The following is a 56,289-nucleotide window of genomic DNA, read 5'->3' on the forward strand; positions in this document are numbered from 1 at the left end:
ATCTGTTGCTAACCGGTGTCCCCCTGAAAAATACGAGGCGCCGGGAGGGTCGGGAGGGTCAGGAGGGCTCACTCACCGGACGAGGTGCCGGGAAAGTTGGGCACGCACCACCGGGTGGGTTGGGCCCCACCCGCCACCGGCACTCACCGGACGAACTACCGGCCTGCCCACACACCCGTTAGCAACAAAAACACCCGTTAGCCGCAAGCAGACACCCCTTAGCCGGAATCTGCGGCTTAGCAACCACTGCTAAAGCGTGGATCTGTTGCTAACCGGTGTCCCCCTGAAAAGTACGAGGCGCCGGAAGGGTTAGGACGGACCCTGCAGGGTCGAAGGGACGAGGTGCCGGAAGGATTGAGAGGGCTCACGGTACGAGGCTCCAAGAGAGTTGGGCACGCACCACCGGCCGGGTTGGGCCACACGCCGCACCCGCCTCCGGCTCACACAGTGGTGAAGTGCAAGAACGTGCCGACTGTCAGCGACACAAAAGCCGCACCGGCACACAGAAGCTCAATGCCCAGCCCAATGCCAACGGCAACGAGGGTGCCCTTTGTGGTCTGCAGCGCTTCACTGGCAGTCGAATGCCGCACCCATTCAGCAATGAACAGGCCAACCACAAAGCCGATGAGCAACCCCGGCCCGGGCAGAACAAACATGCCGACAACAGCACTGAGCGCGGCTATTGCAATGACCCGGTTCGGCACCTGAAGCTTCTTCAGCCGATTGCCGGTCAGCACCCACGAGGCCGTTATGCCTATGACCGTCATGACGATCCCGGCCGCAGCACACGCCCAGCCCATGGTCGAGTTCACCGCAACACCCCAGCCGATCAGCACAGCCAGGTTCAGCAGCGACCCCGGAAGAACAGGCACGATGATGCCGGCACACCCGATCACCAGACCGACAAACGCAATGACGGTCGCCCACACCTGGGCGTCAGCGCTCAGCATCATCGCCTTCCTTCAAGGCGTCACCACCCGAGGCGCCGTCACCACCCGAGGCGCCACTCACCTCACGGCCGGACTCATCACCACGAGCCTCACCAGCACCGTCCTCACCAGCACCCGCAGCGACCATTTCGAAGTCTTCGCTGCGGTCGTCGATGACGGGTTCGGCGGTGTCGTCGTCGTGTCGGCGGACGTCAGTTTCAGAGTGTGCGCCGCAGCCGTTGCTCAGTGACACCACACGCCCGTCAAATGGCGATGCCGCGTTGGCGCACAGACCGAACTGGGTGCGCACCGAACCAGCAATGGGCATAAGGAAACCGCATGTGCGGCACTTGGCAGACGCCTCGGAAGCGTATTCGGAGTCCGGCCCGGAATCGGATTCGGCCCAGCGGGCAGCAGCAGCTGCAATGCCGTCGCGTGACAGCACGCGCTTGCGCCCCAGACCGAATTCAAAGTTGGGGATCTGGTCGATGTTGTCTTCAAGTTCGACCTTGACCTGCTCAAGTCCCAGTTCAAGGTTCGGATCGTTTTCGACCTTCGGCAGGACATCGCGAGCGCCGATGTCCGACGGGCGCAGCCTGTCCTTCCACGGCACCCATTCCGGTGCGACAAGCGCATCTTCGCCGGGCAGCAGCGCTGTTTCAGAGACCGTGACGGTCTCAGACCCGGGCACCAGCGCCAGAATCGCCGTCCAGTACCAGCCCGGGTAGCCGGGTGTACGGCATTCGAAGATGTGGGATGCGGCGTAGGCGCCTTCGGCAACAACACCCAGGTGCTCGCCGATAGACGTTTCGTCCGTCATTTCGGCGATCGCTGCGCGCGCAGTGTCGACCGCCTGAGCCAACGTGGGGTTGATCTCCCCCAGCGAGGCCCTCCATTCGGCGTAGCAGCTGGTCATCAGCCCTCCAGATCGTCGGCTACGTGGCGCAGGACCTCAGCGACTTTCGCGGAGAATTCCGCGTCCGGGTAGCGGCCCTGTCGCAGTCCAGCCAGCGTGTCATCGAGCATCGAGATGACATCTTGAATCATATCTGCCGTCTTTTCGGGGTTGGGGCGCACGCGCGGCGGAGCGTCCAGCAGGCGTGCGCGCAGCACCTGACGGCCGCGGCGGGAATCCACGATGTCGAAGTCCAGGCGGGATCCCTTGTGCACGGTCACGCCGTCGGGCAGTGACGACGAGTGCATGAAGAACTCTTCGCCATCGTCTCCTGTAACAAAGCCGAAGCCTTTGTCTGAGTCAAACCACTTCACGCGTCCAGTGGGCATTGTCTGTCCTTTTCTGTGCGCACTCGCGTGCGCGTCTGTTGGTCTGCTGCGGGCCGAACCTCACGAGGTGCCGGTCAGCTCCGCTTGTCTGTTGGGGTGTGCCTGGGAGGCTGGGCGGGCGAGGTGCCCGCGGGTGTTCTTGTCTGCTCTGTCCGCACCGGGTTCGGCCGGTCTGTTCTGGCCGGTCTGGCCGGAGCGCCGGAGTGAGTGTGCGCTCTAGGTGCGGCGGCGGAAGATCGCGGTGATCAGCCACGCCAGGAACAGGATGAACGATGCGCTTGGGGCAATCATTCCCACCCAGGTCAGAATCTTCGATGGGTGGCCGACGGTCAGGCCCTGCACAATCACCACGACAAGGGCGATTGCGCCCAGCAGCATGAGCGCAAGCGCGGTGATCAGCGTCCACGATGTGCGCTGTTCGTTCGTGCTTGTTGTCACTGTGGGCCTTTCGGTGTTGTGGCTCTGCCGACGGGGTTGACTACCCATTCTAACCGCCGGCTTTCTGTGCTCCGTCTAGACTCGTAGGGATGAAGGGCTTTCAGACTTTCACCGCGTGGCTGTCCACCGCGCCGGCCGACTGGTTTGCGGATTTTGTCCGCACCCGGCGCGATCTGGTGCGCACCGACACAGCGTCACTTGCCCGCCTGGCCGGTTCGGCTTCCACCCGCAAAGGGGTCGCGGTTGCCCTTGAGGCGCTCAATGCCGAAGCGCTGCAGACCGCTCTGCGCGCGGCGAAGGCTGCCCGCGTTGATCCTGTTGTTCCCTGCTCTGCTTTGGAAGCAAGCTCAGATGTCCTGGACCGTCTGATTCTTCTGGGCCTGCTGTGGCCCGCACAGACCAGCACACAAGACACGGCCGCAGGCACCCCCGGTGATGCCGAGTTCTTCGGCTTCCAATCCGAAGCCATCGCCCTGCTGCCCACCTCGGCAGCCGAATCCACCCGCCCGCCGGAGTGGACGGAATACTCACGGCCAGACGAACCAGCCCTCACCCCAATCCCCGAATCCGTTGCCCGCAACGCCCAAGCTGCGGCCGCAGGTGCTGCGGGCGGCACAGTTGCCGCTGCCGTCCGGGCGATCGAAGCCGATCCGCCCAGCCAGCTGATGTCCGGCGGTGTCGGCAAACGCGACGTCCAGCGGCTGGCTTCCGCCCTCGAACTCGAATACGCACAGACGATCTTCGTGCTCGAACTGTGCGGCGCACTCAACCTGGTGGGCGTCGACAGTTCCAGCATCGACCCGGTGTGGCTGCCCACCAGCGAATACGACATTCTCAAGCGCACCGACCGCGGCAGCCTGCACGCTGCACTCGTGCGCGCCTGGCTGCACATGGGCGAAGACATCACCCACATCGCCGCCGGCCACACGCCCCGCGGCGACCGCGTGCACCCGCTGAACTCCGTCGTCAAACCCACTACCGCCAACCCCTATGGCGGCCATCCCTCGGCTCTGCCGCCGGTCCGCTCGGCTCGCTTCCGACTGCTGCGCACCCTCCTGTCTCCCGAGGTGCCGCTCCCCCAACCGGGCTCCGGAACCTCGACCGGCACCTCGGCAGATTCAGGCACCTCGGCAGACCAGAAAACCGCAGAGACCCCGAGCATCCGGCTGACCGACCTCACGGCGGTCCTCCAGTGGCGCTACCCGCTGGCACCGGCGTTCAACCGCGAAACACTGGCCCAGATGCTGGGCGAGGCGGAATTCCTGGGGCTCGTCGCCACTCCCCTGACCGCACCCGACTCCTACGGGCTGACCCCTCTGGGCCGCACGCTTGCCGAGCACCTGAACACATCCCTGCCGGCGGCCGCACAGCCACTCGACTACGCGGGCTCAGCCGCCACAGTGCCAGCCGACTTCGCCGCAACAATCGGCGAACTCCTGCCCGACTACGCCGAAACCGTCGTCATCCAATCCGACCTCACCGCGGTCGCCACCGGGCCCGTCCACCCCGACCTGGCGCAGAAACTCGATTCGCTCGCCGACATCGAAACCCGCGGACAGGGCACTGTCTACCGCTTCACCGAAAAGAGCATCGAACGAGCCCTGCACACAGGGCTCAGCCGCACCGACATCGTTGACACACTGCGCGAATGTTCCTCGACCGGAGTGCCGCAGCCACTGGAGTTCCTCATCGACGGAGTTGCCTCCAGACTCAACCGCGTGCAGGTCGCCAGCGCCCGCGGCGCAGTCATCGTCGACGACCCCGACGAACTCGACGCCCTCCTGGCCGACCCGCTGCTCATCCCAGCCCAGCTGACCCGCGTGGCCCCCACCGTCGCACTGGCCGGCATCAGCTCCGACCGCCTGCGCGTCCTGCTGGAGGGCGCTGGCACATCGACCCTGACGGAAGCGCCCACGGCACAGCCGCAGCGCGCGCCCAAGCAAACCGCGCCCGCCGTCACCCGGCGGACAGCCCGCATTGCCGATGCAGACCTCGACCGCTACATTGCCGGGGTGCGCAGCAGCGCTGAAGCAGATGACGGCGACCCGGCATCCACCTCGGGCATTCTGCGCAGCGCCATCGACCGGCAGCAGAGTGTTGCCGTCACGCTGGCCCGCGCCGACGGCAGCAGCACCACCCTCACGCTCACCCCGACCGCAATCACCGGCGGACGAGTGCGCGGAATCCGCAACGGCAGCGAAATCGCCGCCTCACTGTCGCGGATCATCAGCGTCACCCCCGCCGAGGAAGGCACTCAGTGACAGGTCCCCTCGTCGTCCAGTCCGACAGCACAATCCTTCTGGAATCCGGCCACCCCGACGCGGCCGAAGCTGCAGCAGCCATCGCGCCTTTCGCCCAGCTTGCGCGCACACCCGAATACATTCACACCTACACCATCACCCCGCTGGGACTGTGGAACGCGCGCGCCTCCGGCCACGACGCCGAATCCGTCATCGACACCCTGCTCGAATACGCCAAATACCCCGTCCCGCACGAACTCCTGCTGGAAATCGTCGACCTCATGGACCGGTTCGGGGTGCTGGTGCTGACCAGTTCGCCCGTGCACGGCCTGGTTCTCGAATCCTCCGACACCGCACTGCTGGACAACCTGGCCGAACAGCCCGAAATGCAGGGAATCTTCGGCACCCGGATCGACCCCGGCACCGTCGAGGTGTACCCCTCCGAACGCGGCGAACTGAAGTTCCGCCTGCTCAAACTGGGCCACCCGGTGGCCGACCACGCCGGCTACGTCGACGGTGAAGCACACGCGATCGACCTCAACTATCACGAGGCGGAGCCGGGCTCCGCTGGTTCTCCCGGCTCCGGCGAGGGGGCGGGCGGCTCCAGCGGCACCGATGAGGGCGAGCGCGAAGGCGCGGGGGCCGAAGAGTGGCACCTGCGGCCATACCAGGACGAAGCCGTGCAGACCTTTATGCGCGGTGAATCCGGTGTAGTCGTCCTGCCCTGCGGTGCCGGAAAAACCATTGTGGGTGCCGCGACCATGGCACAGGTGAGCACAACGACGCTCATCCTGGTGACCAATTCGGTGTCCGCCAAACAGTGGAAGGCCGAACTGCTGCGCCGCACCAGCCTGACGGAAGACGAAATCGGCGAATACTCCGGTGCGGTCAAAGAGATCCGACCGGTCACCATCGCCACCTCCCAAGTGCTCACCACCCGCCGCAAAGGCTCCTACCTGCACCTAGAGCTGCTCGATGCGCGCGACTGGGGCCTGGTCATCTACGACGAAGTCCACCTGCTGCCCGCACCCGTCTTCCGGCTGACCGCTGGTCTGCAGGCGCGCCGCCGCCTGGGCCTGACAGCTACGCTCGTACGCGAAGACGGCCGCGAAGACGAAGTGTTCAGCCTCATCGGCCCCAAACAGTTCGAAGTTCCGTGGAAGGAAATCGAAGCCGCCGGCTACATCGCCACCGCCCACTGCGAAGAAGTGCGCGTGCGCCTGGACCGCTCAACCAGGGTGGCCTATGCGAGCGCAGAAGGCGAAGACCGCTACCGGCTGGCCGCCACCAGCGACGTCAAACTCCCCGTGGTGCGCCGCCTGGTGGAAAACCACCGCGACCAGCAGGTGCTCGTCATCGGCCAGTACCTCGACCAGCTGGAAGAGCTCGGCGAAGAACTGGGAGCACCGGTGCTGACCGGCAAAACCGGCGAAGCTGAACGCGAAAGGCTCTACGAAGCATTCCGCACCGGCGAAATCAAAGTGCTCGTCGTGTCGAAAGTCGCCAACTTCTCCGTTGACCTGCCCGAAGCCTCCGTCGCCATCCAGGTGTCCGGCTCCTTCGGTTCACGCCAAGAGGAAGCCCAGCGCCTCGGCCGAATCCTCAGACCAAAAGAAAACCGCCAAGCGGCATCTTTCTACACGGTTGTCGCAGCTGAAACAGTCGACGAACAGTTCGCCGCCCACCGCCGCCGGTTCCTCACCGAGCAGGGCTACAGCTACACCATCAGCAGCGCCTGACCAGAACAGAACCGCAACAGAGCAGGCCCGCGCCAGCGGCACCTCGGCATTTGGGGACCGACCCGGGCAGAACCGGGACAGAACCGGTCAGTCCTCCGGTGCCTCCTCTTCGACAACCAAGTGCATTTCGGCAGTCTCCGGGTGGACGTTCGTGCGGGCAATGACCCGTCGGCGCTCCTGCCGATTCTCACCGAGCTTGACGAAGACCACGCCGAGGAGCACAAACACACCGCCGATCGCCTGCACCGCCACCGGCAGATCCCCCAGCAGAATCCAGGCCATAACCACCGACATCGGAACCTCAACCAGGTTCAAGAAGCTCGAAATGGTCGACCCGACGTAGCGCACACCCACAACCGCCGTCGTGTATGCCCCGCCGGTGCACAGCACCAGAGCCAGCGCAACCACCCACCAAGGAAGAAGAACGCCGCCCGCATCGAGGTCCTGCGTTGTCATGCCGGCCGGAATGATGCCCACAGCCGTGATGAGGGCAACCACAACCGCGCCAATCCCCATCGTAATGCAGATGAGAGTCACCGACGGGAAGCTGAGGTCAGCCTTGGCGGACATGACGAAGAACGCCGCCAAGCACACGGCTGCCGACAGCGCGTAGAAAACACCGAGCAGATCAACTGACGATCCGCGCGGATCAAGAATGATGAGCAGACCAACCGCGGCGGCGACAATACCGATGAATGTCAGGGTGGACGGGCGGAAGCGGGTGCTGGCCCACACCCACAGCACAATCATGAGCGGCGCCGTCATCTCCAGAAGCAGCGCAATCGGCGGGCTCATGCGCTCAACCGCCAAGAAGAACAACAGCTGCACACCGGCCATGCACACAACACCGTAGGTCAGCACATACCAGCGAACCTGCCACACTTCGCGCCAGCGGCCGCGCATCTGAATGAACATCGGAATCGCAAGCAGGAGGCAGCTGCCGGCCAGACGCACAAACGTCACCGGCCCCGGCGTCCAATCACCCGCGTACATGAGCTTGCCCAAAGGTGCGCAGATCGCGAAAAGAAAGCACGACACCAACGTGATGAGCAGACCCAAAACAAAGTTCCGATTCACCGGATCATCGTCGGGGCTGGCCCTGATCTAAGTCAACACGGGCCCACAAGGCAAGACTCCCCCCCCCGACAGCAAGCCGAAGCACGCCCTTCAAAGAGCGCGGTGAGACACGGGCGAAATTGCGGCCACCTCGACAGCCTCAAAGTCACCAGCGGGCGGTAACGTTGTACCCATGTTTGCCATTCTCACGATCACAGCTGTCGCACTGCTGTTCCTCGGCAGCATCGCACTGGCAGTTCTCCACTCTCTGTGGTGGCTCATAGCCGTCGTCGTCTTCGCCGCTCTGCTCGCACTGGCCATCTACGACGTCATCCAGCCCCGCCTGGCCGTCCTGCGCATCTACCCCCTGCTGGGTCACATGCGGTACCTCATGGAAGAGATCCGCCCCATGATCCAGCAGTACTTCGTGGAAAGGAACTGGGACGGCCGCCCCTATGACGCCGATGCCCGCGCCCTCATCTACGAACGCGCACAGGGAGTCCACGCCGAAAAGTCGTTCGGCACGGAACTCGAAGTTCGCGACTCCGGCTACGAATACCTGCTGCACTCCGTTGTCCCCGGCAAGCGTCCCGAAGGCGAACACCGCGTGGTCATCGGCGGTCCGCAGTGTTCCCAGCCGTTTGACGTATCGCTGCTGAACATCGCCTCAATGTCCTACGGCGCTCTGTCCGTCAACGCCGTGCGCGCCATGAACCGCGGCGCCTACAAGGGCGGCTTCTTCCAGGAGTCCGGCGAAGGCGGCGTCACCCGCTACCACCTGGAATCCGGCGCAGACATCGTGTGGGAGTTCGGTTCCGGCTACTTCGGATGCCGCACACCGGAAGGCAACTTCAACCCCGAAATGTTCTCGCAGAGGGTCGTCCACCCCAACATCAAGGGCGTTCTCATCAAGCTCTCGCAGGGAGCAAAGCCCGGCCTCGGCGGTGTTCTGCCGGCCGAAAAGATCACCCCTGAAATCGTTGAAGCCCGCGGTGTCGAGCCCGGCAAGGACTGCATTTCGCCGCCATCGCACACGGCGTTCACAACCCCCACCGAGCTGATGCAGTTCGTGGGTCAGCTGCGGGAACTGTCCGGCGGCAAGCCGATCGGATTCAAACTGTGCGTCGGCCTGCGCACCGACGTCCTGGCCATCGTCAAGGCAATGCTCGAAACCGGCATCCTGCCGGACTTCATCGTGGTAGACGGTTCGGAGGGCGGCACGGGTGCCGCTCCACTGGAATACGAGGACCACGTGGGCACCCCGCTGACCGAGGGCCTCATCCTCATGCACAACGCGCTCGTGGGTGCGGGCATCCGTCAGCACATCAAGATCGGCGCAGCCGGCAAGATCGTGGCCGGCACCGACATCATCCGACGCATCGCCCAGGGTGCTGACTACTGCCTGGCAGCACGCGCCATGATGATGGCCACCGGCTGCATTCAGGCTCAGCGCTGCCACACGAACAAGTGCCCCACCGGTGTTGCTACGCAGAACCCTCGCCTGTACCGCGGGCTCGACGTGGACGACAAGGCCGAGCAGGTGTACCACTACCACAAGTCAACGGTTGCCGAAACGGCGCAGATGATCGCCACGATCGGCCTCGACAGCCCCGACCAGCTGCGCCCGTCGCACATCTTCCGCCGGGTATCGCAGTCGCGCGTTGAGTCTTACGCCGAAGCGTACGACTGGCTTGAACCGGGTGAGCTGCTGGGCACTCCTCGCCGCAGCTGGGCTGAAGACTGGAACCACGCCGACCCGCACCGGTTCGGCCCGCCTGTTTCGGCCGGCTTCCGCTGATCAGCAAAGGGCTTCCAGGGCTCGGAGTTTGAGAATCCTCTTAGACTCCGGGCCCTTTTCTGTGAACGCCGCTTACTGCCTGTCCGAGACCTGGGCCGAGTGCGCGCACTCCCGCAGAAAACCGCACATTCACCGTGTGATTCGTGCAACAATGGCATTCAGGAATCTTCCAGCAAACCTCCAGACTCGAAGAGGAGACTGATCCTATGACGACTCCCATGACCCCTAGCCACGACGCGCAGGAAATCGAAGCGACCCTGCTCGTTGTCGACGATGAACCCAATATCCGCGAACTGCTGTCCACCAGCCTCCGCTTTGCAGGCTTCGAAGTGATTTCAGCAGCCAACGGCGCCGAAGCTCTGCGCCTTGCCGAACAGCAGGTGCCGGACCTGCTGGTGCTCGACGTCATGCTGCCCGACATGGACGGCTTCACCGTCACCCGCCGCCTGCGCCAGGCCGGCTTCCACATCCCGGTGGTATTCCTCACCGCTCGCGACGACACCTCGGACAAGATCACGGGTCTGACCGTCGGCGGCGATGACTACGTGACCAAGCCGTTCAGCCTCGAAGAGGTCGTCGCCCGCATCCGCGCAGTCCTGCGCCGCACCCACGCGGCGGAAGAAGAAGAGACCGCGGTCATCGAAGTCGGCGAACTCGAACTTGACGACGACACCCATGAAGTTCGCCGCGGGGGCATCCTCATCGACCTGTCCCCCACCGAATTCAAACTGCTGCGCTACCTCATGCTCAACGCCAACCGGGTGCTGTCGAAATCTCAGATCCTCGACCACGTGTGGGAATACGACTTCGGCGGAGACACCGGAATCGTGGAATCCTATATTTCGTACCTGCGCCGCAAGATCGACGTGGCCCCCACGACGGACGAAGCCGGCAACCCCATCGACGTCGAATGGACTCCGATGATCCAGACCAAGCGCGGGGTCGGATACATGCTGCGAACCGCAGACGCCAAATAAGCATGCATCACCAAGGGGCGGGACCGGCAGGCTCGCCCCTTTGCATTGGAAAGCACACTCACCTTGACCACCCAAGCTCAGCGCCGCTCATCCCACGTCCTGTGGCAAGACTGGTCGCTCACCGGCAAACTGCTGGCGATCATGATGACCCTCATGCTGCTCGTGCTAACCGGCACCAGCGCATGGGTACTGGAGAACCTGCGCGCGTCCCTCATCGAACGCACCGACCAGCGGCTGGTCTCGACATCGCAGGCCCTGGCGATCAGAGCCGCCGACGAAGTCATGACGCACACACCCCTGCAGACCACATCGCAGGACCAGATCATCAGCTCGATGCTGCCGGGTACCTACTACGTGCAGTTCTACACGGCAGACGGCCGCAAAGCCTACGACCCCGTCGCCCCGTCGGAAACCAACGTCCCCTACCTGCCGGAAGTCAACGCACAGACAGTTGCTGAGAACCGCAGCCAGCCGTTCACGGTGCCCGGCAGCACCTCGCAGTGGCGCGTGCGCACGCTGCCGCTGAAGAACTCCGACATGCTCGTGGCGATCGCACTGCCATTCGACAAAGACATCGACGAAATCAGCGACTACGCCCGCAGCACCATGATCGGCATCGGGGTGCTCGCCCTGGCGATCGTCGGCGGTGTCGGCTACTTCGCCATCACCAACACCTTCCGACCGCTGCGCGACATCGAAAAAACCGCCTCCCGCATTGCCGCCGGCGATCTATCGCAGCGCGTCACTGAATACCCCGCCTCCACCGAACTCGGTCGTCTGTCCAGTGCGCTGAACACCATGCTCGGACACATTGAGGACTCCTTCGACGGGCGCAAGGCCTCTGAGAAGCGCATCCGGCAGTTCGTGTCTGACGCATCCCACGAACTGCGTACCCCGCTTGTCACCATCCGCGGCTACGCGGAGCTCTACCGGCAGGGTGCCGTGCAGAAACCCGAAGACGTCGCCCAGATCATGGGCCGAATCGAAGCAGAATCCATCCGCATGGGCGACCTCGTCGAAGACCTTGTGGTGTTGGCCAGGCTCGACAGCGAGCGCCGCGCAGAAATCGGCCCCGTCGACATGGCTGCCGCAGTCCGCGATACGGCGGCGGACACAGCGGCGCAGGCACCGCACCGGGATATCTCCTTCATTGGGCTCGACGGCGAGGACGCTCCGGGACTTCCGCTCATCGAAGGGGCGGATTCCAAGCTGCGCCAGGTGATCAGCAATCTGGCCGGCAACGCCCTGCGCCACACTGCCGACGATGTCGCAATCGACTTCGCGGTCGGGGTCGTGGATGTCCCCGAAGCGTTCGAAACCGAAGGCGACACAGCAGAAGAGGCCAAGCAGTCACGCGGCGCTCTCGATTTCGTCACCGGCCCCGTCCGCATATTCAAACGCGACGGCAGCCGCGCTGATGCCAAGCCCCAAAACAAGGGCCAGGGCAAGGCTCAGGTTCCCACCACCTCGCAGGGGGCAGCTGCGAGCGCAGCCGCCGACAGCAGGCCGTCCGCGGACAAGCGGACAGATTCCGTCGAACAGCCCCTGGCACCGCCCGGTGCGGGAGGCATCATCGTCCCCGATGTCCTCGAAGGCTTCCCCGCCGGACGCGTCCGCATCGAAGTGCGCGACCACGGAGAAGGCATCGACCCCGAAATCGCACCGCGAGTCTTCGAACGGTTCTACCGTCTGGATTCATCTCGCGACCGCTCAACCGGCGGGTCCGGCCTGGGACTGTCGATCGTCAAGGCCATCATCGACTCCCACAAGGGCGAAATCTCCGTCCACGAAACTCCCGGCGGCGGCGCCACCTTCCGCGTCGACCTGCCCATCCCGCCAGAGGGCGTACTGCCGGAAACCACCAGAAAGGACCGCTCATGACCGAACCGCGCCACCCCAACAACCCCTATGACGGCGGGTACGGAAACAGCGAACGTCCACCGTACGGCGGCCCCGCACAGCCGCCGTTGGCCGAGCAGCAGGGGCAGGCGAACCCAGGCCACCCAACTGAGCCCGGCCACCCAGCAGGTGTTCCGGGGCCGGCCAGCGGGCACCTCGGCGGCTATGGAACCCAACAGCAGCGGAACCACACCCCGCAGCCCAGCGGCTTCCCGCCCGCCGGCCCGCACGGCCAGCCCTCCGTCCGACCGCGCCCGGCCAAATCTGCCCGCCGCGGGCCAGGCTGGGGCGCGCTCATCGCCACGGGTGTCATTGCAACGCTCATCGGCGGCGGCACCGCAGTTGGGTTCACCGCGGCAACCAGCGCAATCAGCGGCAGCGGAAAGCAGTCCGAAATCGAAACCTCGACGTCCGATCAGAAGGTCAAAACCGTTGACAGCCCCGACTGGACGGCAGTCGCGGCGGACGCGGCGAAGTCAGTCGTCTCAATCCAGGCCCGCGGCGCCGAAGGCGAAGCCCTCGGTTCGGGTTTTGTGTACAAAGACGACTACATCGTGACCAACAATCACGTTGTCGCCCCCGGTGATTCAGCCCAGTCTGAGATCAACGTCGTGTTCCACGACGGCGCTTCGGTTGCAGCGAAGATCGTCGGACGCGACCCCATTACCGACATCGCGGTGCTCAAACTGTCCACCAAACCGGAAGGTTTGACCCCGCTGCCGATCGGCGACAGCAACGGCCTCAAGGTCGGTGAGCCCGTCATGGCGCTGGGCAACCCGCTGGGCCTTGCCGACACGGTGACCACCGGCATCGTGTCCGCTCTCAACCGTCCCGTGGCAACCCAGCAGAAGGGCTCAGGCGGAGAAGCCGACATTTCGACGATCACCAATGCCATTCAGGTTGATGCCGCGGTCAATCCTGGTAATTCCGGTGGGCCGCTCATCAACGCGGCTGGCAAATTCATCGGCGTGAACTCTTCCATTGCCACGATGCCGACTGCCGGCGACCAGCAGGCCGGCTCCATCGGCATCGGCTTCGCGATTCCCGCCACCCAGGCGACCTACATTGCCGACCAGCTCATCAGCTCGGGCAAGGCCAAGCACGCCTACCTCGGGGTGACTATTACGTCCGGTTCTGTGGAAAACGAAGGGATCACGACGGGAGCTGCCGTCGTCTCCAAGGTCGAAAGCGGTTCCCCCGCGGCTGCGGCTGGTCTGCGCGAGGGCGACGCCATCATCAAGGCCGGCGGCACCACCGTGAACTCCGCTATTTCTCTGCAGGCTCTCGTCCGGGCACAGGAGGACGGACAAGATCTGCCGCTGACCATTGTGCGCGGCGGCAAGACACAGGACATCACGGTCTCACTCAAGGCCCGCTGATCCCGCAGATTCTGCCGGCTGCCGCACCGCCGACGATGTGCCTGCCGGGGTGATTCGGTCCGGCACGCGGTTCGGCACGCCTCTTGTGTTCGAAGGGCTGTGGAAGCACTCGCGTGTTTCCACAGCCTTTCTTTTTGTCTTTCACGCCCGCGCGATTCGGCTCATTGTCGTTATGACACCGTCCGGTGTTCAACGACAACGAAGGAGTCTTATGTCCACCATCAACATCGACGCCGAACGCATCACCCAAGCAGCTTCGACCGCTTCGCACAGCGCGGCCACTCTGCACAGCGAAGTCGACAGGCTCATGCACCAGCTGCGCGCCCTGCAGGAATGCTGGACGGGAACCGCATCCGCCGGCTTCCAAACGGTTGTCGCCGACTGGCAGCAGGTGCAGGCCAAAGTCCATGAATCGCTCACGCAGATTCAGAAGGCGCTCGCTCTGGCCGGTCAGCAGTACGCGGATGTCGAAAGCGCCAACACCAAACTCTTCCGCGGCTGACCTGTTCACAGTCGGGTCAGCCAGACACAGCGAAGGAGGCTGGTCAACCGGAGACCGCGGGTGCTTAGTGCAGGAAATCCCGGTCTCGGCTGAGAAACCTCAGGTTTTCTCAGCCGAGACGGTTAGGCTGGGACAGAATACGTGCCAAGCAGTCACTGCAAGGAGTAATCTGCGCTCATGAGCATTTTCCAGCGGATCAAGATGATCTTCGGCGCCAAGGCCAACAAGGCTCTCGACCGCGCTGAAAACCCCAATGAAACCCTCGACTACTCGTACCAGAAGCAGCTCGATCTGCTGCAGAAGGTGCGCCGCGGTGTTGCTGATGTCGCCACCAGCCGCAAACGTCTCGAACTGCAGATCAACCAGCTTGAATCGCAGTCGGACAAACTGCAGGGGCAGGCACAGAAGGCACTCGAAATGGGCCGCGAAGACCTGGCCCGCGAAGCTCTGACCCGCAAGTCCGGACTGGCCCAGCAGATCCAAGACCTCCAGGGGCAGCACCAGAACCTGCAGGCGGAAGAACAGAAGCTCACGCAGGCCTCCCAGCGCCTGCAGACGAAGGTCGAATCCTTCCGCACCCGCAAGGAAACCCTCAAGGCGAACTACAACGCTGCCGAAGCACAGACCAAGGTCGGCGAAGCTTTCAGCGGCATTTCTGACGAATTCGGCGATGTCGGTCTGGCGATTCAGCGTGCTGAAGACAAAACCAACGAACTTCAGGCGCGCGCCGGCGCAATGAACGAACTGCTCGAAACCGGTGCCCTGGAAGACTTCAGCGGCACGGGTGGGGACGACATCGACCGTCAGCTGGCCGCGATGAGCTCTGACAACGACGTCGAAATGGAGCTGCAGCGCATGCGCGATTCCCTCCCGGCGTCCAAGCCGCAGGGGCAGCTCGAAGACGTCCAAGACGCAGAAGAAGCCGAAGTCACGGCAGAAGAGAACGACGCCCAGCAGGGCTGATCACCAGCACGGCGGGCCGGACGCACCGGCCCGCCGTGTTCACGCAAGGAGCACAGTGGCCAGAAACAGGTTCGTCAAAGACCGCGGACTGTCCCTCCGCATGGGGTGGGCTATCTTCCTCAACGGGCTGATCTACGTCATCCTGATTCTGGCCATCTGGTGGATCCTCGGACAGTCGCTCGGCGGTGTCGTGATCGCACTGCTCATCAGCTTCGGCGCTTTCTTCTTCCAGTGGTATTCCTCCGACAAGCTCGCAATGCGCGCCATGGGAGCCTACGAGGTCTCCCCCGAACAGGCACCGGAGCTGCACGCGATCGTCGACCGTCTGACTCAGCTGGCCGACTCCCCCAAACCGCGGGTTGCCTTCGCTGACACCCGCGTACCCAACGCCTTTGCCACGGGACGCTCACCTGACCACTCGGTTGTGTGCGTTACCCGCGGCCTGCTGGAAACGCTCGAACCCGCAGAGGTCGAAGTGGTGCTCGCCCACGAACTTGCTCACGTTGCCCACCGCGATGTCACCGTCATGACTGTTGCCGGTGTTACGGGCGTTGTCGCAGGCCTCATGGTCCGCTCCGGCATGTACGCCCGCTACGGCGGGCGCAACAACAACGCCGCGGCAGTCATGGTCGCTATGATGCTCGTGGGTGCCATCGTCTACGCGATCAGCTTCGTGCTCATCCGCACCCTCAGCCGCTATCGCGAACTCGCCGCTGACCGTGCCGCTGCCTACCTGACGGGTCAGCCATCCACTCTGGCCAGCGCTCTCATGAAGATCTCCGGGCAGATGACAAAAGTCCCCGACCAGGACCTGCGGGCAGCCGGTGCCGCCAACCACCTCGCGCTCATCCCCGCCGTCAACGGAAAGTCCGTAACACAGCTGTTCTCTACGCACCCCAGCTTGGAGAAGCGCCTGGCCCAACTGCAGGACATCGCCCGCAACCTGTCACAGAGGTAGGAATGGGTTTCTTCGACGCTCTTCTGGGCCGCTCCAAGCCAGTCAAACCGAACCTTGATGCTCTCTTCGGTCTGCCTCCAGCAGCTCTGACCCTGGAAGCAGCAACAGACTATGCGCCCACCGGCGTTGCCTCAGTGGCCTACCGCGCGGTCGAAGGCGGCGCATCGGCGGATGCTGTGCGCGAAGCCTCGGCGCTGATCGCCAAGGATGCCGACCTTCAGGTGCGCACAGAAGACGACAGCTACGGCTATTCGTGGCACGTGCTGAGCAACCAGGCACGCGACATCCCCGGCCTGGTCACAAACCTGCACGCAGTCAACAGCTCAATTGAGAACGCCGGCTTCGGCCCCATGCTGCTGTGTTCGTCGCTGTACTTCAGCACACCCTCAGGCACACGCGCGGCACTCGTCTACCTGTACAAGCGCGGCACGTTCTACCCGTTTGTGCAGACGGGACCCCACCGCAGGGACAACGCCGAAGAGTTCAACATCAAAGCAGCAATCGGCGCTGATCTTCGCTTTGAAGAAGACACGTCAAAGTGGTCGCCCCTGTGGGACGCACCGGGCATGCTCGACTGAAGTCAGCTGACATCGGCTGAGGGCTCAGCCGATGCCCAGTGCACATAGACGCGCCCGCGTGTGCGGCTGTCGAACGGCTCAGCCGCGTGTGATGGTGAATTCGACGTCAAGGGTGGGAACAGCAATCACATCGCCCACATTGACGTTTGAGCTGCGCCGCGAATTGAGCTCTCCGTTGACGAACACCTGGCCGTCCTGAATGAGCTCTTTGGCCATGACTCCGTCTTCCACGAAGCCAGAGAGTTTGAGCACCTGTCCTAGGCGAATGCTGTCGTCGCGAATCCAGACTTCTTCCACGGTTCTCCTTCTGATTCCGAGTACCAGTCAATCAGAAGCCGAAGTCGAAATCGCCGAAGCCTCCGCCGAAGTCGCCCATGTCACCGCCCATGTCACCGGCATCACCCACGCCGCCATCAGCGGCCAGGCCGTCCTGGTAGCCGTCAGCGTAGGAACCGTCCCAGGCTCCCATGCCTCCCATCATCGGGCCCATGAGCATGGCACCCATGAGAACGCCCGGCAACATGCCGGATCCGGCGTAGTTCGAGTAGTAGCCGCGGTTGTATTCGGCATAGGCCGGGCCTGCCTCCCAGTAGGCCCTGCGCGACATGCCATCGGCAAGCATCACCTTGCGCACCGAGGGCTCAGCGCCGACGGCAACGCGTTCAGCATCTGCGGCGCACACGGGAATGGGGCGGGGCTGACCGCCGGCGGGTGCCCAGTCGATGTCTTCAACGCTGGGGCCGTGCTGGGGGTTGAAGAAGCACGGCGGACGGCGGGTGGGCAGCGGTTTGCCCTCCACGCGGGCACGCACGCAGCTGGCGGCGTAGCGGCCGTCTTCCAGGGCTTCTGTCACGTGGCGGATGTCTTCGGGACGAGTGACCTTGCTCAGGAGGTCCTTGGCAAGGTCATAGCTGCTGATGGCCTTCTGGTAGTCCTGACGGCCGCCGTCGCCCAGATCAACACCTGCGGTCTCAAGGTCAAGGGCTCGTACTTCCTCCCCGAACTGGGTGACGTCTTCTTCTGACGCTTTGGCAACTATTTCGAGTTCGCTTTGCCGCGCGGCTTCTTCGTGCTTCTTGTTGCTGCGAGCAATGGCGAACGCGGCAGCGCCGCCGGCAACCAGAATGACGAGGAAAGCGAAGCCCATAAAAGTCCCTTCTCCGCATGAAATGTACGGCTTCATTATGGTCGTCCATCCTGCGAAGACACTGAATTGCAGGTCAGCGGAAACCGTGTACGCGCGCAGAAAAGCCGCGGACGCAGACAGTGTGTCTGCGCCCGCGGCTTAGCCTAGTGGACCGTGTTCTCGGCCGGCTGGGTCAGAAGCCCATGCCGCCCATGTCGCCCATTCCGCCGGTGGGGTCACCTGCGGGTGCGGGCTCCGGCTTGTCGGCAACGACGGCTTCCGTCGTGAGGAACAGGCCTGCGATCGAGGCGGCGTTCTGCAGTGCCGAGCGGGTCACCTTGACCGGGTCGTTGACACCGGCAGCCAGGAGGTCTTCGTATTCGCCGGTTGCAGCGTTGAGACCGTGCCCGGTTTCGAGTCCGCGCACCTTTTCGGCAACAACACCGGGCTCGAGGCCGGCGTTGATGGCGATCTGCTTGAGCGGAGCTTCGATGGCCACCTTGACGATGGCTGCACCGGTGGCTTCGTCACCTTCAAGGTTGAGGTTTTCGAAGGCCTTGGCGCTTGCCTGGATGAGGGCCACGCCACCGCCGGCGACGATGCCCTCTTCCACAGCAGCCTTGGCGTTGCGGACAGCATCTTCGATGCGGTGCTTGGTTTCCTTCAGTTCGACTTCGGTTGCGGCACCGGCCTTGATGACTGCAACACCGCCGGCCAGCTTGGCCAGGCGCTCCTGCAGCTTCTCGCGGTCGTAGTCCGAATCCGAGTTTTCGATCTCGGTGCGGATCTGCTGCACGCGACCGGCGATTTCGTCGGCGTCGCCAGCACCTTCGACGATGGTGGTTTCGTCCTTGGTGACAACAACCTTGCGGGCGGTGCCCAGCAGGTCGAGCGATGCATTCTCCAGCTTGAGGCCGACCTCTTCGGCGATGACCTGACCGCCGGTGAGGATCGCAATGTCAGCGAGCTGAGCCTTGCGGCGGTCACCGAAGCCGGGAGCCTTGACGGCGACCGACTTGAAGGTGCCGCGGATCTTGTTGACCACGAGGACGGCGAGGGCTTCGCCTTCGACGTCTTCTGCGATGATCAGCAGCGGCTTGCCCGACTGCTGGATCTTCTCGAGAACCGGCAGGAGGTCCTTCACGTTCGAGATCTTGGAGTTGACGATGAGGATGTAGGGGTCCTCGAGCACCGTTTCCTGGCGCTCTGCGTCAGACACGAAGTAACCGGAGATGTAGCCCTTGTCGAAGCGCATACCCTCGGTCAGTTCGAGTTCGAGGCCGAAGGTGTTGGACTCTTCGACGGTGACGACGCCTTCCTTGCCGACCTTGTCGATGGCCTGCGCAATGAGTTCGCCGATTGCAGGGTCGCCAGCGGAAATGCCGGCGGTGGCAGCGATCTGTTCCTTGGTTTCGATTTCCTTAGCGGAGTCGAGCAGAACTTCGGTCAGCGAGTCGACGGCCTTTTCAATGCCGCGCTTGAGGCTGAGCGGGTCCGCACCGGCTGCGACGTTGCGCAGACCTTCGGACACGAGAGCCTGAGCCAGAACGGTAGCGGTGGTCGTACCGTCACCTGCGACGTCGTCAGTCTTCTTGGCGACTTCCTTGACGAGTTCGGCGCCGATCTTTTCGTAGGCGTCTTCGAGCTCGATTTCCTTGGCGATGGACACACCGTCGTTAGTGATGGTGGGTGCGCCCCACTTCTTTTCGAGAACAACATTGCGTCCGCGGGGACCAAGCGTCACCTTGACTGCATCAGCCAGGGTGTTCAGGCCGGTCTCCAGGCCGCGACGAGCTTCTTCGTCGAATGCAATGAGCTTTGCCATAGTGGCTGGCTTCCTCCCTGTAAGGGGTGGCAGTTGACTAGCACCGCCAGGTGCCCGCGACGGCAGGAAGCTGAACCTGAATCCCTTCTTCAGGCCCGGCTACCTCTGCCTGGGCAGTGCATTTCACCACCACTAGATTTAGCACTCTCGACATGAGAGTGCAAATGCTGGACGTTGCTTCTTCCGACACACCCGTCAGCCGGAATCCACGCCTTAGCCGCACACAAACTCCCGGTAGCCGGGATCTGCGCCTTAGCAACCACTGCTAACAGGAGTTTCTGTTGCTAAAGGGTGGGCAAGTGTTCTGGGACGAGGCGCCGCTCCCCCTGTCGCCGGCACCTCGCCGCCCCTCCTTAGGAAAATGACGGGGGGGGGGAGGGACAGAATCCTGTCCCTCCCCCTCGTGAGAAGTTCAGCTGGGCTGGCTATCAGCCGAGCGGTTCGACGTTCTCAGCCTGAGCGCCCTTTTCGCCCTGCGCGATCTCGAACTGCACGCGGCCGCCTTCAGCCAGCGAGCGGTAGCCCTCCATCTGGATGGCCGAGTGGTGGACGAAGATTTCGTCGGAGGAATCGTCCACGGCGATGAAGCCGTAGCCCTTTTCCGCGTTGAACCATTTGACGGTTCCCTGTGTCATGTCATCTCCCAAATGTGGAACGAAACTTCAGTCTACCGTTCCGGCGGGGCTTAGCCGCCCACCCGAAACAGCTTCAGGCTCAGCCTTCAGCAGGATCGCTGTTTGCCACATCGGGGCCCATGATGATCGTCACGCCCACCTGGTAGCGGCTGGACTGCTCAACGCTGACACCGCCGAGGCCCTCGGCAACACGTTCAGCCGCGTCACGGTATTCCGAAGACGAGTAGTACACGGTGGTCGACGACACGTTGGTGCCGGCGTTGCCCACACGGCCAAGAGTCCAGCCCTGGGACTCGTACTGGTCGGCGTACTTGCGGGCAGCGCCGTTGACGCCGGACGCGTTGAGGATCGACAGGTTCGGGTCACCGCTTTCGCCCGCGACGGTCTTAACGTCACTGCTGCCGGTGGACTCGCCGTCACTCGGGGTGCTCTCTGAGGCTTCATCAGAAGGACCTTCCGAGGCTTCGCCCGATTCGCTTTCGCTCGGTTCAGCCGACTTCGACGATTCATCTGCGGAATCGTCTGCACCGGGCTCGACCTGCTGCTGTTCTTCGACCTTGGCTTCCGGATCAGAACCGGCAGAGCGGATGATATTGACCGCACCGACGATCAGGAGAACCGCGACCAGGGCGAGGACAATGACAACAGCGGTTGCCGCCTTGTGGCCGCCTGCCGCTGCACCGGCTCGGTGAGCTCCGCCTCGGCGGTTGGCCGCGTCTGCTGCGCGACGCTCCGCGCGGGTTTTGTACTGGGGTTCTTCTGCCATCAGCGTGGGATCCTCGCCTGTGCTCTGGTGTCCTGTCGGGAGTCGCGGATTCTGCGAAGCCGTTTGATGAGAACGGGATCTTCGACATAGGCCGCGGGGTTGTCGAGTAGTCTGCCCAGCACCTGGAAATACTGGACGGCAGACAGGTCGAACTGCTCTCGGATCGCGCGGTCCTTAGCTCCCCCGTAGGTGGGCCACTGACCTTCAAAGCGAAGAATCTCCGCTTCGAGTTCCGAAAGCTGCTGCGACATTCGTCCTCCTCTGCACCCGCAATAATACCGGCGGCCCAGCTTCCCGCCAGGCCTCGTCCGAGACTATGGGACCAGGCAGTTCACTTTCCCCGACGTTTACGGGCGTGCGACGCAGCGCGGTATCGAAGCACGGCGGGTCACCACTATTGCACCTGTTGTGTGACAAGGTGCCGGTGAATAAATAAAGACAGAAGTACACTGCCCGTTGGCACTATCCCCGCTGACGCGCCGATGCCTACAACCTTCGCAACTCCTCCCCCCGTCAGCCCCGAAGGCCTGGACGCAGGTCAAATAAGATAACACACCATTTCAAATTTCAATCGAAAAAATCTACTCGCAATCAGCCAACTTGAGTTTACAATCAAGACAGCGCTCGCAAAGACGCAACGCATTTAAATAATGGAGGACAAAATGTCTACGCATTCGTCGCATCTAGGTCGGCTGATAGTTATTTCCACCGCAGTGCTGTCTGCCTTTGCACTGGCGATCACCACAGCAACTCCAGCAACTGCTTCAAATGCTGATACTGTTGCTGTTTCAGAAGAGGAAGCTATCTCTTTACTCCAAGAAGCCCTTAAAGATCACGGCTACCAAGGCGACCTGTCGGAAGACGCTTTGAGGGCCGAGTACGAACGCAGCTCAGACCAAATTTCCCCGATGGCAGCCAACGGCTGCTCCACTCCCAAAGTAGCCAAGAAGCTCACCAAAAAATGGGATAGAATCTTTAAACCAGCGTGTGATCGCCACGACCGATGCTACTCGCCAGGATCAAAAACAGCCCGAAAGACTTGCGACATCCGATTCCGCAACGCGATGCTGAAGATCTGCGCACCACGCCAGGACAGGAAATCATGCAACTCGGCAGCCCATATTTACTACTACTCAGTACGCGCGTTTGGCAAATCCCATTACAAAGGTAAAGGAGACCCATCATGATGCCGAAGACACAGGGCGCACGCACCGTCTTCACGATCCTCCTCTGCGCGGCAGGAGCATTTCTGCTCATCAGCATCGGCGCAACCGTGTGGTCGCAGGCCGGGGACGAGGGCTGGGTCGCAAAGGCCGTCATCGCGTTTGTTTCATGGGCAATGACGATTCCGCTGATCCTGGCCTCCGCGGTGTGGGCCCTCGTCAACTTCTTTTCTTCACGAGACGGAGGCTCGCAAGGTCGGAACACGGCCACACCGCGGGCACACTGACAAGCCCCGATCGGGCCTGTACAGCAACCACAGCAGCCCGAAAGACAAAAGCACATAAGCGGCAGCCGAACTAAACAGCAGCCGAGACACGGCACAGAAAGTGCCCCGGCACCTCGTGTGAGGTAACCGGGGCACTTTCTGTTCAGCGGGTCAGATCAGTTGATCTTGACGTTGATCTGCTTGATCTGGGTGAAGCCTTCGAGCATGCCCTCAAGCGATGCTTCACGGCCGAAGCCGGAGGTCTTCATACCGCCGTAGGACTGGCCGGCCACCTGGCCGCCGCCCTGGTTGACCTGCACCCAGCCGGACTCGATCTTGTCGGCAACGCGCAGCGCACGGTCGACGTCCTTCGTGAAGACATAGGCGGCCAAACCGTAGTCGGAGTCATTCGCCATGGCGACGACTTCCTCTTCCGTCTTGAATTTGATGACGGTCAGCACGGGGCCGAAGATCTCTTCGCGCGAAGTCTGCCATTCGTTCTTGGCGTTGGCGAAGATGATCGGCGCGTGGTAGAAGCCGGGTTCGCCGACTTCGAGCTTGTCAGCGCCGTCGTAGGCGATTTCCACACCCTCGTTGGCCTTGCCCATTTCAATGTAGTTCGCGATCTGGTCGTACTGCTTCTTGTTGATGACGCAGCCGATGTCGCTGTCTTCATCACGCGGGTCGCCGACCTTCATCTTGGCAACACCGTCAACGAGCTTAGCCAGGAAGTCGTCGTAGATGTCCTCGTGCAGGAACAGGCGCGAGCCCATGGTGCACGACTGGCCCTGACGGGCAAAGCGGGTCGACAGGAGAACCTGTTCGAGCGTGTAGTCGTTGTTCGCATCCGGGAACACGATGTTGGGGCTCTTGCCGCCCAGCTCCATCGAGGAGTGAGCCAAGCGAGCGCCGGCAACCTCGGCCACGTGACGGCCCACGCCGGTCGAGCCGGTGAAGGAAACCTTGTCGACGTCGTTGTGCTGGGTGAGAGCCTCACCGATGACCGAGCCCTTGCCGGTCACAACGTTGAGAACACCCGCGGGCAGGAACTCCTGGATGATTTCAGCCATCTTGAGGATGGTCAGCGGTGCGTCTTCGGCGCACTTGAGGACAATCGTGTTGCCCGCAGCCAGCGCTGCAGGAGTCTTGAACGCCGCAATCATCAGCGGCGAGTTCCACGGCAGGATGCCTGCCACAACGCCCAGCGGAACGCGGCGCGTGAACTGCAGCTGCGCTTCGCCGGCCGGAAGGGTGTTGCCCTTCACTTCGCCTGCCACACCGGCCATGTAGCGGAACAGGTCAACAAGCGTCTGCGTTTCAGGGCGAGCCTGCGTGCGCAGCGCGTTGCCGGTGTCGATCGCGGTCAGCTGAGCGAGCTCTTCAGCCTGCTCTTCCAGGGCGTCGGCGCACTGTCCGAGGACCTTCTGACGCTCCTTGAAGTGCAGAGCAGACCACGCGGGGAAAGCCGCGCGAGCAGCCTTGACAGCGCAATCGGCATCTTCTTCTTTGCCTTCCGGAACACGGGCAATCACACGATTGCGGTCGATCGGCGTGATGACATCAGCCCACGAACCGTCAGCGGCTTCAACCCATTCGCCGCCGATGAGCATCTTCCAGTCTTTGACCTCGGGGAAGTCCCGTACCTGTGCCATAGTCGTCTTTGTCCTTTCGGCATCGAAGCGTTTGCGCTGTGTCCCGCGCTGCCTCAACCGCAGAAGTGTGGGCGGGGACACTCTTGGACTCAGCATAGCCGCGCATCCCCAGGGCTTGTAGGCCCCCGTCTGCCCGATTGCGCACAGCCCGTGTGCGTGCGCGCTAGGGTCGTAGTCATGACGATTGACCTGTTAGAAAACGTCAGCCCCGACTGGCTGGAAGCACTGGGCCCCGCCGTGCCCAAGGTGCGCGAACTCCAGCGGACGGTCCAGCGGGATGCCCAGCACCACCTCGTGCTTCCCCGGCCCGAACAGGTCATGCGCGCGTTCTTCGAACCGCTTGCCGACGTGCGAGTGCTCATTGTGGGCCAGGACCCCTACCCCACACCCGGCCATCCCATCGGACTGTCGTTTGCGGCGGAGCGCCACGTGCGCCCCCTGCCACGCTCACTGGGCAACATCTATCGCGAACTCGAGGACGACCTCGGGATTGCACCAGCCGAACATGCCGACCTGTCGGCCTGGCAGCGGCAAGGCGTCATGCTGCTCAACAGAGTGCTCACGGTGCGTGCGGGTGATGCCGGGTCACACCGCGGAATGGGCTGGGAGGCCGTCACCGAACAGGCCGTGCGCGCACTCGCCGGCCGCGGCGGACCACTGGTCGCCATTCTGTGGGGCCGGCCCGCACAGACGCTCACTCCCCTGTTGGGGAACATTCCGATCATCGCCTCACCCCATCCGTCGCCGCTGTCAGCCCGCCGCGGTTTCTTCGGGTCAAAGCCGTTCAGCCGCTGCAACGCGCTGCTGGAGGAACAGGGCTCAGCCCCCATCGACTGGCGAGTGGACTGAAACGACTGCGCTGATCAGGCCGTACTCGGCTTGATGCCCGCATCCTTGCGCATAGCCTCGAGCTTTTCTTCCGCTTTCGCTCGAGCCTTCGCAGTCCGACGGGATTTCGCGTAGCGCGACATGGGCCGGGACAGGAAGTCACCGAGCACAGCACCGGCGGCAATTGCCGAGTTCGCGGTGATCGCCGCAAACAGGGCACCCAGGCCAACCGACAGAGGAACATCCTCCCCGGGCACGGGGATCATCCGGTAAACAGACGCGAAGATCGACAGCCCCTGCAGCAGCGGGAAGATCGCCGGAACGATGAGCACAATCGCCGGTGAACCCAAGCGGGAGGCCACCGGGCGGCAGAACAAACCGACAATCGTCGACGCAATGAGCAGAGCCAGAATGTTCTCAATGCCCACAAGCGAAGCACCCACATAGACGAGGAAGCCCACAAGGCCGATGAGCGCGGCCGGGATCACGAGCCTGCGCGCACAGTAGAACCCAATGGCGCCGCAAGCACCGACAAGGAACGCGGCAATAACAGCGATGATCGTGGTGAGCACGCTGAGCCCGCTGCTCTGCACCGTGATCTCCATCGGTTTGAGTTCAAGGGTGTTGCCGATGACAACAGCGCACGCAATACCGGAGACGATGCCGCCGAAGCCCATCCCCGTTTCGACTATGCGCCCGGCAGCGGTCAGCGGGAAGTTCGACAGCGCATCCTGTACGGCTGACACCAGCCCCAGGGTGGGCAGCAGCAGAACGATGCCCGCGGCAACCGAATACTGGGGCGATGAAATGAACCCGACGTGATGGGCAAACATTGCAGTCAGCGTCGCAATCGCCGATTGGGCCATCACGAGGAAGAACGCCGGCAGACCGGTCTTGCCGATCACCCGGCCCACCCAGTCAATGAAGATGGCCAGGCCGAAGCCCAGAACAGCAGACGGCAGGCGCCCGCCGATCAGTGTGACGAAGCACGCCACGAGCACACCCCACGCAAGGGTCACAAGCCACTGCGGGAAGGGCCTGCGCTGGGCGCGAATGGCATCCAGTCGGCTGCGCGCCTGCGTGTAGTCAACTTTGCCGGCGACCATGTCGGACACCAGCCGGTGCAGGGATGACACTTTGGCGAAGTGCGGGGAAACCTCACGCACAACCCGCACGACCGTCATCTGCTTGCCCTCGGGGTCGGCGTAGTGGACCGTGAGTGCGGTGGCGGTGAGGTCGACTTCCGCGTTCGGCAGCCCCATCGAGGTGCATGCGGCAATGACACTGACCTCAACGTCAGAACTGCCGGCTCCGGCACGCAGGACCATGGCCCCGATGTCGACGGCCAGGTCCAGGATCATCCGCGCTTCGGATTCGCTTTTCGCCTTCGCCTGCACGGGGGCCTGGTACGGGGTGCCCTCAAGCACTTTGACGATCGGGACCGGCTGGGTGGTCGGCGCCGGATCAGAGGCAAAGCGCGCTACCGTGCGCTGTGCGATTCGCTGTGCGGCACGCCGCTTGGAACGTGAGGTGCGCTGGCTCTGGGCCGCTGCACCTTTCTTGGGGCTTCCAGCTTTCGAGGTGACAGCACCTGCCCCGGAACGCACCCCGGGTCCCTGAGAAGGACGAGGTGCCTGCCCGGCACCATCTGCGGGTTCGGGTTTCGCGGGGCGCGAGGGAGGAGCGGCGGCGGGGCGTACGGTGGCGGCCGTGTCTGCCGCCCTCTGCCTGGCGACACCCTCGCGCACCTGATCAACGCTGATGGATGCGGTCTGTGCAGAATCAGCATCGGCATCACGCGAAACGGGCTTACCGGTTGTGTCAGCTCCGCCGCCGGCACCTTCCGGCACGTCGCCGTCAACGTACTCGACTTCCTGCGTTGGTTTGTCGAAAGCACCGGCTTTTTCGAGATCTGACAGGAGATCCTGGGCTCGGGCCGACCGCGTGGGAGGTTCGGAGGCGTTTTCGCTCGACGTCCACGCGGCCGCAGTTTCAGACTGCGGGTCCCGCTCTGTCGTCCATGCCTCTGAATGCGGTGCGGCAGCGCCGTCGCTTCCGGTGCCGTCGGCGCCGTCTGCGCCACGGCCGGAAGCGGGGCCGCGAACGTCCTGAGGATCCAGTTTCGCCACGCCTTCCTAGTAGTGTTGAGCTATGAGCAGATACATCATTGTGGGAGCCGGAGCCATTGGCGGAATGCTCAGCGCGGGATTCTGGCGCGCCGAGGTGGACCACGTGCTGGTTGCGCGGGGAAGCCAAGCCGATGCTGTCGAAAAGGCCGGACTGACAGTCCGCACTCCGCATGAAACTCTGACTGCACATCCAACAGTAGTGCGCTCTGCCGCACAGGTGAATCTCCGCCCTGACGATGTCATCATCCTGGCAGTGAAAACTCAGCAGGTGTCCACCGCGCTGAGCGAATGGGCTGACCGTCCGGTTGAGGACGAACACGGCACACAGCTGGGCACCGCGGGCGAACGCCTGCCGCTCATGCTTTTCCTCAACGGAACTGATGCACAGGAGCAGGCACCTCGTTGGTTCCGGACCGTGTCGACGACCGTCATCTACACACCCGCCGTCTACACGGAACCGGGACAGCTGGCTGTGTTCATGGAAGACCGCTGGGCCGGGCTGATCACCGGTCCTGTGTGTGGTCCGGATGCGCCCCGACCGCAGGCCGGCGACACCAGAGCCGCTGACAACGCGGCCCTTCCGCACTACCTTCAGCAGGCAGACCGCGACTTCACCGCCGGGAACTTCGCGTCGGTGATCGTGCCTGTGCCTTCGCCCTACACCTACGGGAAGCTGCTGGCGAACTTGGCAAACGGCATCGACGCCCTCGTGGGATCCGTCGACTACAGCGACCTGCTGGAGCAGCTGCAGGACGAAGCTCGCGGCGTCTACCGGGCAGCCGGCATTGTGCACTGCCCCAACCCGCCCGAAGAGCTCGGCTTTGCCGATCGCATTCCCGAAGCACCCATCGACGGGGTGCAGAACCTGTCGTCCACCTGGCAGTCCATGGCACGCGGGACCGGCAACATCGAAGCCGACTACCTGGGCGGCGAGATCGTCCGTCTGGCACACCTGCACGGCATCCAGGCACCCAAGAACAGCCTCGTCATGCAGTGGTGCCGCCGCGTCATGACCGGCGACACCACGATTCCCGCCAGCCCGGAAGACCGGGCCAGCGGACTGCGCGAAGCCTTCGACCACCTCGACAAGGAGGCCCTGTGACAGAACACGAAGACAACCGGATCCGCACCTACCTGGCCATCGGGGACTCATTCTCGGAAGGCCTCATGGACGAATCCGCCCTCGAGGACGGCCGCTTCATCGGCTGGACCGACCGGCTTGCGCACTCTCTGACGCAGTCGCCCGTCGGCAGCCCGGACCTGCTGTACGCCAACCACGCCATCCGCGGCAGGCAGCTGACCGCCATCATCGACGAACAGGTTCCCGTCGCGCTCGACCTCAAACCCGACCTCGTGTCGTTTGTGGCCGGCGGCAACGACGTGCTGCGCCCATCAGCCGATGTTGACGGCCTGGCCGAACAGCTGGAACGGGCAATCTCGGCCATGCGCGCCGAAGGCATTGAAGTGCTTTTGGGCAACGGCTTCGACACAGCCGCGTTCAGCCCGATGCTGCGCGCACTGCGCCCCCGCGTGGCCGTGTACAACGCACACATGTGGACCCTGGCCGGCCGCCACGGCTGCTACATGCTCGACCTGTGGGGAATGCGCCCGCTCTACGCGCCGGAATACTGGGCGCCCGACCGCATTCACCTGAGCACCAAGGGCCACCGCATGGTCGCCCAGTCCGCGCAGACAGTGCTCGAAGGAAGCCGCGTCGACTTCCGCGGATTCCGGTTGCAGAAAACCTCGAAGCCCCTGCGCGACCGCATGGAAAACGAAGCCGAATGGCTCAAAGACCACCTGGCCCCGTGGGTGGGCCGCAGACTCCGCGGAACGTCATCCGGTGCATTCCTCGACCCGAAATACGCCGAATGGGTCCGCGCGGCCGAGCTTCCCCTCGACGCCCGCAGCCAAAGCGGCAGGAACGTCTCGCCTGCCGCCCACCAGGCCACGGCCGACGATGCGGCCGCTTCGGAAGCCCCCGGCACCGCAGAAGTTCCGGACGCACCGGAGCCGCCCGGCACCTCGGGCCCTTCCGACAGGACCTGAAACAGCGAAACGGCTGCTGAGCATGTGCTCAGCAGCCGTTTCGCTTGTGACCCGGTCAGCCGGGACCGAGGTGGAGCTCCGCTTCAGCCGGCTCCGTCACCGACCGTGGCGGGACCCGAGGCTGTCCTCCTGGATCTGGTTGGTCGCCAGCATCGTGTTGCGGATTTCGGCCGCGAGGTCACCCACGGCACCGGGGGTGTTCGGCATGAACATGACGTTCGACTTTCCGTTGCGGGCAACGTCCTGCATGGTGTCGAAGTACTGGGTCATGAGCAGCAGCTGTTCAGCGGTCTGCTCGATGCCCACGCGGCGCAGCGCTTCGTACTGTTCGGCGATACCGTTGGCGATTGCCTTGCGCTGGGCGGCGACACCCTCACCCTGAAGGCGACGCGATTCAGCTTCCGCTTCGGCCTGCGTGACGCGCTTGACCTTGTCAGCTTCAGCCAGGGCCTGCGCGGCAACGCGGTCGCGCTGGGCGGCGTTGATCGAGTTCATCGAGTCGCGCACACGCGAGTCCGGGCTGATGTCAGTCACGAGGGTGTTGACGATCCGGAAGCCGTAAGCGGCCATCGACGTCGACAGTCGCTGTTCGACCGAGGTGGCGATGTCGTCCTTCGATTCGAAGGCCGAGTCCAGGGTCAGAGTCGACAGGGCCGAGCGGACGGTGTCGAAGACGTAGGAGCGGATCTGCTCTTCCGGGTTCGACAGGCGGTAGTAGGCGTCAACAACCTGGTTTTCGCCGATCACGTACTGCACCGCAACCGGCACCATGACGAACACGTTGTCCTGGGTTTTGGTTTCGATGTTGACCTCAAGCTGGTGCACGCGCAGCGAAATCGGCTTGGTGGTCGTGTCGACGAACGGCGCCTTCATGTTCAGGCCCGGTTCGCAGACTTTGCGGTACTTGCCGAAGCGCTCGACAATGACGCGCTCCTGCGTTTTGACGGTGAAGAAGATCGATGTGCGCAGCCCGCCGAACAGCAGGAACAGCAGCACCACGATGATGATGACGGGGATGAGCGGAATCAGAATGTACAGGGGTTCCATATCTGCGTCCTCATGGTGTTTTCCAATGACGGCAACACTCTATAGGAGCCGCCTCACACCGAAAAGAACTGCGAGTTCGACCCAGGTGTCAGCCGCCGAAGTGCCGAACCGGCACTGTGGGAAACGGCGGCTGGGGGCCGGTGGCAACGGCGGCTGGGGCCGGTGACCTGTCAGCCGGCCACGAGCGCTTGGATCGGCCCGGATGCGAAGTACACGATGAACAGTGCGGCCGTGAGGTACATGAGCGGGTGCACTTCACGGAACTTGCCGCGTGCGGCCTTGAGCACGACGTAGGACACGAAGCCCGCACCGATGCCGTTGGTGATCGAGTACGAAAACGGCATGAGCACGATCGTGAGGAACGCGGGAACCGCAATTTCAATGTCCGTCCAGTTGATGCGCACAACCTGCTGCATCATGAGGAAGCCGACGAATACGAGCGTCGGCGCTGCCGCCTCGGAGGGGATGAGAGCGGCCAGAGGAGCGAGGAACACCGTCAGCAGGAACAGCGCACCGGTCACAACATTCGCCAGACCGGTGCGAGCACCAGAGCCAACACCCACGGTCGATTCGACGAAACCGGAATTCGACGAGGTTCCGCCCAGACCGCCGACGATGGCACCGAGAGCATCGGCCACCATGATCCGCTTGGCGCCTTCTACCTGACCGGACTCGTCAACGAGCTTCGCCTGGGTGCCGACGGCCATCATGGTGCCCAGCAGGTCGAAGAAGTTCGTCAGCAGCAGCGTGAACACCACGAGAACAGCGGTGATGATGCCAACCGACTGGAATGAGCCCAGCAGGTTGAACGAACCGAGGATCGACAGGTCTGGCGAATGGAACCAGCCGCCTTCGATCTTCGGCACCGTCAGACCCCACCCGCCCGGGTTGGCGACCTCGCCGTCAGCACCCGTCTTCGGCCCCAGGTTGAACACCGCTTCGAGTGCGAACGCGATGGCTGTTGCAATGAGGATCGTGTAGAGGATCGCGGCGCGCACGCCCCATGCGTAGAGGACGAACAGCAGCAGAAGCGCGACCGTGAACAGCAGCACCGGCCAGCTGGCAATCGACCCGCCCTGGCCCAGTTCAAGCGCTGTGCCGCCGGAGTTGCTGATGAAGCCGGCGTTGATCATCCCGATGAGCGCAATGAAGAAGCCGATGCCCACACCGATTGCGGATTTCAGCTGGCCGGGCACCGCGTTGAAGATCGCGGTGCGGAAACCGGTGACCACCAGCAGAAGAAGAATAATGCCTTCAATGACCACCAGGCCCATCGCATCGGCCCACGTCATACCTGGAATGACAACAACCCCGAACGCCATGAACGCGCTCATGCCCAAAGCTGAGGACACCGCCATGGGGAAATTGCCCACCAAGCCCATAAGCAGGGTGAGAAGACCCGAAATGAGCGATGTCGCAGCAGCCACGGCGGCCAGGTTGGGAGTGTCTCCCCCGCCGAGGAACGCACCCGTCGAATCAGCGGCCGCACCGATGAGGATCGGGTTGAGCACGATGATGTAGGCCATTGCCAGGAAGGTCGTCAGACCACCCCTGATTTCGGTGCCCACAGTGGAGCCGCGCTCGGTGATTTTGAAGAAGCGGTCAAGGCCGCTGAGTCTGCTGTCTGCTGCGTTCGTCACACGGGAAGTCTAGGTGAGACTCAAAACAGAAACGGGAAGCACCTCACAATGAGGTGCTTCCCGAAGAAGCTGAGCCCCCTGTCAGACTCGAACTGACGACCTTCGCTTTACAAGAGCGGTGCTCTACCAACTGAGCTAAGGAGGCGCACGGAGGGACTCCCTCCGATCGTGAGCAGTTTAGTCCACCAGCTCACACAGCCCAAATCAGTGTGCGTGCGGTCTGCGGCAAACCTCGTCGAGAACAACCGCAGACCGCCCTCACTCACTTCTTCTGAGCTTGGAGGATTTCAGCGAAGAACGACTGCTGGTCGCTCCAGTCACCGACGTTTTCGCCGTTGACCTGCACCGTCGGAGTGCCCTTGAGCCCGTTGTTGAGGGCTTCCTTTGTCGACTGGGTGACATAGTCCTCAAACTGGATGTTGTTCACGCAGTCCGTGACGGTCACATCATCCTCAGCGGTGTTGATCTTCTTGTCGACATCAACACCGACCCCCTTGGCGATTTCGATCATTTTGTCGTCGTCCAGGCCCGTTGCGCCCTCTTCGGGCTGCTGGGAGAACAGGCCGAGCGACAGTTCCTGGAACTTATCGGCCTGGCCGGAGTCGACAACACACATCATGAGGTTGGCCGACCGGGTCGAGTACTTTGTGCCGCCGGACCGGTTGTCCAGCAGCGCCACCGGCTGGAAGGTCAGCGAAATATCGCCGTCATCGGCGAGCTTTCCAAGCCCCTTGCCGTTGAGACCTTCGAACTGAGCACAGGCCGGGCACTGGTAGTCGAGGAACACCTTGACGTTGGGCGCGTTGTCCTTGGCATCCTTGCTGTCGCCAGCCGGATCTTCCGTCAGCGCCACCCCATCGCCGTCCTTGACGAACGTCACCGAACCTTCGGTGTAGCCCTGCGGCTGGGCGGCTGGCTTTGTGGACTGGTAGATGAGAACGCCCACCACAACCAGAACCAGTGCCGCTACGAGAGCGACTCCGATGTAGAGCACGCGCTTGGCTGTCTTCTGCTTGCGCGCCTGCGCTTCGGCAATCTGGCGCGCCTTTTCGCGCGCTGCCGCACGGCGGTCAGTGTTCGACGGTTTCTTCGCCATGTTTCTCCGCTGTTCCTCCGGTTGAAGATTTCATCGACAATCCTACTTGCGCCCCGGTCCGCGGGCTCACATGCGGTTCGGATAGAACGCCCGCCGCAGACTATGTCAGCTGCGGTATGGAGTCCAGGATCTCCGGCGGCAGCGGCCACAGGTCGAAGCTGTCTGAGGCGAGCACGGCCGACAGGAGGAAAGCCGCGGCCACCAGCAGAACAACACCGATGATGATCCCCGCTGCCCGCGATGATCCCGTGCACCGGTCAAAGGTCAGCCGTGTGCCCAAGCGCAGCATCTCTGCACCCGGCCCCAGCCACAGAACGAGCGTGTACACGAACGAGGCGATCAGCAGCTCCACCGTGACCGGCAGCGGGGCGCCGCCGAACTGCACAAAATTCAGGTGAGCCAGTATGAACGTCGCAACGCCCGCCATGACGGGCAGGATCGTCGCAAAGATGCTGAGGAACAGCGAACTGAAGAACGCCCCTGGCCCGTGGGACAGGAACCCCCACTTTGCACTGTCGGGTCCTTCGTAGAAGCGCCGCCTGCGCACAATCACGTGCACTTTGCCGAAGGTGCGCGCCAGCACCTGCCACACGTAGGAGACGATCACCATGATCAGCGGTGCGAAAACCGCTGCCGCCATGCCGAGCATGACAGCCCCAAACGTCGGGAGGCGTCCCTTGAGGGACTTCTGCACGCCCGGCTGGGCAGAAGCCGCGTTCGGATAGGGAGGACGATGCGCCGGGTACTGCACCGCCTGCTGGGCCACGGGACTGGCGGCGTGGTGCTGCACCATGGGCGCCGGTGAGTGCGGCTGGTACCCGAGCGCTGGGGACTGGTGAAGAGCGGGCGGGCGAGGCGGAGCCGGCTGCCGGGGTGGGTAGGGCCGCTGAGCGGGCCCCAGTGATCCGTGCTGCGGCGGTGCCCACTGGGGTGCCGGCGACTGCGGGTGCGGATAGACGTTCGTGGGACCCACCGCCGGCGGCTGTACCGCCGTAGGATTTTCCGAGCCCCGCCCAATGGCGGGCATCCGCCCCTCTTCGACGTCGATGAGAGCTCCCAGGAGTTCATCAGCCGCGGGACGGTTCGCCGGTTTCGGCTGCAGAGCGGCCCGAATGATGGGAACAATGCGCTCGGGGCAGCCCTCCAGATCAGCGCGTCCGGTCGCCACGCGGGCGATGACCGCGTCAATACCGCCACCGCCGAAGGGATTGCGTCCCGTGGCGGCAAACGCCATCGTCGCACCCCAACCCCACCAGTCAGTCGAGGGTGCCGAATCTCCCCCTTCGACCACCTCGGGAGACAGGTAGCCGGGGGTTCCCATGACCAGACCGGTCACGGTGACAGTCACCTCGTCAGCGGCCTGCGCAATGCCGAAGTCGATCACCACCGGTTCGCCGTCGGAGATCATGACATTGGCGGGTTTGAGATCGCGGTGGACAACACCTGCCGCGTGCACGGCTTCCAGCGCGTCAATCAGCGCGTGTCCGAAGTGCACGAGCTCAGATTCCGAAAAGGGACCGCCGGAGCGGACGTCCTCAAGCAGGGTCGTGCCGGATACAAACTCCGTGACAATGTACGGGTGATCAGCTTCGAGGTCGGCGTCAATGACAGCCGCGATGCGCGGGTGGGAAATGCGCTGCAGAGTGCGGACTTCGCGGGCCAGGCGCATGCGGGAAGGTTCGTCGTCCGCAATGCTGGGGTTGAGGACTTTCACCGCAACGGGACGGTCGTGGTCGTCATAGCCCTTATACACGACGCCCATGCCGCCCGAGCCGAGTTTTTCGCCCAGGCGGTAGCCGCCGACTGTCTGCAGATTCATCACCAACAGGGTAGACGAATTCAGTAGGATGGGCTTTAAGTCCCGGATCTCCGCACAGAACACGCACCGGGCACCCAGGGTCATCCCGCCGGTGCACCGCCACTGTCTGTGGTCGAGTAAGGAGCACAGTGAAACGCCTGTACGCCGCCGATCAACTGCCCACCATCGATCCGCCCGCGGAAGGCCCAGAATTCCTTGTTGTGGCCAACCGACTGCCCATCGACCGCGACGATTCCGGCGACGAACCCGGGTGGAAAACCGCGCCCGGCGGCCTCGTAACGGGACTCGCACCGGTTGTGCGGAGAGCAAGCGGAGCCTGGATCGGCTGGCCGGGAATCACCGACACCGACGTCGACCCCTTCGAACACGACGGCATGCACCTGGTGCCGGTGCGCTTGAGCTCCGAAGACTTCCAGATGTACTACGAGGGCTTTTCCAACGGCACCCTGTGGCCGCTGTTCCACGACGTCATCGCCCCACCGGCATTCCACCGCACGTGGTGGGACAAATACCTCGAAGTCAACACCCGCTTTGCCATCCGCACGGCAGAAACCGCTGGTAAGAACGCAACCGTGTGGGTGCACGACTACCAGCTGTTCCTGGTCCCCCAGCTGCTGCGCTCCATGCGTCCGGACGTCAGCATCGGGTTCTTCCTGCACATCCCGTTCCCGCCGGTGGAGCTCTACAGCCAGCTGCCGTGGCGCTCCGAGATTCTGCGCGGAGTCCAGGGTGCAGACCTCATCGGCTTCCAACGGCCCACCGATGCCGCGAACTTCCGCCGCTGCGTGCGCAAGCACTCAGGCTTCATCACCAAGGGCGACGACATCACCGTCACGGCCGACCCCGACTTGGGCACCGAAGAGCACATCACGCGGGCCGCCCACTACCCCATTTCCGTCGACACCGATGCACTCATCGAACTGGCGAACACCCCCGCGATTCAGGCCCGGGCGCAGGAAATCCGCCGCGAACTGGGCAACCCGGACATCGTGATCCTCGGCACCGACCGCATGGACTACACCAAGGGTCTGCGCCACCGTCTGAAAGCGGTTCACGAACTTCTGCGCGAAGGCCGGCTGGACAAGGACAAGGTCACGTTCGTGCAGATCGCCACCCCCAGCCGCGAAAGACTGGACCACTACAAGCAGATCCGCACGGAGGTCGAACTGGCCGTCGGCCACACCAATGGCGAGTTCTCAGGCCTGCACAACCAGGTCATCCACTACTTCCACTACTCGTTCCCACGGGACGAAATGACGGCCTTCTACCTGGCGGCAGATGTCATGCTCGTCACCCCGCTGCGCGACGGCATGAACCTCGTGGCGAAGGAGTACACGGCCTGCCGCACCGATGATTCCGGCGCGCTTGTGCTCTCAGAGTTCGCAGGTGCTGCCGACCAGCTGACCCAGGCCGTGCTCATCAACCCCCACGACATCACCGAACTGAAGAACGGCATCATGCGCGCCGTCGGCATGGAGGTGCGTGAACAGCGTCGCCGCATGCGGCCCATGCGCAGACGCCTGAAAGACGAAACCGTGCACACGTGGGCCCGCAGTTTCCTGTCCGACCTCGCCTGGATCGCAGGAGCCGAACCCGTTCCGCTGGAAACCGCGGCCATCAGCCTCGACGCGGTACGCGCCGGCCTGGACGGGACCGAGGTGCCGGGCGAGGTGGCGAGCCAGGGTCAGGCGGCAGACTCGTCAGAGGCGCCGGGACAGGTGCCTGGCGAGGTGCCGGGACAGAACAGCGGCGGAACCGCACCATGAGCGAACTGCGCGACGCCCTGTCGCAGGCGGCCCAAGCGAAGCTGCTGCTGGTTGCACTCGACTTTGACGGCGTCATGGCACCGCTGGTGGACAACCCCTATGAATCGCGCGCCCTGCCGGAATCCCTCAGCGCAGTCGACTTTCTGGACCGGCTGCCGCGCACGTGGACGGCGTTCATCACAGGCCGCAACCTCGACAACCTGCGCTCCGTTGTCACTCCCCCGCGCAGCACTCTGCTGTACGGGGCACACGGGGCCGAGGTTTCTGTCCCCGATGCCGCCGACGTTCCCGATGCTGCCGTGCCGGGAAGCGGGGACGATCTTTCGACGCGCGAACTGCGGGTGCTCGACGTCATCGACACGGCACACGAAGAACTCGATACGCACCTCAATCACACGGGAATCTCCGGCATGTGGCTTGAGCGCAAACCGCTGGGCCGGGCGTTCCACACCCGCGAAGTCAAACCCGAAGGCGCCGAAATCGTCCGCAGGGCACTCGACGAACTTTCCGCTGAACTCGACGACGTGCGGATTGTCCACGGTCACGACATCGTCGAATTCAGCGTGCGCAGCACAACCAAGGGCGACGCCATCGACCAGCTGATGCAGACCACACGCGCCGACGCCGCCATCTACATGGGCGACGACACAACAGACGAAGACGCCTTCCGGCACCTCAACCGCTACCCCGGCGGGCTGACCGTCAAAGTGGGACCCGGCCGGACAGAAGCCCGGTTCCGTGCGGAAGACCCGCGCGAAGTGTCCCGCGCGCTCGCCCACTTGGCGAGCGCCCGAGAGCGCGAGGTGTCCCGGGAAGCCTGACGGCACCTCGGGAGCAGTGAGGAGCGTGGCCTGCGGAGGCCAGCACAGTCAGCGGCGGGCCAGGGGTGCATCCGAACTGCGCAGCACGAGCTCTGGTTCGACCCAGTAGGCCGGCAGCGGATCCACTGGCCCTGCCATGAGCCGCTCGATTTCGCGTACGCCCGTGCTGGCCAGCTGCTCCCAGTCGAACGTGACCTGCGAAATGGGCGGGCTGAAAACATCGGCGTCCGGAACATCGCCGACAGCCAGGAACGAAAGATCGTCCGGCACCCGCAGGCGCAGACGCTGGGCGGCCTGCAGGAAGCCCACCGTGAGGTCCGGGGATGCGCTGATGACAGCGGTGCAGCTGGTGTCGAGCAGCTGTTGGGCCGCCTGCGCTCCAGCCAGCACGCCGGGGTCGGACACGACGACGGGTGCTTGATCGCGGGTGCCGGTGATGAACAGCAAGTCCGCCATCGTGGTCCGAAAAGCACTCACGCGGGAGTTCTTCGCGGAGTCCTCCGGCACCGCCAGGCCGATCCTCGTGTGCCCCAGCTGCACCAAGTGGCGCACCGCGGTCTCAATGCCGACAGAAGAATCCATGATGATCTGTGCAAAGCCCGTGTGCCGGGCGTGCGAGATGCGCAGCATGGGAAGTTCCGTACCCGCCAGCTTCTGGGCTTCGCTCGAAGCGGGTCCGCCGCCGACGACGATCACACCGTCCACGCCGACGGCGGAAAGGAGTTCGTAGGTCGGCGGAAGGCCCGGGTCCGTGACCGCCTGCACGGCAACGTGGCCGACCGCGAAAATGCGCTTGGTCAGCTCTTCTATCAGTGTGGTGAACGGTTCGATGTCCGGCCCGATCGGGGCTGCTGTCACGACTGCTATCCGCTTGACGTCAGGGGCAGCCGGCACTTTCACACCGAGGGTGCGCAGCGCGATGTCCACCGCACGCCGGGTCTTCGGCGCCACCGCAGAAGACCCGCGCAGGGCGCGTGATGCCGTGGCCTGGGAAATGCCGGCAGCCGTGGCGATCTGCTGCAGGGAAACACCGGACAGTTCGTACTGGGACACGCTCACCTCCTGACCGCCGCTGTCGAGGCGCGGGCCAGCAGCCGGGGACGGAAGTTGGGCGGAACCGCCACCGGCGGGTTGCCGTCCAGAATGTGCAGGGCGGCTGTGGCGAGCGCTTCAGCCAGGCTCTCGGTGTCATAGGAAAGGACAGTTGCAGGCGGATTGGTGAACCGCATGGTCGACGAATCGCCGATCCCGATGACCGAAAGGTCCCGCGGCACGCTCAGGCGACGACGGCGCATGGATTCAAACACGCCGTACATTTGCAGGGCGCTCTGCGTTATGACCGCGGTGCAGGCAGCATCACGCAGGATTGATGCGGCTTCAACACCGCCGGCGAAGGTCTTCGGGACGGCCGCAATCCAATCATCGAGGTTTGGCGCGATGGCTGCCGCCGGGTGGAGCGCACCGAAGTTCTCCTTCAGGATCTCTGCGAGCTCCCCAACGTCCTTGCACACCAGGCCGATACGGCGATGCCCAAGGTCATACAGGTGGTCGAACGCCAGCTTCATACCCGCGCGCAAGTCGATTTCGGCGGCGATATCGTCGCGCCCGACCATCATGCCGTCCGTGCGGACAGCAGTGCTTCGCCTGCCGGACTCAGAAAACCGCACGACCGGCACATCGACATCGAGTTCCGTGAAGGTTGGGGTGATGATGACAGCCGCACCGGCATCCAGGCAGGCGCGCAGTTCCCGCCCCTCAGCATCGAGATACGGGGTCATGACAGCATGCCCCGCACGCTGCAGGTGGGCGATCGCAGCACGGGCAACATCCGTCTGCCAGTGTTCGGGATTCTCCGGCAGACTCACCGCGGCAAACTGGCCCGCGGCCGCACCGAGCAGTGTGGAGCGCTGATAGCCGACGGCCTCGACCGCGCTCATCACCTTCGCCCGCGTTGCCTCCGCGACGGCGTCACGACCGCCGAGCACGCGCGAGACCGTCGAAACCGAAACTCCCGCACGCTCAGCAACGTCTTTCAGGCGAACACCCATACGGCGAAGTCTACGGCAGGCTGAGAACTCCATGGCAGGCTCACAGACGCCCTCATGTGCGGTAATGTTGTCTCCGTTCACCGCTCCCCAACGGTTTTTCGCCACGCTGTTCAATGACGAAAGGCATCAATGGCACGGGTCGTCCTCACAGGCCTCACACACCGGTATCCGTCGACTGTGACAACAACAATCGACAATCTCAGCCTTGACGTGCCGGACGGCGAACTGCTCGTGGTGCTCGGCGGTACCGGATCGGGCAAAACCACGCTTCTGCGGCTGATCAACGGAATGGAAACGCCGACGGCCGGCACGATCACCTTCGATGGCGAAGACGTCACAAAGCTGCCGGCACACCAGCGCCACGTGGTCATGGCCTTTGAGAACTACGCCCTCTACCCGCACATGACAGTCGCCGAGAACATGGCCTTCGCACTGCTGCTGTACGGCGAAACGCAGGAAGGCGCCAGGGAGCGCGTGCACGCCGTCGCCAAGCGCATGGGTCTGGAAAACCTGCTGGATGCCACCCCGGACGAACTGACCGGCACCCAGCGCCACACTGTCTCGATGGCACGCGCAGCCGTGCGCAGGCCGGCAGTGTTCCTCCTGGATGAACCGCTGAACCGCCTGCCCGAAGACACCCGCGAAGAGACCACCGCGGCATTGGCTGACCTGCAGCGCACCATCGGCATCACGTCGATCGTTGCCACTCGCGACGTTCCTTTGGCGCTCGGCATCGCCGACAGAATCGCCGTGCTCGAAAGGGGCAGAATCACCCGGCTCGGTACGCCCGACGAGCTGCGCGACTCCCTGTGACGAGCGGGTGGGACGCGGCAGCGGGCGTGCGGCAGGCGCGCTCAGCGCCTGAGCCAGGCCCGGCGGGCGTGCCGGCTGCACAGATCACCGCTGTTGACGCTGATTTGCTCGAGCACCTAACGTCCCTGCCGTGGGACAGACCCCTGGCCGAATGGGGTGGTGTGCAGCTCGGCCCGCTTGGGTTGTCGCGCAACACCGTCCGAACCGTAGACTGCGCGCAGCCTGCTGCGGTAGAAGGCACACAACCTGCTGCGGTGGTCATCAAGGAAATGGACGAAGATGGCGCCGGTGACGAATACCGCCTGCTGCACGCACTGCGGGATGCACGATTACCGGCGGTTTGCCCACTGGGGGTCGTCACCGGCCGAACCACGGCAGCTTCAGGGGCGCTCATCACCCGACGGCTGACACCCGCCGCTCGCTACGACGAAATCCTGCGGGACGGGCCCCGCTCCCCCGCCGCACACAGCGTGGTCGAGGCTTTTGCCGAACTTCTGGCCCACCTTCACCGGGCCGGGTTCTTCTGGGGCGATGCTGCACTGTCCAACACGCTGTTCTCACCCAGCAGCGACGGGTACACCGCGTGGCTGGTCGATGCTGAAACCGGCGAGCTTCACCCCAGCCTGTCCGAGGGCCAGAAAACGCACGATCTTGAACTGGCGCGCCTCAACATGGCGGGCGAGCTGTTCAACACCGCTCACTCCACTGACGAGGCGGATCTCGCCTCCGTGCGCAAACTCGACTCCCGTTTGGTGGAGGCGTACCGCTCCCTCACGGGAGCGGACTGAGGCTCAGGCGCCGGGTTCGGCGGGAGCGCTGCGCAGACCGCGCGTGCGCGCAATTTCATACAGCGACACCGCGGCTGCAACACCCGCGTTGAGCGATTCGGTTGCTCCCGCCATGGGGATCGACACGATCTGGTCGCAGGTTTCGCGAATAAGCCGCGACAGACCCTTGCCTTCCGAACCGACAACCAGACACACCGGTTCGGTGCCCAAAGAGAGTTCCGGCAGATCCACATCGCCGTCCATGTCGAGGCCAAGCACGAACACGCCCTGCTTCTTAAGCTCGGTGAGTTCGCGGGCCAGGTTGACCACCTGGGCCACCCGGATGCGGGCGGCTGCACCGGCCGAGGTCTTCCAGGCGCCGGCGTTCATGGCGGCGGAACGGCGTTCGGGGATGATCACACCGTGACCGCCGAAAGCTGCGGCAGAGCGGATGATGGCCCCGAGGTTGCGGGCGTCGGTGATGCCGTCGAGGGCCACCAGCAGCGGCTTCTGCACTTCCGCGGCAGCCGCATCCAGCAGGTCCTTCGGGGTTGCGTACTCGTACGGTGGCAGGACAAGAGCGAGTCCCTGGTGGACCGCCCTGTCGGTCATGCGGTCAAGTTCGTCACGGCTTGCCTCCAACAGCGGAACTCCGCGGTCAGCGGCAATTGCGATCGCATCGCGCACCCGGTCGTCAGAATCAGCACCGCGCACAATGTAGAGCGCTTTCGCCGGCACACCTTCGCGCAGGGCTTCGAGCACCGAGTTGCGGCCAGCCACAGTGTCAACACCCTGTTCGCCCTTGAAGCGACGAGAGTTCTGCTTGCCCTGCTGGCGGCGCTGCCGTTCGAGCTTCTCCTTGTGCGCCTTGTGGTAAACGCGGTCTTCGGCCTTCGGCGTGGGGCCCTTGCCCTCCAGCCGACGCCGCCCGTGACCGCCCGTGCCCTTGCGCGGGCCCTTTGCCTTTGCCATGTTCAGTCCCTTACGTGGTAGCGGTAGCCATCGGCGGTGTCTTCGACGACGATGCCGGCTGCTGCCAGCTGGTCGCGGATCGCATCGGCCACGGCCCAGTCCTTGTCGGCGCGCGCCTGAGCGCGCGTGCGCACCAGTTCGTCGACCAGCTGGTCAAGAGCGTGCGCGGTCGCCGAGGATTCCCCACCCTGCACCCAGGTGGCAGAACTCGGGTTGATGCCGAGGATGTCGAGCATGAGCTCAACCGAGGTCAACACTGTGGCGAGTTCACCTCGGTCCCCACCCTCAAGCAGGCGGAAGCCGGTGCCCACCTGGTCGAACACGACGGCCAAGGCCTTCGGGATGCCGAGGTCGGCATCCATGGCCTGTGCGAACGCCTCTGGCACCGGGGCCGAGGTGTCGCGGAAGGTCGGCACTGCCGGAGCCTCATCTCCGAGTTCCTGCCGGGCGCGGGAAATGAAGTTGCGGAGCCGCTCAAGGGCCGGAGCCTGGCCTTCGACCAGCTCTTCCGAAAACTCCAGCACCGAACGGTAGTGCGCCGTGGACAGGAAGTAGCGCACCAGAAGTGCGGAGTGATCGTCGAAAAGGTCGTGGGCGAAAATCGAGTTGCCCAGTGACTTCGACATCTTGTCGCCGCCCACATTGAGCAGACCGGAGTGCATCCAGATGCGGGCAAAGCCGTCACCGGCCGCGGTCGACTGGGCGAGTTCGTTTTCGTGGTGCGGGAAGCGCAGATCCAGGCCACCGCCGTGGATGTCGAATTCGGCACCCAGGTACTTGGTCGACATTGCGGAGCACTCGATGTGCCAGCCCGGCCGGCCGCGACCCCACGGGGTGGGCCAGCTGGCGGTCAGCGGGTCGCCGTCCTTGTGTCCCTTCCACAGGGCGAAGTCGCGCGGGTCGCGCTTGCCGCGCACCTTGGCGTCGGTTTCGGCCATGTCGTCGAGGCTCTGGTGGGTCAGCGCACCGTACTGTGGCCAGGACCGGGCGTCGAAGTACACGTCGCCGCTGCCGTCTTCTGCCGCGTAGGCATGGCCGGCATCGATGAGCCTGCCGATCAATTCGACCATTTCGGTGATGTGGCCGGTGGCACGGGGCTCATAGGACGGGGGCAGCACGCCGATCCGGTCGTAGGCGGCAGTGAACACCTGTTCGTACTTATAGGCGTGGGCAAACCACGGGCGGCCCTCTTCGACGGACTTCTGCAGGATTTTGTCGTCGATGTCGGTCACATTGCGCACCAGCAGAACATCAAGTCCCCTGTGGGTCAGCCAGCGGCGAAGCTGGTCGAACACGACCGCCGAGCGCATGTGGCCGATGTGGGGCGCGCCCTGAACGGTCGCACCGCACACGTAGATCCCCACCTTTCCGTCACAGACGGGAACAAGAGGCTCGAGAGTGCGGGACTTGGTGTTATACAGCTGAATTGTCACGGCTGACAGTCTAGCCGCCCTCTGCGGCCAGTGCCCCGCCAGGAAGCCATCGCGTACGCGCTCCTGCGAATCACAAACTGACAACAGTCTGGACGCGCACTGGGAAAACTATGACATTCGTCACGAATTCGTCTACAGTTTCCTCAACATCGCATCAAAACAAAGGTGTTTTATATGTCTACTCAAGCACCCCCTCAGGGTGAAAAGCGGCAGGTTTTCGTCAGCCGCAGCGCTTTCATCTTTGCCGCGGTCGGCTCTGCAGTCGGCCTGGGCAACATCTGGCGTTTCCCCTATGTCGCCTACGAGAGCGGCGGCGGAGCGTTCATCCTCCCCTACCTCATCGCTCTGCTTACGGCGGGTATCCCACTGCTGTTCCTGGACTACGCAATCGGCCACCGGTTCCGGTCTTCGGCCCCGCTGGCCTTCCGGTCGATGAACCGGGCGGCTGAACCCATCGGCTGGATCCAGGTCGGCATCGCCACCGTCATCGCCATCTACTACTCGGCAATCATCGCCTGGGCGGCCAGCTACGCCTGGTTCTCCCTGTCGAAGGCATGGGGCGACGATCCCGAGGGCTTCCTCTTCGGTTCGTACCTGCAGCTGGATGACGGCGGTCTGCCGACCGCGGATATCGTGCCCGCAGTTCTCGGCCCGCTCATCGGCGTGTGGGTCATTACGCTCGTCATCCTCTTCCTGGGCGTGCAGGGCGGTATCGCCCGCTTCTCGAAGGTCTTCATTCCGCTGCTCATCGTCCTGTTCGTGGGGCTCGTCATCCGAGCCCTCACGCTGGACGGAGCCATGACCGGCCTCGACGCCCTGTTCAAGCCGGACTTCAGTCAGATCGCCAAGCCCAGCGTGTGGATCGCCGCCTACGGTCAGATCTTCTTCTCGCTGTCTGTTGCCTTCGGCATCATGCTGACCTACGCGTCCTACCTGAAGAAGCGCACCAACCTCACCGGCTCCGGCCTGGTCGTCGGTCTGTCGAACTCCGCGTTCGAAATCCTCGCGGGCCTCGGCGTGTTCGCCGCACTGGGCTTCATGGCCACTGCTGCTGGAACCGAGGTGAGCGAAGTGGCTGCCGGCGGTGTCGGCCTGGCATTCGTGGTGTTCCCGCTGATCATCTCCGAAATGCCCTTCGGTGAGATCTTCGGTGTGCTGTTCTTCGTCAGCCTGATCTTCGCGGGTCTGTCCTCGCTGATCTCGCTGGTGCAGGTGCCGATCGCAGCTGTTTCGGACAAGCTCGGCATCTCGCAGCGCAAGTCGACCGGATTCGTCGGCGGCGGCATGGCGCTTGTCGCGGTGGTCGGCTTCTCCACCACCTCGGGCCTCATCACACTGGACACGATTGACTACTTCGTCAACAACATCGGAATCGTCGGCATTGCCATCATCGCGGTCATCACGGTCGCCTGGGTTCTGCGCCGCCTGCCGTTCCTGCGCGACCACCTCAACGCGGTCTCAACGTTCAAGCTCGGCAAGGTCTGGATGGCGTTCGTCGGAGTCATCACCCCGATAGTCCTGGTCGTCATGCTCGTTCAGGTCATCATCACAACCATCAAGGAAGGCTACGAAGGCTATCCGCAGATCACGCTGAACCTGCTCGGCTGGGGCGTCCTCGGGCTCATCCTGGTGGTGTCGATTCTCCTGTCGATCACACCGTGGCCGCGCAAGAGCCTCGAAAAGGTCGAACGAGCGCAGGCTGAGTTCGAACAGCAGCTCAGCTCCCCGGCCGCCGCGCCACATGCGACCACTGAACCGCAGGCCGCGCCAGAAGCCACACCGCACAACGAGAACGGAGTTACGCCATGAGCGCATCCGCAGTCATCATGATGCTCATCGCCATCATCACCGTCTGGGGCGGTCTCGGAGCCGCAATCCTGCACCTCAAGGCGCACCCTGACGAGGCAGCCGGCGACATCGACTGATCCGTCGCCACCCGCTGACTGAACAGAGGCCGGGCTTCGCACACCGCGAAGCCCGGCCTTTATTCGTGCCGAGTTTTCGGTAGCGTGGGACATGACACATCAACGACTGCTTATAGGAGTCAGCATGTCCCAGACCGTGAAGGGCATTGTCGCCTTCGCAAAGGAAGAACCCGTACAGCTAGTCGACATCGTCATCCCCGACCCCGGTCCGGGCGAAGTCGTCGTCGACGTCAAGTCCTGCGGTGTCTGCCACACCGATTACCACTACCGTCAGGGCGGAGTCAGCGACGACTTCCCGTTCCTGCTGGGACACGAATCCGCCGGTGTTGTCAGCGCGGTCGGCGAGGGCGTCGTCCACGTTGAGGTCGGCGATTTCGTCATCCTCAACTGGCGCGCAACCTGTGGTGAATGCCGCGCCTGCAAGCGCAACGAACAGCAGTACTGCTTCGCCACCCACAACGCCAAGCAGAAGATGACGCTCACCGATGGCACGGAACTCGAAGCCGCACTCGGCATCGGCTCCTTTGCTGAAAAGACCCTCGTTGCCGAACGCCAGTGCACCAAGGTCGACGAGGGCGACCCGGCCGTACTGGGCCTTCTGGGCTGCGGTGTCATGGCGGGCATCGGCGCAGCAATGAACACCGGCGAAGTCAAGCACGGCGATTCCGTGGCCGTTATCGGCTGCGGCGGCGTGGGCTGTGCCGCTATTGCCGGCGCAAAGCTGGCGGGCGCGTCCACCATCATCGCGATCGACTTCGACGACAAGAAGCTCGCCGCGGCAGAAGACCTCGGCGCAACCCACAGCTTTTCGTCAAAGGGCATGAGCGAGGACGAGGTCGTCGAGAAGGTCCGGAGCTTCACCGGCGGCTTCGGCGCTGATGTCGTCATCGACGCCGTGGGCCGCCCCGAAACCTGGCGCCAAGCGTTCTACGCCCGCGATCTCGCCGGAACGGTCGTCCTGGTGGGTGTTCCCACACCAGACATGGAGCTGACAGTCCCCTTCATCGACATGTTCGCCCGAGGCGGCAAGCTCAAGTCCTCGTGGTACGGCGACTGCCTGCCCGAACGCGACTTTCCGATGCTCACCGAACTGTACAAGCAGGGCCGCCTGCCGCTGGAGAAGTTCGTCACCGAGCGGATCAGCATCGAGCAGGTTGAAGATGCCTTTGACAAGATGGCGCGAGGAGAAGTCCTTCGATCGGTAGTGGAGTTCACATGACAGACAGCGCAGTCCGCATTGAGCGGCTCATCACATCGGGAACCTTTTCACTCGACGGCGAAACCTTTGACGTCGACAACAACGTGTGGATTGTCGGCGACGATTCCAGCGTCGTCGTCATCGACCCGGCACACAACCCGGATGCGATTGCAGAAGCGGTAGGCGAACGCGAAGTCAGCGCGATCCTGCTGACACACGGCCATGATGACCACATTCGGTACGTCTTCGACGCACAGGCCAAACTCGGCGACCCGCCGATTCTGCTCAACCCCGCCGATTCGGTCCTGTGGGACCAGGTCTTCGAGGACCGTCAGCCCACCGGCCGGATCGACGACGGCGACAGCTTCACGGTGGCCGGCCTGCGTCTGAGCGCGCTTCACACGCCGGGCCACTCCCCCGGCTCCACGTGCTTCTACATTGCCGAAGGCCTCACGGGTGCCGGACTGCCCGAGGACGTTCGGGGAACCACAGCCTCGGATGCCGAGGTGCCTGTCCTGCTGTCCGGTGACACTCTGTTCAACGGGGGCCCGGGAGCAACAGGACGGTCGTATTCGAGTTTCGACACGATCATCGAGTCGATTCGCGAACGCCTGTTCGCCCTGCCTGAAGACACGATTGTGCTGACCGGGCACGGCGATTCCACCAGCATCGGCGCGGAAAAACCGCACCTGCAGGAATGGATTGACCGCGGACACTGAGCCGCACAGCTCTGACAATCCGGGGCCGGGCGCTTGCGAGCGCCCGGCCCCGGTATTATTCAGCGGATGGGTGAACATGATCTGCGCCACACCGGCGCAGAGTGTCACCCGCGACCATCATCTGTTTTGTTCATAAAGGATTTTCATGGCCACCACCCAACTGCAGAAGCGTCTGAAGACCCGGCACCTCGTCATGATGAGCCTCGGGTCGGCAATCGGCGCGGGCCTCTTCCTCGGCGTCGGCGAAGGAATCGCCGTTGCCGGCCCGGCAATCCTTCTGGCCTATGTGGCTGCCGGCCTCATCATCATCTCGGTTATGCGGATGCTCGGCGAAATGGTTGCCGCCGACCCCAACCCGGGAGCGTTCTCCTACTACGCCGGCAAGGCGCTGGGCCCCGCGGCCGCTTTTGCCGTCGGGTGGCTGTGGTGGGTGCAGCTGTGCCTGGTCGTCGCGGTTGAGGCGACAGCCGCCGCGCAGATCATGCGCTCGGCGTTCTTCCCGGATGTTCCCCAGTGGATCTGGGTGCTGGCCTTCATGCTCATCTTCACCGTCATCAACCTCATGGGCGTTGGTTCGTTCGGCGAATTCGAATACTGGTTCAGCTTCATCAAGGTCGCCTTCGTCATCCTGTTCCTCATCGTGGTCACAGCCTTCCTGTTCGGCCTGACCCCCGGTGAATCCCCCGGTCTGAGCAATGTGCAGGGCATCGACCTGGCGCCCTCGGGCATCGGCGGCATCGGCACCGGCCTGCTCATCGTGATCTTCGCGTTCGGCGGCATTGAGATCCTCGCGGTCGCAGCAGCTGAAACAGCAGATCCGGAAACCTCTATCCGCAAGGCGATCGCGGGCATCGTGCTGCGCATCCTCGTGTTCTACATGGGTTCGGTGACGCTCATGATCCTCGCTGTCCGCTGGGACAACCCGGACCTTGCCGAAAACCCGTTCGTCACGACCCTGACGACCACCGGACTGCCGGCAGTGGGCGCCATCATGGCCATCATCATCGTGGTGGCTCTGCTGAGCTCGCTCAACGCGAACGTGTACGGAGCCTCCCGCATGGTGTTCTCGCTGGCCCACCGCGGCATGGCGCCGGCGGCCACGGGACGCGCAAACAACAGGGGCGTGCCGATTCCAGCGATCATGGTGTCGGTTCTCATCGGCTTCGCATCCGTGCTGGTCAACGCCTTCAACCAGGACAATGTGCTGTTCATCGGCCTCAACGTGGTCGGCTCAACACTGCTCGTGACCTGGATCGCGACCGTGGCCAGCCACATCGTCCTGCGCCACCGCGCCGAACGCGACGGCACCCCGCTGCCCATGAAGATGTGGGGCTACCCGGTCCTGTCGTGGCTGACCGCGGCCGCTCTGCTGGCCGTCATCGTGCTGGGCATGTTCGCTCCGGACACCCGCACGCAGATGCTGTGGACGTTCGGCATCTTCGCCATCGTGTGGCTGATCGGCGTCATCGTGACGCGCGGTAAGTCAGTTGAGGAAGTCACCGGCGGCGATGAACTCGCACCGGACGAACCTCACGCCTGGTAAACCAGAGCGGTCGCCACAGCGGCGACCCCTTCACCTCGACCGGTGAAGCCCAAACCGTCAGACGTCGTGCCGGACACCGTCACCGGCGCGCCGGCGGCAACACTCAGCATCCGCTGGGCTTCGGCCCGGCGGGTGCCTATTTTGGGGCGAGTGCACACGGCCTGCACCGCGATGTTGCCAATGGAAAATCCGGCTTCGCGCACCAGGCGGGCGGCTTCTTTCAGCAGTTCAGCACCGGATGCTCCGGCAAGTTCCGGGCGGTCAACACCGAAGTGCGCGCCCAGATCGCCGATGCCGGCGGCAGAGAACAGAGCGTCACAGCATGCGTGAGCAACCGCATCGGAATCCGAGTGCCCCTCCAGGCCCGGCCCGGCGTCTTCCCACAGCAAGCCCGCCAACCACAGGGGCCGCTGTGGGTCGTCCGAAAAAGCGTGGGTGTCAAAGCCGATTCCCACCCGCATTGTCATTCTCCTTGCAGTCGAGCGCGCGCTGTGCGCAGATCTTCGGGGTACGTGATTTTGTGTGCCGCTTCTGCCCCCGGCACTCCCCTGGCGGGAATGCCGATGGCTTCCAGGAGCCCCGCATCGTCAGTTGCCGAAAGACCGGTCTGGCGAGCGTGCCGGTGAGCCGCGCGCAGGTCTTCCGTGCGGAACCCCTGCGGGGTCTGGACTCGCCTCAGCTGGGAACGGTCAACGGGAGTCGCGAGGTCTTCCACTGACGAGGTGCCGCTCGCCACTGTCCTGATGGTGTCGGCTACCGGGAGGGTCGGCACAACATTGCGCTCGCCGGCGCGCAGAGCATCGATCACGCGGATGAAGACCTCGTTTGGGGTGAGCGCGCGAGCTGCGTCGTGCACAAGGACGAAGCTGGGGCTGGCGGTTTCGAGCCGCGCCAGAGCGGCAGCGACGGAATCTGTGCGCTCAGCACCGCCTTCAACGACCGCAACCAGACTGCGTGAGACATTGAGCGAGTCGCATTCGGCGTCTGCGATGGCGCGCGCTTCTTCCAGCAAGTCCGCGGGTGCGGCAATAACGGTGAGCCCGCAGCCGGCACGAAGACCAGAGCGCAGGGACCACGCCAAGAGCGTGCGGCCTGCCAGTTCAACGAAGGCCTTCGGACGGTCAGCGCCCAAGCGCGTACCGGACCCGGCGGCGGGAATGATGAGAGCTGTCTCCACGACAGCAATGGTAGCCGGCGGCAGCGACATGGCGGCTGCTGGCGGTGGCGACGCCAGCCCGGGGAAACAGCCGGCACAGAAGCACACAGCCCGCGCTCAGAACATTCTGAGCGCGGGCCGTGTAACAGAAATCAGGAAGCGAGAACCTCGTCAAGCATTGCTTCGGCTTCGTCTTCTTCCTTTTCCTTGGCCAGAGCCAGTTCAGAAACAAGAACCTGACGTGCCTTGGCAAGCATGCGCTTTTCACCAGTCGAAAGTCCGCGGTCCTGTTCGCGGCGCCACAGGTCGCGAACAACTTCGGCAACCTTGATGACGTCGCCGGACTGGAACTTTTCGAGATTGGCCTTGTAGCGGCGTGACCAGTTGGTGGGCTCTTCTGCAACTTCAGCGCGCAGAACTTCAAAGACCTTTTCCAGACCCTCTGCGTTGACGACGTCGCGAACACCGACGAGGTCGCAGTTTTCAGCAGGGACTTCGATTGTCAGATCGCCGTGCGAAACCTCAAGCTTGAGGAAGACGGTTTCTTCACCCTTGATCTTGCGGGTATTCACTTCTTGGACAGTGGCTGCACCGTGGTGCGGGTAGACGACGGTGTCTCCAACCTGAAAACTCATACTCTTTAGTCCCCTTTCGGTGACCCATCTTACCACGACACTTTCCGCAAATTGGGCGGCCGTGGCCCACAGTGTGATATAGCGCTCTACTGGCACTTTCAGAGGACCATGGGAGATTCCATACTGAATCCTGTGACCCGAGTTTCGGACCGTTGACAAAAACAGGTACGATGCGGTCAGAGGCTTAGCATTTCTTCTTCTAGGAGCTTTAATCGTGAAAAGGCTGACCCGCTTCGGCGCTGTCGCGCTCGCAGCAGCCCTGGTTGCACCCCTCACCGGCTGTGCCGCACTGATCTCTTCTCAGCAGACCGCCAAGTACCACTACAACGGTGGCGACGGCGCGGCCACCTCGATTGACGGTGTGGACGTTCGCGGCATCCTGCTCATCTCAGACGAAGACCAGGAAAAAGCCCAGCTGTTCTACACGCTGGTCAACAACAGCGAAGAAACCGCCGAAGTCTCGATTGAGGCCGGCGACAAGACCGTCAAGCAGACCGTCAAAGCTGGGGACACTTTCTCGCAGGACCCGCAGAACCCCAACGCTGAAGGCGACAAGGAAGTCATCGTCACCGGCCTGAACCAGGAAACCGGCACGCTCGTCGACGTCACGGTCACCGTCAACGGCAACTCCGAAGACGTGCAGACGCAGATCCTCGACGGCAGCCACTGGTACTACAAGACCCTGGAGCCCACCAGCGAACCGTCCGCCAACGCCGACACCACCACGGACAGCACCACCGGACAGTGAAACCGGTGAGTCTGCTCCCACAGCAGGCAGGTTCTTAACCACAGGCTTACAGCAGAGGTCCCCGAGCGATTGTCGCTCGGGGACCTCTTGCATGTGGCGCCGCCTCGACAACCAGAGCAAACCAGACCGGCACAAGCCCCACCTCGGCGGCGCGGGTGCACACTCCCCACCTCCGCCTCGGCAAAAGCACCCCTAAGCAAGAAAAACACCCGATAGCCGCACACAAACACCCGATAGCCGGAATCTGCGCGAAAACAGCCACTGCTAAAGCGTGGATCCGTCGCTAAAGCGTGGGCGACCGCCCACAGGAGGCAGCACAAGGGAATGCCTAAGTGGAATTCGGGTCCCAGCACAAGCCCCACCTCGGCGGTGCAGGTGCACCCTCCCCACCTCCGCCTCGACAAAAACACCCGTAAGCAACAAAAACACCCGTTAGCCGCACGCAAACACCCGATAGCCGGAATCTGCGCGAAAACAGCCACTGCTAAAGCGTGGATCCGTTGCTAAAGCGTGGGCGACCGCCTAAAGCAGAGGCCCCCGAGTGGAGTTCCACTCGGGGGCCTCGCCGTTGGCTTCGTCTCAGCCCGTTGGCACTTTGTTCAACCAGCCAACTGTCTTAGTTCAGTCCTAATGGGCGCAGCCGCTCAGACTGCAAAGCCTCAGTCTTCGAACTTGTAGCCCAGCCCGCGCAGTGTTGTCAGCAGCTTGGGTTCGGAGGGGTTGACCTCGATCTTGGCGCGCAGACGCTTGATGTGCACGTCGAGGGTCTTGGTGTCGCCCACGTAGTCGGAACCCCAAACCCGGTCGATCAGCTGACCGCGCGTCATAACGCGACCGGCGTTGCGAACCAGCATTTCCAGAAGCTCGAATTCCTTCAGCGGCAGCTGCATTTCCTCACCGCGCACCGTGACCACGTGACGGTCAACATCCACGCGCACACCGCCGGCTTCGAGAACGTCGTCGAATTCATCGTCAACAGACGCTGAACCACGGCGCAGAACAGCGCGAATGCGCGCCAGAAGTTCGCGCGAAGAATACGGCTTCGTCACATAGTCATCCGCGCCGAGCTCCAGACCCACAACCTTGTCGATTTCGGCGTCCTTTGCGGTGAGCATGATGATCGGCACGTTCGACTTGCTGCGAATAGTGCGGCAGACTTCAGTACCCGGCAGACCGGGCAGCATGAGGTCCAAAAGCACCAGGTCTGCCCCGCCGGTCTCGAATTCCTCGACCGCCTTCTTGCCATCAGCAGCCACAACAACGTCGTAGCCTTCGCGACCCAGCAGGTAGGACAGCGGGTCCGACAGCGACTCTTCGTCTTCGACGAGCAGAATCTTGGTCAACTCATGCCTTTCTCTCGTGACCTTCGACAGACATTCCGTCCGAGGTCTTGTTTTCCGGCGGCTTCAGAAGCCGAACATTATCAGCCGGCGCGGCCGGCAGGATGATGGTGAAGGTAGACCCTTCACCGGGACGACTCCACACGTCGATGCGGCCGCCGTGGGTGGCCACGATGTGCTTGACGATCGACAGACCCAGTCCGGTGCCGCCCGTATTGCGCGAACGCGCCGGATCAACCCGATAGAAGCGCTCAAAGATGCGTTCGGATTCTTCTGGGGAAATGCCGATCCCGTGGTCGGTGACGGTGATCGAAGCATCGCCGTCCGCAAACTCCACGCTGATGCCCACAGAAGTGCCGGAGTTCGAATAGTTGACCGCATTGTCAATCAGATTGCGCACCGCATTGACCAGAAGGTCAAACGAACCCTGCACAGCGGTTCCGGGGCTGCCGGAGAATGACAGTTCGATGCCTTTCGCTTCGGCATTCGTCCGCGCCCGATCAACAGCCTCCTGCACGACGTCGTCGAGCTCGACCCGGGCAGTTGATTCCAGCTGTTCGTTGTCCTGTACGCGGGAAAGGTTGATGATCTCCTGGACAAGCTGCGCCAGGCGAGCAGATTCCTTCTGAAGTTTGCCGCCGAAGCGCTGCACGGCTTCGGGGTCGTCCGAAAAGTCGGTAACGGCTTCTGCCATGAGGGAGATCGCGCCGATGGGTGTTTTGAGTTCGTGTGAAACATTCGCCACGAAGTCGCGTCGGACAGCGTTGATGCGGTGGGACTCAGTCTGGTCGTCACACAGCACAAGAACATAGGCCTCTGCCAGCGGAGCAACGCGAGCGTGCAGATAGCGGCGGCTCTTTTCATCCGACCCGCGCTGAGTTTCAAAGTCGATCTCTTCGATCAGACCACGCACACGCACTCGCGCAACGGCTTCGCGCAGCTGCGGCGCGGCCAGCACGTGACCGCGAACAAGACCAAACGTGTAGGCGGCAGGCGATGCCTTCGTGACATCGTCACCGGCGTCAATGACAATTGCCGCGCTGGGCAGAACAGCAAGGACTTCGGCAATGCCGTCAGGAAGTTCATCGTCCGAGTGCAGGGATGCGGACGACCACGAGCTTTCGGACATGCGGAACGCAAGAATCCCGGCGATGCCCAAAATGAGGCCAACTCCGCCGGTGATGAGCGAAATGATCAACACGTCCACACTGACAGCCTAAACGGATGGTGACGCGGGTTCTATCTGAAAGCGACGGAGTTGACGATATTTCCCGTGGTATTCATATTGGAGACAGGCTCGTTTAACTCCCGCTTGAAAACGTTAACTTGATTCGTGTGGGTGTACAGTGCCTCACGTAGAACTTCAAGGAAAGGACCTCGAGTGCGCGAAGCCTTCCGCAATGAACTCGAATCCATCGCCGACGGACTCGTCGAAATGGCCGAAAAGGCCACCGTGGCTATGGAGGGCTCAGTTCAGGCTCTCTTGGAAAACAACCTCGAACTCGCTCAGCAGGTGATCGCCGCAGACGATTCGATCGACGGCATGCAGGCGTCCCTGGACCGCCGTTCAGCAGAAGTGCTGGCCCTCCAGGCCCCCGTTGCCGCTGATCTGCGCGCTGTCATCGCGGCGCTGAAGATGTCGGTTGCCATCGAGCGCATGGGCGACCTCGCCCGCCACATCGGCTCGCTCGTTCGCATCCGCCACCCCGAACCGGCTCTGCCGGAGCAGTTCCGCGACGTCTTCACCCACATGGGCACGACCGCGGTCCGCATCGGCAACGCTCTGGTTCAGCTGCTGAGCGAACCCGGCACTGCAGCCGTGCCGATGATCGCCGCCATCGACGAAGAGCTTGACACTCTTCACCTGCGAGTGTTCACCATCATCGGCGAACTGTCCCAAGGCGAAATCTCGCCCAGCCAGATTGCCGATGTCACGCTGATCTCCCGCTACTTCGAGCGCTTCGGCGACCAGGCCGTCAACGTGGCACACCGCGTTGAATACCTGCTGACCGGTTCGTTCGAACCGACGCTGTCAACCCTTCACGACTCCGAACCGGCCCGCCGTGAAGCTGAACTCGCCGACATCCGCGCTCAGCGGGACGAAGCCTGAGCATCATAGGATCAACAGCAGACTGCTGAACGCATAAGGCCCGGTGTCCTGACGGACACCGGGCCTTTGCGTTGATGCTGAACTTCAGCGCACTGAACTTCAGCGCCGAAGCTCAGCTCACTTCTTGCCCTGGGCTGCGACCGCGGCAGCGGCTTCTGCTGCGGCTTCCGGGTCGAGGTAGCGACCACCGGGGGTCACCGGCTTGAAGTCTTCGTCGAGTTCGTAGTGCAGCGGAATGCCGGTGGGGATGTTGAGTCCAACAATCTCTTCGTCGCTGATGCCGTCGAGGTGCTTGACGAGCGCACGCAGCGAATTGCCGTGTGCGGTGACCAGAACCGTGCGTCCCAGCTGAAGGTCCGGGACGATCGAGTCGTACCAGTACGGCAGCAGACGCTTGATGACGTCCTTGAGGCATTCGGTGCGAGGAATGGCCGAGCCCAGGTTTGCGTAGCGAGCTTCGCCTGCCTGCGACCATTCCGAGCTGTCGTCGAGTTCCGGCGGCGGAGTGTCGAACGAACGACGCCACGTCATGAACTGCTCTTCGCCGAATTCGTCGCGCACTTCGGCTTTGTTCTTACCCTGCAGGGCACCGTAGTGGCGTTCGTTCAGGCGCCAGGAGCGCTTGACATCGATCCAGGATCGATCAGCGGTTTCCAGTGCCAAGTTCGATGTGATGATGGCGCGCTTCAGGCGCGAGGTGTGCAGGACATCGGGAGCGAGCCCCGCTTCTGTCAGCAGCTCACCGGCCCGGGCGGCTTCGGTGCGGCCCTTATCAGTGAGGGTTACGTCAACCCAGCCGGTGAAGAGGTTCTTCTTGTTCCATTCGCTTTCGCCGTGGCGCAGCAGCACGAGGTTGTAAGTCATGTCTCTATTCTTCCATGCGCGGGTCTCGCTCGGCGGCATCATCCGCAGGGCCGCCGTTGACAGTCTCAGACAGCGTCAGTTTCAGCTGAAATCAGCCACGGTCGCTGTCATTCTCACTGGCTGTTTTCGTCACCTGTTTCGGTGAACGTGCCGATGAATTCGTTGTCGTCAGTATCCAGCAGGTGCTTAAACGCTTCGAGGTTGCGGGTGGATTCGCCGCGGGCGATCCTCCACGCCCATTCGCGCTTCATCGAGGTGAGGAAGCCGTGGACCAGAAGGTCATTGAAGCTGCCGTCGGAGACCGTGAGGATTTCGCCCATCACCTGGTCGATGATTTCAGGCGTCCACGCTGAGGCCGGGATCGACGCACGCAGGTAGACATCCCCGTGCGGGTCGAGGAAGAACGACACGAGGTGGAGGATCTGGTTGCGCCGCAGCATCCACCTGTAGAACGCGGCATGGTTTTCGTCAGGCCTGCGCATGAGGAACGCCTGCAGGTCGACTCGACTGGGCGTGAAGCGCACCGACACGGTGGTTTTGAGCTTCTTTTCGCCCGGCAGCGTGACGACCAAGTGGCCGACGTCGACCACATCGAATTCGACCTCCGCGTCTTTGGCCCAAGTGACCAGGGCAGATGCTGTTTCTTCGAT

General features: G+C 63.2%; 54 protein-coding genes and 1 tRNA gene (1 of these 55 cut by a window edge). 26 read left to right on the forward strand and 29 right to left on the reverse strand.

Going from position 1 to position 56,289, the window contains the following annotated elements:
• Window positions 1-440: 440 nt before the first annotated feature.
• The 4 genes from HMPREF3087_RS03775 to HMPREF3087_RS03790 all read right to left on the reverse strand — a co-directional run bounded on the left by HMPREF3087_RS03775 (window position 441) and on the right by HMPREF3087_RS03790 (window position 2,651).
• Window positions 441-953, reverse strand: a complete 513-nt coding sequence (locus HMPREF3087_RS03775; RefSeq protein WP_070428113.1) for a DUF456 domain-containing protein — start codon at window positions 951-953, stop codon at window positions 441-443.
• The gene (locus tag HMPREF3087_RS03780; protein ID WP_070428114.1) at window positions 937-1,845 is read right to left on the reverse strand and encodes a DUF3027 domain-containing protein; all 909 of its coding nucleotides are present in this window, start codon (window positions 1,843-1,845) and stop codon (window positions 937-939) included. The genes HMPREF3087_RS03775 and HMPREF3087_RS03780 overlap by 17 nt, the downstream gene beginning before the upstream one ends.
• Complete coding sequence (locus tag HMPREF3087_RS03785; RefSeq protein ID WP_019175741.1) at window positions 1,845-2,213, reverse strand: cold-shock protein; 369 nt, start codon at window positions 2,211-2,213, stop codon at window positions 1,845-1,847. The genes HMPREF3087_RS03780 and HMPREF3087_RS03785 overlap by 1 nt, the downstream gene beginning before the upstream one ends.
• A 216-nt stretch (window positions 2,214-2,429) precedes the next feature.
• On the reverse strand, window positions 2,430-2,651 hold the full coding sequence (locus HMPREF3087_RS03790) for a hypothetical protein (protein ID WP_019175742.1): 222 nt from the start codon (window positions 2,649-2,651) through the stop codon (window positions 2,430-2,432).
• 89 nt (window positions 2,652-2,740) lie between these two features.
• On the opposite strand from HMPREF3087_RS03790, the gene HMPREF3087_RS03795 reads away from it, so the two are divergent.
• Window positions 2,741-4,912, forward strand: a complete 2,172-nt coding sequence (locus HMPREF3087_RS03795) for a helicase-associated domain-containing protein (RefSeq protein ID WP_070428115.1) — start codon at window positions 2,741-2,743, stop codon at window positions 4,910-4,912.
• Window positions 4,909-6,630, forward strand: coding sequence for a DNA repair helicase XPB (locus HMPREF3087_RS03800; RefSeq protein ID WP_070428116.1), 1,722 nt, complete (start codon window positions 4,909-4,911; stop codon window positions 6,628-6,630). Before HMPREF3087_RS03795 ends, HMPREF3087_RS03800 begins: the two co-directional genes overlap by 4 nt.
• A gap of 87 nt (window positions 6,631-6,717) precedes the next feature.
• On the opposite strand, the gene HMPREF3087_RS03805 is transcribed toward HMPREF3087_RS03800, so the two are convergent.
• On the reverse strand, window positions 6,718-7,707 hold the full coding sequence (locus HMPREF3087_RS03805) for an EamA family transporter (RefSeq protein ID WP_083272017.1): 990 nt from the start codon (window positions 7,705-7,707) through the stop codon (window positions 6,718-6,720).
• Window positions 7,708-7,879: 172 nt separating this feature from the next.
• Here HMPREF3087_RS03805 and HMPREF3087_RS03810 point away from each other — a divergent pair, with 172 nt between their 5' ends.
• From HMPREF3087_RS03810 to HMPREF3087_RS03845, 8 genes are all read left to right on the forward strand, one after another.
• Window positions 7,880-9,484, forward strand: a complete 1,605-nt coding sequence (locus tag HMPREF3087_RS03810; RefSeq protein WP_070428117.1) for an FMN-binding glutamate synthase family protein — start codon at window positions 7,880-7,882, stop codon at window positions 9,482-9,484.
• Between the two features lie 206 nt (window positions 9,485-9,690).
• Window positions 9,691-10,461, forward strand: coding sequence for a response regulator transcription factor (locus HMPREF3087_RS03815; RefSeq protein WP_370919315.1), 771 nt, complete (start codon window positions 9,691-9,693; stop codon window positions 10,459-10,461).
• Window positions 10,462-10,524: 63 nt separating this feature from the next.
• Entirely contained in the window at window positions 10,525-12,342 is a 1,818-nt protein-coding gene (locus HMPREF3087_RS10770; protein ID WP_070428118.1) for a sensor histidine kinase, read from the forward strand.
• A complete protein-coding gene (locus tag HMPREF3087_RS03825) occupies window positions 12,339-13,739 on the forward strand; it encodes a S1C family serine protease (protein WP_070428119.1) in 1,401 nt (466 codons plus the stop codon). The genes HMPREF3087_RS10770 and HMPREF3087_RS03825 overlap by 4 nt, the downstream gene beginning before the upstream one ends.
• Window positions 13,740-13,950: 211 nt before the next feature.
• Window positions 13,951-14,241, forward strand: a complete 291-nt coding sequence (locus HMPREF3087_RS10355; protein ID WP_062020531.1) for a WXG100 family type VII secretion target — start codon at window positions 13,951-13,953, stop codon at window positions 14,239-14,241.
• A 177-nt stretch (window positions 14,242-14,418) separates the two neighbouring features.
• Window positions 14,419-15,204 carry a PspA/IM30 family protein gene (locus HMPREF3087_RS03835; protein ID WP_070428120.1) on the forward strand — a complete coding sequence of 262 codons (786 nt, stop codon included), beginning with the start codon at window positions 14,419-14,421 and terminating at the stop codon, window positions 15,202-15,204.
• A gap of 55 nt (window positions 15,205-15,259) precedes the next feature.
• Window positions 15,260-16,162: a zinc metalloprotease HtpX gene (gene htpX / locus HMPREF3087_RS03840; protein ID WP_070428121.1), complete on the forward strand. Its 903-nt coding sequence runs from the start codon at window positions 15,260-15,262 to the stop codon at window positions 16,160-16,162.
• Window positions 16,163-16,164: 2 nt separating this feature from the next.
• A complete protein-coding gene (locus tag HMPREF3087_RS03845) occupies window positions 16,165-16,740 on the forward strand; it encodes a PspA-associated protein PspAB (protein ID WP_062020538.1) in 576 nt (191 codons plus the stop codon).
• A 78-nt stretch (window positions 16,741-16,818) separates the two neighbouring features.
• Here HMPREF3087_RS03845 and HMPREF3087_RS03850 read toward each other — a convergent pair whose 3' ends face one another.
• The 6 genes from HMPREF3087_RS03850 to HMPREF3087_RS03875 form a co-directional block, all read right to left on the reverse strand.
• Entirely contained in the window at window positions 16,819-17,037 is a 219-nt protein-coding gene (locus HMPREF3087_RS03850; protein ID WP_070428122.1) for an RNA-binding S4 domain-containing protein, read from the reverse strand.
• A 31-nt stretch (window positions 17,038-17,068) separates the two neighbouring features.
• The gene (locus HMPREF3087_RS03855) at window positions 17,069-17,923 is read right to left on the reverse strand and encodes a hypothetical protein (protein ID WP_256173025.1); all 855 of its coding nucleotides are present in this window, start codon (window positions 17,921-17,923) and stop codon (window positions 17,069-17,071) included.
• A 136-nt stretch (window positions 17,924-18,059) separates the two neighbouring features.
• A complete protein-coding gene (gene groL / locus HMPREF3087_RS03860; protein ID WP_019175756.1) occupies window positions 18,060-19,691 on the reverse strand; it encodes a chaperonin GroEL in 1,632 nt (543 codons plus the stop codon).
• A 428-nt stretch (window positions 19,692-20,119) separates the two neighbouring features.
• On the reverse strand, window positions 20,120-20,326 hold the full coding sequence (locus HMPREF3087_RS03865; protein ID WP_070428124.1) for a cold-shock protein: 207 nt from the start codon (window positions 20,324-20,326) through the stop codon (window positions 20,120-20,122).
• 79 nt (window positions 20,327-20,405) lie between these two features.
• Window positions 20,406-21,092: a LytR C-terminal domain-containing protein gene (locus HMPREF3087_RS03870; RefSeq protein ID WP_070428125.1), complete on the reverse strand. Its 687-nt coding sequence runs from the start codon at window positions 21,090-21,092 to the stop codon at window positions 20,406-20,408.
• The gene (locus HMPREF3087_RS03875) at window positions 21,092-21,343 is read right to left on the reverse strand and encodes a DUF3263 domain-containing protein (protein WP_070428126.1); all 252 of its coding nucleotides are present in this window, start codon (window positions 21,341-21,343) and stop codon (window positions 21,092-21,094) included. The genes HMPREF3087_RS03870 and HMPREF3087_RS03875 overlap by 1 nt, the downstream gene beginning before the upstream one ends.
• A gap of 411 nt (window positions 21,344-21,754) precedes the next feature.
• Here HMPREF3087_RS03875 and HMPREF3087_RS10360 point away from each other — a divergent pair, with 411 nt between their 5' ends.
• On the forward strand, window positions 21,755-22,279 hold the full coding sequence (locus HMPREF3087_RS10360; protein WP_176745001.1) for a phospholipase A2: 525 nt from the start codon (window positions 21,755-21,757) through the stop codon (window positions 22,277-22,279).
• On the forward strand, window positions 22,276-22,542 hold the full coding sequence (locus tag HMPREF3087_RS03880) for a hypothetical protein (RefSeq protein ID WP_070428127.1): 267 nt from the start codon (window positions 22,276-22,278) through the stop codon (window positions 22,540-22,542). The genes HMPREF3087_RS10360 and HMPREF3087_RS03880 overlap by 4 nt, the downstream gene beginning before the upstream one ends.
• Window positions 22,543-22,697: 155 nt before the next feature.
• Here HMPREF3087_RS03880 and HMPREF3087_RS03885 read toward each other — a convergent pair whose 3' ends face one another.
• Entirely contained in the window at window positions 22,698-24,173 is a 1,476-nt protein-coding gene (locus HMPREF3087_RS03885; protein ID WP_070428128.1) for an aldehyde dehydrogenase family protein, read from the reverse strand.
• A 177-nt stretch (window positions 24,174-24,350) separates the two neighbouring features.
• On the opposite strand from HMPREF3087_RS03885, the gene HMPREF3087_RS03890 reads away from it, so the two are divergent.
• Complete coding sequence (locus HMPREF3087_RS03890) at window positions 24,351-25,022, forward strand: uracil-DNA glycosylase (protein ID WP_062020553.1); 672 nt, start codon at window positions 24,351-24,353, stop codon at window positions 25,020-25,022.
• Window positions 25,023-25,036: 14 nt separating this feature from the next.
• On the opposite strand, the gene HMPREF3087_RS03895 is transcribed toward HMPREF3087_RS03890, so the two are convergent.
• Window positions 25,037-27,130: a threonine/serine exporter family protein gene (locus HMPREF3087_RS03895; protein WP_070428129.1), complete on the reverse strand. Its 2,094-nt coding sequence runs from the start codon at window positions 27,128-27,130 to the stop codon at window positions 25,037-25,039.
• 22 nt (window positions 27,131-27,152) lie between these two features.
• Here HMPREF3087_RS03895 and HMPREF3087_RS03900 point away from each other — a divergent pair, with 22 nt between their 5' ends.
• Together HMPREF3087_RS03900 and HMPREF3087_RS03905 are read left to right on the forward strand one after the other, a co-directional pair.
• Window positions 27,153-28,232, forward strand: coding sequence for a ketopantoate reductase family protein (locus HMPREF3087_RS03900; RefSeq protein ID WP_070428130.1), 1,080 nt, complete (start codon window positions 27,153-27,155; stop codon window positions 28,230-28,232).
• Window positions 28,229-29,179 carry an SGNH/GDSL hydrolase family protein gene (locus HMPREF3087_RS03905; protein ID WP_070428131.1) on the forward strand — a complete coding sequence of 317 codons (951 nt, stop codon included), beginning with the start codon at window positions 28,229-28,231 and terminating at the stop codon, window positions 29,177-29,179. The genes HMPREF3087_RS03900 and HMPREF3087_RS03905 overlap by 4 nt, the downstream gene beginning before the upstream one ends.
• Window positions 29,180-29,275: 96 nt before the next feature.
• On the opposite strand, the gene HMPREF3087_RS03910 is transcribed toward HMPREF3087_RS03905, so the two are convergent.
• The 5 genes from HMPREF3087_RS03910 to HMPREF3087_RS03930 all read right to left on the reverse strand — a co-directional run bounded on the left by HMPREF3087_RS03910 (window position 29,276) and on the right by HMPREF3087_RS03930 (window position 34,781).
• Window positions 29,276-30,226, reverse strand: coding sequence for an SPFH domain-containing protein (locus tag HMPREF3087_RS03910; RefSeq protein ID WP_083272020.1), 951 nt, complete (start codon window positions 30,224-30,226; stop codon window positions 29,276-29,278).
• A 170-nt stretch (window positions 30,227-30,396) separates the two neighbouring features.
• Entirely contained in the window at window positions 30,397-31,866 is a 1,470-nt protein-coding gene (locus HMPREF3087_RS03915; protein ID WP_070428132.1) for an NCS2 family permease, read from the reverse strand.
• Window positions 31,867-31,938: 72 nt separating this feature from the next.
• Window positions 31,939-32,011 (reverse strand) — tRNA-Thr (locus HMPREF3087_RS03920).
• Window positions 32,012-32,128: 117 nt separating this feature from the next.
• The gene (locus HMPREF3087_RS03925) at window positions 32,129-32,962 is read right to left on the reverse strand and encodes a DsbA family protein (RefSeq protein WP_070428133.1); all 834 of its coding nucleotides are present in this window, start codon (window positions 32,960-32,962) and stop codon (window positions 32,129-32,131) included.
• 100 nt (window positions 32,963-33,062) lie between these two features.
• Window positions 33,063-34,781, reverse strand: coding sequence for a serine/threonine-protein kinase (locus HMPREF3087_RS03930; RefSeq protein ID WP_070428134.1), 1,719 nt, complete (start codon window positions 34,779-34,781; stop codon window positions 33,063-33,065).
• A 128-nt stretch (window positions 34,782-34,909) separates the two neighbouring features.
• Between HMPREF3087_RS03930 and HMPREF3087_RS03935 the strand changes: the two genes are divergently transcribed.
• Both HMPREF3087_RS03935 and otsB read left to right on the forward strand, forming a co-directional pair.
• Entirely contained in the window at window positions 34,910-36,547 is a 1,638-nt protein-coding gene (locus tag HMPREF3087_RS03935) for an alpha,alpha-trehalose-phosphate synthase (UDP-forming) (protein WP_256173026.1), read from the forward strand.
• Window positions 36,544-37,368 carry a trehalose-phosphatase gene (gene otsB / locus HMPREF3087_RS03940; RefSeq protein ID WP_070428135.1) on the forward strand — a complete coding sequence of 275 codons (825 nt, stop codon included), beginning with the start codon at window positions 36,544-36,546 and terminating at the stop codon, window positions 37,366-37,368. The genes HMPREF3087_RS03935 and otsB overlap by 4 nt, the downstream gene beginning before the upstream one ends.
• A gap of 48 nt (window positions 37,369-37,416) precedes the next feature.
• On the opposite strand, the gene HMPREF3087_RS03945 is transcribed toward otsB, so the two are convergent.
• Window positions 37,417-38,421: a LacI family DNA-binding transcriptional regulator gene (locus HMPREF3087_RS03945; protein WP_061942087.1), complete on the reverse strand. Its 1,005-nt coding sequence runs from the start codon at window positions 38,419-38,421 to the stop codon at window positions 37,417-37,419.
• 2 nt (window positions 38,422-38,423) lie between these two features.
• Entirely contained in the window at window positions 38,424-39,416 is a 993-nt protein-coding gene (locus tag HMPREF3087_RS03950; RefSeq protein ID WP_061942089.1) for a LacI family DNA-binding transcriptional regulator, read from the reverse strand.
• Between the two features lie 129 nt (window positions 39,417-39,545).
• Here HMPREF3087_RS03950 and HMPREF3087_RS03955 point away from each other — a divergent pair, with 129 nt between their 5' ends.
• Entirely contained in the window at window positions 39,546-40,229 is a 684-nt protein-coding gene (locus HMPREF3087_RS03955) for an ABC transporter ATP-binding protein (RefSeq protein ID WP_070428136.1), read from the forward strand.
• Between the two features lie 68 nt (window positions 40,230-40,297).
• On the forward strand, window positions 40,298-41,017 hold the full coding sequence (locus tag HMPREF3087_RS03960) for a lipopolysaccharide kinase InaA family protein (RefSeq protein ID WP_070428137.1): 720 nt from the start codon (window positions 40,298-40,300) through the stop codon (window positions 41,015-41,017).
• Window positions 41,018-41,020: 3 nt separating this feature from the next.
• Here the strand turns inward: HMPREF3087_RS03960 and rlmB are convergent, their stop codons facing one another.
• Together rlmB and cysS are read right to left on the reverse strand one after the other, a co-directional pair.
• A complete protein-coding gene (rlmB, locus tag HMPREF3087_RS03965) occupies window positions 41,021-41,968 on the reverse strand; it encodes a 23S rRNA (guanosine(2251)-2'-O)-methyltransferase RlmB (RefSeq protein ID WP_061942095.1) in 948 nt (315 codons plus the stop codon).
• Window positions 41,969-41,970: 2 nt separating this feature from the next.
• On the reverse strand, window positions 41,971-43,401 hold the full coding sequence (cysS, locus tag HMPREF3087_RS03970; RefSeq protein ID WP_070428138.1) for a cysteine--tRNA ligase: 1,431 nt from the start codon (window positions 43,399-43,401) through the stop codon (window positions 41,971-41,973).
• 174 nt (window positions 43,402-43,575) lie between these two features.
• Here cysS and HMPREF3087_RS03975 point away from each other — a divergent pair, with 174 nt between their 5' ends.
• The 5 genes from HMPREF3087_RS03975 to HMPREF3087_RS03990 all read left to right on the forward strand — a co-directional run bounded on the left by HMPREF3087_RS03975 (window position 43,576) and on the right by HMPREF3087_RS03990 (window position 48,786).
• Entirely contained in the window at window positions 43,576-45,210 is a 1,635-nt protein-coding gene (locus HMPREF3087_RS03975; protein WP_070428139.1) for a sodium-dependent transporter, read from the forward strand.
• On the forward strand, window positions 45,207-45,326 hold the full coding sequence (locus HMPREF3087_RS10365) for a methionine/alanine import family NSS transporter small subunit (RefSeq protein ID WP_019175780.1): 120 nt from the start codon (window positions 45,207-45,209) through the stop codon (window positions 45,324-45,326). The genes HMPREF3087_RS03975 and HMPREF3087_RS10365 overlap by 4 nt, the downstream gene beginning before the upstream one ends.
• A 124-nt stretch (window positions 45,327-45,450) precedes the next feature.
• Complete coding sequence (locus HMPREF3087_RS03980; protein ID WP_070428140.1) at window positions 45,451-46,545, forward strand: S-(hydroxymethyl)mycothiol dehydrogenase; 1,095 nt, start codon at window positions 45,451-45,453, stop codon at window positions 46,543-46,545.
• Complete coding sequence (locus HMPREF3087_RS03985; RefSeq protein ID WP_070428141.1) at window positions 46,542-47,243, forward strand: MBL fold metallo-hydrolase; 702 nt, start codon at window positions 46,542-46,544, stop codon at window positions 47,241-47,243. The genes HMPREF3087_RS03980 and HMPREF3087_RS03985 overlap by 4 nt, the downstream gene beginning before the upstream one ends.
• A gap of 145 nt (window positions 47,244-47,388) precedes the next feature.
• A complete protein-coding gene (locus HMPREF3087_RS03990) occupies window positions 47,389-48,786 on the forward strand; it encodes an amino acid permease (protein WP_062020076.1) in 1,398 nt (465 codons plus the stop codon).
• Here the strand turns inward: HMPREF3087_RS03990 and ispF are convergent.
• The 3 genes from ispF to HMPREF3087_RS04005 form a co-directional block, all read right to left on the reverse strand.
• On the reverse strand, window positions 48,774-49,253 hold the full coding sequence (gene ispF / locus HMPREF3087_RS03995; protein ID WP_070428142.1) for a 2-C-methyl-D-erythritol 2,4-cyclodiphosphate synthase: 480 nt from the start codon (window positions 49,251-49,253) through the stop codon (window positions 48,774-48,776). The two genes, HMPREF3087_RS03990 and ispF, sit on opposite strands and share 13 nt — an antisense overlap.
• Window positions 49,250-49,963: a 2-C-methyl-D-erythritol 4-phosphate cytidylyltransferase gene (ispD, locus tag HMPREF3087_RS04000; RefSeq protein ID WP_256173027.1), complete on the reverse strand. Its 714-nt coding sequence runs from the start codon at window positions 49,961-49,963 to the stop codon at window positions 49,250-49,252. The genes ispF and ispD overlap by 4 nt, the downstream gene beginning before the upstream one ends.
• A 131-nt stretch (window positions 49,964-50,094) precedes the next feature.
• Complete coding sequence (locus HMPREF3087_RS04005; RefSeq protein ID WP_019175786.1) at window positions 50,095-50,577, reverse strand: CarD family transcriptional regulator; 483 nt, start codon at window positions 50,575-50,577, stop codon at window positions 50,095-50,097.
• 214 nt (window positions 50,578-50,791) lie between these two features.
• Here HMPREF3087_RS04005 and HMPREF3087_RS04010 point away from each other — a divergent pair, with 214 nt between their 5' ends.
• Complete coding sequence (locus tag HMPREF3087_RS04010) at window positions 50,792-51,325, forward strand: hypothetical protein (RefSeq protein ID WP_070428144.1); 534 nt, start codon at window positions 50,792-50,794, stop codon at window positions 51,323-51,325.
• Between the two features lie 659 nt (window positions 51,326-51,984).
• Here the strand turns inward: HMPREF3087_RS04010 and HMPREF3087_RS04015 are convergent.
• Together HMPREF3087_RS04015 and HMPREF3087_RS04020 are read right to left on the reverse strand one after the other, a co-directional pair.
• Window positions 51,985-52,668 carry a response regulator transcription factor gene (locus tag HMPREF3087_RS04015; RefSeq protein ID WP_019175788.1) on the reverse strand — a complete coding sequence of 228 codons (684 nt, stop codon included), beginning with the start codon at window positions 52,666-52,668 and terminating at the stop codon, window positions 51,985-51,987.
• Between the two features lies 1 nt (window position 52,669).
• Entirely contained in the window at window positions 52,670-53,872 is a 1,203-nt protein-coding gene (locus HMPREF3087_RS04020) for a sensor histidine kinase (RefSeq protein ID WP_019175789.1), read from the reverse strand.
• 174 nt (window positions 53,873-54,046) lie between these two features.
• Here HMPREF3087_RS04020 and phoU point away from each other — a divergent pair, with 174 nt between their 5' ends.
• Window positions 54,047-54,775 (forward strand): phosphate signaling complex protein PhoU, encoded by a 729-nt coding sequence (phoU, locus tag HMPREF3087_RS04025; RefSeq protein WP_070428145.1) that lies wholly within the window; start codon window positions 54,047-54,049, stop codon window positions 54,773-54,775.
• A gap of 117 nt (window positions 54,776-54,892) precedes the next feature.
• Here phoU and HMPREF3087_RS04030 read toward each other — a convergent pair whose 3' ends face one another.
• Both HMPREF3087_RS04030 and HMPREF3087_RS04035 read right to left on the reverse strand, forming a co-directional pair.
• Complete coding sequence (locus tag HMPREF3087_RS04030) at window positions 54,893-55,639, reverse strand: phosphoglyceromutase (RefSeq protein WP_061942117.1); 747 nt, start codon at window positions 55,637-55,639, stop codon at window positions 54,893-54,895.
• Between the two features lie 113 nt (window positions 55,640-55,752).
• A protein-coding gene (locus HMPREF3087_RS04035) for a YbjN domain-containing protein (protein WP_070428146.1) crosses the window boundary here: on the reverse strand, window positions 55,753-56,289 show its 3' portion. 9 nt of this gene lie beyond the right edge of the window; the window shows 537 of its 546 coding nt (coding positions 10-546); its start codon lies off the right edge, out of view; its stop codon occupies window positions 55,753-55,755.

It is taken from the genome of Brevibacterium sp. HMSC22B09 (genome assembly GCF_001806795.1).
In the GTDB taxonomy this organism is placed as follows: domain Bacteria; phylum Actinomycetota; class Actinomycetes; order Actinomycetales; family Brevibacteriaceae; genus Brevibacterium; species Brevibacterium ravenspurgense.

What these genes read in the sequence shown, in the direction of transcription:
- HMPREF3087_RS03930 (WP_070428134.1), bottom strand. Translation starts at nt 34,781, where the DNA reads ATGAATCTGCAGACAGTCGGCGGCTACCGCCTGGGCGAAAAACTCGGC.
- HMPREF3087_RS03870 (WP_070428125.1), bottom strand. Translation starts at nt 21,092, where the DNA reads ATGGCAGAAGAACCCCAGTACAAAACCCGCGCGGAGCGTCGCGCAGCA.
- HMPREF3087_RS03825 (WP_070428119.1), top strand. Translation starts at nt 12,339, where the DNA reads ATGACCGAACCGCGCCACCCCAACAACCCCTATGACGGCGGGTACGGA.
- HMPREF3087_RS03810 (WP_070428117.1), top strand. Translation starts at nt 7,880, where the DNA reads ATGTTTGCCATTCTCACGATCACAGCTGTCGCACTGCTGTTCCTCGGC.
- HMPREF3087_RS03900 (WP_070428130.1), top strand. Translation starts at nt 27,153, where the DNA reads ATGAGCAGATACATCATTGTGGGAGCCGGAGCCATTGGCGGAATGCTC.
- HMPREF3087_RS03865 (WP_070428124.1), bottom strand. Translation starts at nt 20,326, where the DNA reads ATGACACAGGGAACCGTCAAATGGTTCAACGCGGAAAAGGGCTACGGC.
- HMPREF3087_RS03785 (WP_019175741.1), bottom strand. Translation starts at nt 2,213, where the DNA reads ATGCCCACTGGACGCGTGAAGTGGTTTGACTCAGACAAAGGCTTCGGC.
- HMPREF3087_RS03815 (WP_370919315.1), top strand. Translation starts at nt 9,691, where the DNA reads ATGACGACTCCCATGACCCCTAGCCACGACGCGCAGGAAATCGAAGCG.
- HMPREF3087_RS03845 (WP_062020538.1), top strand. Translation starts at nt 16,165, where the DNA reads ATGGGTTTCTTCGACGCTCTTCTGGGCCGCTCCAAGCCAGTCAAACCG.
- HMPREF3087_RS03885 (WP_070428128.1), bottom strand. Translation starts at nt 24,173, where the DNA reads ATGGCACAGGTACGGGACTTCCCCGAGGTCAAAGACTGGAAGATGCTC.
- groL (WP_019175756.1), bottom strand. Translation starts at nt 19,691, where the DNA reads ATGGCAAAGCTCATTGCATTCGACGAAGAAGCTCGTCGCGGCCTGGAG.
- HMPREF3087_RS10360 (WP_176745001.1), top strand. Translation starts at nt 21,755, where the DNA reads ATGTCTACGCATTCGTCGCATCTAGGTCGGCTGATAGTTATTTCCACC.
- HMPREF3087_RS03835 (WP_070428120.1), top strand. Translation starts at nt 14,419, where the DNA reads ATGAGCATTTTCCAGCGGATCAAGATGATCTTCGGCGCCAAGGCCAAC.
- HMPREF3087_RS03925 (WP_070428133.1), bottom strand. Translation starts at nt 32,962, where the DNA reads ATGGCGAAGAAACCGTCGAACACTGACCGCCGTGCGGCAGCGCGCGAA.
- HMPREF3087_RS03950 (WP_061942089.1), bottom strand. Translation starts at nt 39,416, where the DNA reads ATGGGTGTTCGCCTGAAAGACGTTGCTGAGCGTGCGGGAGTTTCGGTT.
- HMPREF3087_RS03980 (WP_070428140.1), top strand. Translation starts at nt 45,451, where the DNA reads ATGTCCCAGACCGTGAAGGGCATTGTCGCCTTCGCAAAGGAAGAACCC.
- HMPREF3087_RS03880 (WP_070428127.1), top strand. Translation starts at nt 22,276, where the DNA reads ATGATGCCGAAGACACAGGGCGCACGCACCGTCTTCACGATCCTCCTC.
- HMPREF3087_RS03910 (WP_083272020.1), bottom strand. Translation starts at nt 30,226, where the DNA reads ATGGAACCCCTGTACATTCTGATTCCGCTCATCCCCGTCATCATCATC.
- HMPREF3087_RS10355 (WP_062020531.1), top strand. Translation starts at nt 13,951, where the DNA reads ATGTCCACCATCAACATCGACGCCGAACGCATCACCCAAGCAGCTTCG.
- HMPREF3087_RS10365 (WP_019175780.1), top strand. Translation starts at nt 45,207, where the DNA reads ATGAGCGCATCCGCAGTCATCATGATGCTCATCGCCATCATCACCGTC.
- HMPREF3087_RS03990 (WP_062020076.1), top strand. Translation starts at nt 47,389, where the DNA reads ATGGCCACCACCCAACTGCAGAAGCGTCTGAAGACCCGGCACCTCGTC.
- HMPREF3087_RS03875 (WP_070428126.1), bottom strand. Translation starts at nt 21,343, where the DNA reads ATGTCGCAGCAGCTTTCGGAACTCGAAGCGGAGATTCTTCGCTTTGAA.
- HMPREF3087_RS03985 (WP_070428141.1), top strand. Translation starts at nt 46,542, where the DNA reads ATGACAGACAGCGCAGTCCGCATTGAGCGGCTCATCACATCGGGAACC.
- HMPREF3087_RS04030 (WP_061942117.1), bottom strand. Translation starts at nt 55,639, where the DNA reads ATGACTTACAACCTCGTGCTGCTGCGCCACGGCGAAAGCGAATGGAAC.
- rlmB (WP_061942095.1), bottom strand. Translation starts at nt 41,968, where the DNA reads ATGGCAAAGGCAAAGGGCCCGCGCAAGGGCACGGGCGGTCACGGGCGG.
- HMPREF3087_RS03890 (WP_062020553.1), top strand. Translation starts at nt 24,351, where the DNA reads ATGACGATTGACCTGTTAGAAAACGTCAGCCCCGACTGGCTGGAAGCA.
- ispF (WP_070428142.1), bottom strand. Translation starts at nt 49,253, where the DNA reads ATGACAATGCGGGTGGGAATCGGCTTTGACACCCACGCTTTTTCGGAC.
- HMPREF3087_RS03780 (WP_070428114.1), bottom strand. Translation starts at nt 1,845, where the DNA reads ATGACCAGCTGCTACGCCGAATGGAGGGCCTCGCTGGGGGAGATCAAC.
- HMPREF3087_RS03775 (WP_070428113.1), bottom strand. Translation starts at nt 953, where the DNA reads ATGATGCTGAGCGCTGACGCCCAGGTGTGGGCGACCGTCATTGCGTTT.
- HMPREF3087_RS03795 (WP_070428115.1), top strand. Translation starts at nt 2,741, where the DNA reads ATGAAGGGCTTTCAGACTTTCACCGCGTGGCTGTCCACCGCGCCGGCC.
- HMPREF3087_RS03955 (WP_070428136.1), top strand. Translation starts at nt 39,546, where the DNA reads ATGGCACGGGTCGTCCTCACAGGCCTCACACACCGGTATCCGTCGACT.
- HMPREF3087_RS03855 (WP_256173025.1), bottom strand. Translation starts at nt 17,923, where the DNA reads ATGAAGCCGTACATTTCATGCGGAGAAGGGACTTTTATGGGCTTCGCT.
- otsB (WP_070428135.1), top strand. Translation starts at nt 36,544, where the DNA reads ATGAGCGAACTGCGCGACGCCCTGTCGCAGGCGGCCCAAGCGAAGCTG.
- HMPREF3087_RS03975 (WP_070428139.1), top strand. Translation starts at nt 43,576, where the DNA reads ATGTCTACTCAAGCACCCCCTCAGGGTGAAAAGCGGCAGGTTTTCGTC.
- HMPREF3087_RS04005 (WP_019175786.1), bottom strand. Translation starts at nt 50,577, where the DNA reads ATGAGTTTTCAGGTTGGAGACACCGTCGTCTACCCGCACCACGGTGCA.